Below are 52521 nucleotides of genomic sequence, written 5' to 3' on the forward strand. Positions count from 1 at the left end.
AAGCCAGTTACGGTATGTCCACGCACCGAGACTACGTCGCATATTTTTAGACACGCGACGCTGTGTCTTCCTTCCATGAGAAAGGAGCGTAAGATCCTCGGTGACCAGCACCGAGGGATTTGTGGCGACTAATTCCTTTGCCACCTCCGCCATCCGTTGTTTGATGGCACGGCGGGCAGTCTTCTGCCAGTTCGAACCGTGTTTGCATCTCTTGATACGTTCAACCATTGGCTTGATGTCGGTGCCGAACTGACTGCCATCCGACAGCGAGGCGAGGGCGTTGATTCCCGTGTCAAGTCCGTAGGCTTCTCCCTCATCGGAAGGATCACCTGTATCTACCTCGAAGGCGAAAATGATGTCGATCCGGCACTTCAGGCCAGCACCCGTGTAATCTTCAGATGCTTCAGGCTAAATGCTTTTCCAGTACTCCGAGCAAAATCTCGCTGCCTCCTCTACCGCCTCTCTGCCCGTACAACCAGTATCTGAAACTTCTGTGAATCTTGCATCATACTCCATTCCGTCAAGAGTGTGCACCGTCCCGAGAACCACATCCGTAAGGGCATCGAGGTCGTAGCCACCTTCGAGAACGGCAGAGACTGGTCTTTTGAGTGATGCGAGTCTTCCAATGCAACGCACATATCCGGAAGTCGAAAGCGTCAACGATGCCAGAGGATCCCTGTAATGCGCGTCCGCACCCAGGCTCACGAGCACGCAATCAGGGCGATACTCCGTCAGAACGGGCATGATTATTCTTTCAAAAATCATATCAAATGTGGCATCTCCAGAACCCGCTGGAAGCGGGATATTAACATTGTGCCACTCACCTTCTCCTCCACCCGTCTCGGTCAGCTTGCCTGTTCCCGGATAAATGCCCTTTTGATGAGTGGAAATGTACAGGGTGGACCGATCATCATAGAAAATCTCGCTCGTGCCATTGCCATGGTGCACATCTAAATCCACGATCGCAGTCCTTCTGTCCGCCTGAGAGCGCCTGGCGATGGCAACATTGTTGAAATAACAGAAACCGCCCCCTCTTCCGGAAGAAGCGTGGTGACCCGGCGGTCTGACAAGAGCAAGGGACGGTTTTCCCCTTTTTACAGAACTGTTCAATGCTGAAACGGCAGCGCCGGCAGACAGAGAAGCGATCGTAAATGTGCTGTTATAGACAGGTGTTTCCTCGTCCACTTCATGCAACTTCCTCTGCAATATACCTTCAACATAAGATCTGTCGTGTACCGAACACAATTGAGCCATTGTGGCAGGAGCTGCCCTGAGAAACCCGTCTGGATATCCGTACTGTGAAAGTCCTGTCAGCACCGCCTGCAATCTCCGGGGCGACTCGGGATGACCTGGAGAGTGCCTGTGCGAGAGAAATTCATCGGCGTAGAATATCGTCGTGTCGAATGTCATTGACGGCCAAAGCCAATACATGGGCACAGTAAAAACATATCCCTTTCCCTCAAAACATTCATTCACGGTCGCACATTATTGAGCGAATGCGTTCCAGATCCTGGACGGTATCGACATCCAGAAGCTGATACTCATCCTCCGGCTCCACCTTCCTGACATTTCCGGCGTGCCTTTCGACTATTGACTTCGCACCTTTATCACCGCTGAGACCTTTCAGTTCCTCATAATATCTGGAGGGAAAGAGCACCGGATTCCGGGGTACGCCGCGTATGCTTGATGCGACGATGCTGTTCTGATGAAGCATGCCTTCCTGCAGTATGCTGTCGATGAGTGCTGATGTGACAAGCGGCTGATCTGCGGCAATCAGCAATACCGCGTCGCTACCCACGGAACTGCTCACACCGCGTACTATACTGGAACAGATACCTTCACCGGCAGCCTCGTTGAGGACGACTTCCACGCGTTCGGATAATACGGGCAGCTCGTCCAGTATATAGCGGTTTACAACAAGTATTGTTTTCCGGCATCCTGAGCGGGACACTGCATCAAGCGCATACTTAATCAGAGGTTTGCCGCACAGCTGTGAAAGGAGTTTTCTATCACCAAACCTTGCTGCACTTCCTGCTGCCAGCACAATTCCGTCAACGTGACGGACCCGCTGGTCAGCCATCCCGCTTACCTTCTACGATTGCATCCCTGAACGTCTGTATGAGTTCAGTGATGTATTTCTCGGAAGCGCCCTGAACCATCCTGCTGCCCATGGTGGCCGCAAGCCCCCCTATGGTCAGTTCAACGTTCCAGTTTACAATCGACGAACCGCCATTTCCTGTTATATCACAGATGCCTTTGAAATCCACGGTGCTTCCGGAACCCGAGCCGTTTCCAGCAATTTCAGCATGTGAAAAAGGTATCTTGTTCATGACGGCCATTTTGAGATTAAATCTGCCCCTTATGAACGACAGGCCAACTCTCACTGTCATGCGTATGTTGCCATCATCAATGTGCATGTTCTCGACATCCTTTATCAGCGATGCCATCTTCGACGCGTCGGTTATGAAGTCGAACACCTGTTTGTCAGTTGCAGGCACCTCAAAACTCCCTTCGAATTTCATGATTACAACCGATTACTCCAGTAACCAATATGGTGATATAATTTGCGTGATCGGATTTCATACACTATGCGGAAAACGACTCTCGGGAACAAACAGTTTATAATTGCCTGGAACGATAGACGCCGCGATGAAGACACTAGACTTTGCAAGACGGCTCAAAGAACTTGCAGAAGGAGGCAAGCCTTTCGCAGTGGCGACAGTGGTGAGGATCGAGGGGTCGTCACTGGGCAAGCCCGGATTCAAGACAATCGTTGATGGACAGAACGTTCTCTACGGCAGCCTCGGAGGCGTCTGCCCCGAATCTGCCATAATTTCAACTGCTGAACAGGTCATAGGGTCGGGCAAGCCGAAAACGGTGAAAATTTTCCTTGAAGAGGCGGGTAGAGCCATTGCAGGGATGATCAAAAGCAACAATCCGGACGAGATTTATGTTGAAACGTTTTGTGGAGGCATGATGGAAGTGTATGTTGAACCATATTTGCCATCAGACAGGCTTGTTCTGATAGGACAGGGGGGAAAAGATGACATTGAAGACGCACTTGTAAGACTTGGGAAATTTCTGGACCTTGAAGTAGTTGTCATCGACAGAACGCCTGTGCTTACAGAGCAGCCTGACATGATTGTGCGGGATGCGGCCGAGGACCTTTCAAACTTCGAATTCAAGGAAGGCGATTCGGTCGTTCTGCTAACGAAGGGGGCTTATGACATACCAGCCATTCGCGGGCTGTCTTCACGAAAAATCAGATATGTTGGAATGCTTGCGAGCAGGAAAAGGATCAAGGAGGATTTCGATAGATTGAAGGCAGAAGGTGTATCTGATCTGTTCCTGAACAGCATCCGCACTCCGATAGGATTGAACATAGGTGCAATTTCTCCCGAGGAAATCGCACTGAGCATAGCAGCAGAAATAATAAGCGTAAGGAGATTGGAAGGGAACAGGGATAAGAAACGGCAGGAATGAAGAACCGGAATTGGCCTCGTGCAAAAGCTCCGCCTGCACGGTCAGTAAGGCGTCCAGAATTTTCAGATGGAGTCACGAAAAAATCTCCTTAAATATTTGAGACACATAGTGTCCGAACATGACACCCGGCTTATTCGAGTACATGGCACCGACAACGCTTTCAGAAGCGCTTGAGTCTATGGAAAGACTTGGAGATGACGCGAAAGTCCTAGCAGGCGGACAGAGTCTTATACCGCTTATGAAGCTCAGATTTGCTTCGTTTCCGAACATCATAGACATATCGAGAATAAATGGTCTGAAATTTATCCGCTACGAAGGCGGCATGCTGAGATTAGGTCCAATGACCACGACAGCCGAGCTGGAGGGTTCGGCTGAAGTCGCAAAATACTTTCCGGCCATAGCAGACGCGGCAAAACACATAGCAGACCCGTTGATCCGGAACATGGGAACAGTCGGAGGGAATGTCTGTCATGCAGATCCGGGCAACGATCTGCCTGCAGTCATGATTTCACTGGGGGCAGAATTCCACATAAAATCAAAAAAAGGCACAAGAAAAGTGAATGCGGCGGACTTCTTTGTGGATACATTTGTCACGTCTATCGGCAGGGGTGAATTGCTTGCCGAGATTTCCATTCCAGCGGGCGATCATCTGACTGGAAGCGCATATATCAAACACAAGAGACGGGCCGGAGACTTTTCCGTGGCCGGCGTCGCAGTGTGTCTGTCCTTCAGCGAAGACCACAAATGCATGTCCGCAGGCATCGGTTTGACATCTGTGGGACCAAAGGCAATAAAAGCCAGGAAAGCAGAGGATGAACTGACAGGCAGAGTGATTGACGGTAATGCTCTGAAGGAAGCTGCGGAAGCGGCTGTAGAGGAATCCGACCCGGCTGACGATTTCTACGGGACAAGGGAATTCAAAAGGCATGTTCTGCTGGGCATAACCGCCGAGGCGATTACTCTGGCAGCTTCAAGAGCGGGAGTGAAGGTGATGCAATGAGCAATGTCAGGCTTACAGTCGACGTGAATGGAGAGAACCGGACTGAAGAGATTGAGCCCAGGACGCTCCTTGTGCACTTTCTGAGGGATCATCTCGGCTTGACAGGGACACACATAGGTTGTGACACATCCAATTGCGGTGCATGCACGGTGCTGCTTGACGGAAAGGCGGTCAAATCCTGCACTGTACTCGCGCTTCAGACACAGGGGAAGAAGGTTGTCACGATTGAGGGTATAAGTGAAGACGGAACGCACCCCATCCAGGAGGCTTTCGTCGAACGTTTTGGCCTGCAATGCGGTTATTGCACCCCTGGCATGATAATGACATCATTGTGGTTATTGAACGAAAAGCAGTATCCGACGGAAGATGAAATAAAGAATGCTCTCGGCGGAAACCTGTGCAGGTGCACAGGCTACAGGAGCATTATTGATTCTGTGATGCTGGCAGCCGAAAAGATGCATGAAAGCAGGAAAGGCAGGTGATGTTTCAGTGACAAGTATGGAAAGTTTCGCGGCGGGCAAGGGCAGGTTTGTCGACGACATAAATCTCCCCGACATGGTCAGAATGGTGATAGTCAGGAGCCCTTATGCAAGGGCGAAAATTGCAAAGATTGAGGGAGGTTTAAACGGAAAGGAACTCAGCGGCACCATGAGTTCGGTAGGAGAAGGTGCAACGGAAGGTTCGCAGGAACTGCTGCAGCCCATTCTTTCATCTGGCTACGTCAATTATGTCGGTCAGCCTGTGGCCGCTGTTTTTGGAAAGAATCTGTATGAGGCTGAGGATGCCGTAGATACTGTGGAAGTGGAATATGAACCGCTGAAACCGGTGATGACCATAGAGGACGCACTGTCTGCAGCACCGATCCACGCGGTTGCAAAAAGCAATGTTGCAGTGGACAAATGGCTCGGCAAAGAATTCGACATAGACGCGCCAATCGTTCTTGAGGACAGTTTCTTTAACCGGAGGGTCGCCACAAACCCGCTCGAGACGCGTGGTGTTATAGCAGATTACAGGGACGGAAGACTGACGCTGCACATTTCGACACAGTCGGTTAGCAGCATCAAGGAGGGAATATGCGAAGCACTGCATCTTCAGGAAGACAAAGTGAGGGTCATTCAGGCAGACACGGGAGGCGCGTTCGGACTGAAAGGCGGCCTATACCCCGAATATGTAATTGCTGCATACGCCTCAATGAAATTAAAGAAGCCTGTCAAATGGATTGAGACTAGACGGGAACATCTTTCAGCCAGCGGGCCAGGAAGAGGTGCACGCGGAAAGATGAAGATCTATGCCGACAGAAGCGGAAAGGTACTGGGTCTGAAAGGAGAGGTGGTCGTGGACGCTGGAGCGTATGCGGGTGGCATGGGAGAATTTGCACCAGGATTCATAGCTTACCAGCTCACCGGCCCTTATGCAATAGAGAAGGCGCACGTCAGATCCATGGCAGTATTCACCAACAAGCCGCCGCACGGACCATACAGGGGCGCCGGAAGGCCTGAAGCCGCATTCTTCATGGAAAGAATGATGGACATGCTTGCGGACGAGCTCAAGATGGACGCAGCGGAGCTCAGGATCATGAATGCAACAACAGAGAGCTTCAAATCTCCGCTGGGCATGAGCATCGGAGCGTCGAGACCGTTCATCGAGCACGCGGTGAAAGAGCTGAATTACGGGGCAGATTCGAAAAGCGCCAGAGCAGGTCTGAGCTGTTTTGTGCTCGTTCCGGCAACGCAACCCGGGGAGAGCGCGAGGATCGTTGTTAAAGGAGGAAAGATCCTTGTCTGGATCGGGGGAAACACGCATGGCCAGCATCACGAAGTGTTTGTCAGAAAACTGCTCAAAGAAGAGCTGGGTGTCCCCGGAGAGGTCGTGGAACTGCAGAGAGGAGACACCGACATGCTGAAGTCTGGCGTGGGTGCCTGGGGAAGCAGATCGGCAATGATGGCCGGCCTTGCTGTGATTTTGGTCGCGAGAAAAATAAGAGATCAGACGGAAAAGGAATTTGGCAAGTATACGCCGGAACTCCTGCTGTCCAATGAATATGACGAATTCCATTATGAGAATTACAGGAGCTCAATCAACTCATTCGGTGCCAACCTCGCAATAGTGGACATAGACGGGTATGGAGAGGTGAGTGTCCGGGAGATGAGGAGCTACTATGATGTGGGCAACGCACTTAACATGGACATGGTCGTTGGCCAGACCATAGGCGGCATGGTGCAGGGTATAGGACAGACGCTTTCCGAAGAAATTGCCTACAACGAAGATGGACAACTGCTCACAGCAAGCATTTCGGATGCCGGACTGCAAACGGCAAGGACGATACCGAAATTCGTGGTCAAAGTTGCCGAGGAGCGTTCATCCCTGCCTCATGGTGCCAAGGGTCTCGGCGAAAGTCCCACGATTGGAACACCGAGCGCACTCGCAAGGGCAATAGAAAGAGTGAGCGGAAAGAGAATCAGGGAGACGCCCGTAAGACCGGAATTACTCTACGACAAAAAACAGCGCTGAAATGCTTACCGCGACTGAATTGCAGGGGACAGACTTGCGAAAGAATTAGGTTAAGCTTAGCCATAATGCCTCTTCGGTGAGCGCCCAATGAATGCCTTGAGCTGTGAGTTGGAAGGGATATCATGAGAGGGGGAAAGGAGGGCATGATCATGTCCAGAACACCGTTGAGGATCAGTTTCCTCGGCGGCGGCACGGACATAAAGGAATACTACGCGATAGACGGCGGAGCGGTGGTTTCTGCAGCCATAGACAGATACATACACATCATGGTGAACAAGAAATTCGACGACAAGATAAGGGCGTCGTATTCCAGGACGGAAATAGTGTCATCTGTAGAGGAACTCAGGCATCCGCTCATCAGGGAAGCACTGAGACTCCTTGATATCAGGAACGGAGTGGAGATAGTCAGCATATCCGACATACCGTCCGAGGGAACGGGGCTCGGCTCTTCCAGCAGTTTCACCGTCGGACTGCTGAATGCACTTCACGCATGGATTGGCGAACATGTTTCTGCGAAGCAACTTGCTGAAGAAGCATGCAGGATAGAGAGGGATATTGTCAATGACCCCGGCGGAAAGCAGGATCAGTACATAGCTGCGTTCGGCGGCATCAGGCTTTTGGAATTCCTTCCAAATGACGATGTTCACGTCAAGTATGTGCTCATGCCCAACGGTGGAAAGAAGATTCTCGATGACAACCTCATGCTGTTCTACACGGGCATTACCAGGAGTTCATCTTCAATACTTTCGGGTCAGATAGGCGGCATGGCAGGAAAGCTGGATTACTATAGCAGCATGCGGCAGATGGCTTATCAGTGCGCCTCTCTTCTGGAGAAGTCCGACATAAGCGCCGTTGGTGAGCTGCTGGACAAAGGATGGCATATCAAAAAGTCGCTCGGCAACGGCATATCAAACGAGCAGATAGATGAGATATATCAGAGAGCCCGGAGCGCTGGAGCTTACGGCGGCAAGATTACAGGCGCAGGGGGTGGCGGCTTTCTGCTGCTCCTGGCACCTCCAGAGAGGCAGGCAGGCATTGAGAAAGGGCTTGCGCCGCTGAAGCAGGAAAAAGTGTCAATAGACATGCTTGGGAGCAGAATCGTGTACGTTGGGGAATGATTGAACGCATGCATGCCTTCCTTAAACCGGGCCTTCCTCAACCCACCCTTCCTGCTGATTATATATATGGCAGTAGTATCGGTTGAGCGCACACATGCGCATTGTGCTGATCCAGGCGGTGCCTGCAGACGGCCTGCACGATGGCTAATGGGCTGCATCCGCGCGGTCCGGCTGATTGAGATTGAAGGGGAATCCTGATGCCGAAGAGAACGATTAACGAGCTGGAAAGGGCCGAGGAAAAGTTTGATGCCCTGATTTCGAAGAGAAACAAGCTCAACGATGAAGCGGGTGAACTCAGAAATGTCAGGGACATGCTGAACGACCAGAAGAGAAAACTGCTGGACGAAACGCTTGAAATCAAAAAGGTCAAGGATGAAAAGGCAGCCGCAATGTCTGCCCACAAACGTGCAAGGAATGAGCTCAATGCAAAGGCGAAGGAGCTCATCCAGCTAAAGAGGGAGCTGCACAGAAATGCACCTGACACTGAAGTGTACAGGGAAATTGACAGGTTGAACAGGGAGTTCGAATTTCTGGAGATGAAGCAGCAGACTGACACGCTTTCAGTGCAGGAAGAGAACGAAGTCATATTGAAAATGAGAGCCAACCTGGCTGAGAGAAACAGGTTGATGACTGTCACTAGAAAGGGAGAGGAGATCGTAGGCAAGCTCGAAGACATGAATCAAAAGATAGATGATTTATTCGGTGCCGCCGCCAGGGAGCATGAAGCGGTGACCTCGCTGTACGCAGAAGTCCGTGCCCTCGGCGAACAGATGAACGCAAAGTTGAATGAAGCTTCAATACTCATCAATGAGGCAGACAGGAAACACAAAGAGTTTATTGGAAAGAGGGAAGAGGCGGATGCATGCCATCATGAAGCCATGGAGATGCGTTCGTTCATACTGGAGCGCAGGAAGGAAAGGAGAGAAAAAGCGGTCGAGAGCAGGAAGGCCATTCAGGACCAGAATTTCTCCGTGAGGAAGACCCTGTTCGACAAGAAGGCAAGCGAAGAAGAGGCAGAGAAGCAATTACAGGAACTCATGAAACGCGGCAAGATCAGTCTGAGGTAAAGTTGCATGAAGGCTGTGGTACTGGCAGGCGGAGAAGGAACGAGGCTGAGGCCGCTGACGGAGAACATTCCCAAACCGCTAATACCTGTGGCGGGAAGACCCTGCGTTGAATACGCGCTGCGCTCTCTCGTCAGGGGAGGGTTCAGAGACATCGTCATAACCACCGGCTACCTTTCCGACAGGCTGGTGCGAAGTATCGGCGACGGAAGAACCATCGGCGCCTCCGTGCTGTATTCTTTTGAAAGCGTGCCCGCAGGAACCGCCGGAGCCGTCAGAATGGTCCACTCCTCGATGGTATCACCCTTTATAGTCATGAGTGGAGACCAGCTCATAGACATCGATACGAGAAAACTGTATGAGGAGCACGTCAGGAGCGGCGCAGACGTGACCATGGCCCTGACTGAGGTCGGCGACACATCCGAATTCGGGGTTGTCGCGACAGACGAAGACGGGTTTGTCACCAGATTCCAGGAGAAACCGAAGAACGACGAGGCTTTTTCACACCTCATAAATGCAGGTGCTTATGTGATAAACTCGGACGTGATGGCACTGATTCCCGAGGGAAAACCGTATGATTTTTCCAGGCAGCTTTTTCCGGATATGCTTCGCAGGAAAATGAAGATCGGAACGTACCGGATGGATGGAATTTGGCTTGACATCGGACGACCCTCCGATCTGCTTCAGGCAAATGCAGCGATTGTTGCGAAAGAAGGAAAGGAAGCTGCAATAGCAGGATGCATGGTTTCCGGCAGGATGATTATGGCGGAGAAGCCAGTATGCGGCAACGACGTGGAGTTCAGCGGAAACTGTTACATCGGGAAAGGCGTAGTCATCGAGGACAGGAACACCATAATGAATTCCGCTCTTCACGACGGTGTCACTCTCGGCAGCGAGACGAGAGTTGTAGACAGCCTCCTGCTTGATGGCGCCAGAACCGGGAAGAACTGCGACATCAGGGAATCCATACTGTCACCAAATTGCAGACTGGGCGACAACGTGAAACTCGAAAAGTCTGTCATCGGCGAACATGTGTTCATAAAAGGCAACTCGAGCCTGATAGGCGCGAATATTTCACCCCACGGACACCACACATAGTGTGCCCGCGTCCACGCATCAGCGAGACAACGGCCGTTTTTCAGATAATGCCTGCCTGCTTGAGTTTTTCAGGCAGATATGTATCTGTAACATAATCCAGACCATATTTTGCCAGTGCCTGCTGTTCCGCCTTCTTCTTGTTATCGAGCATGGTTTCAATCTCGGCCTTCCAGAACGGATCGTTAAACCTCGGATCAGTAAGCTCCGCCTCCAGCGCCTTTATGTCGACATCAGAAAGCTTGTCCGTCGGCAGATCGTAATTGAGTATGTCCGAAGCCGTTATTCCTATGAACTCTGCCGTAGGCGTGGCGAGATACTCTGAAATGTGTGCCGTCTTTATGGCGCCATAAGCTATCGAGGCATGTATCCTGAATGACCATGGATCACCATCTGTGAATGTGACAACAGGCAGTTTGAGTTCTTCGTTCAGCCGCTTTATGAAACGTCTCGTGCTCCTTGCAGGCTGTCCCTTCAGATGAACGAGTATTGCCCTGAAATTTTCGTCGAAACCGTTCTCAACGAGTCTGTCGAACATACCGCCCGTTTCAATGGCAATCACGAAGTCCGCATCGCCTGAAAGCAGCTTGACCTTCTCCTTTTCAACATTGTACGGGACGCTGTAACCGGAGTCCCCGACGTCATCCCTGCAGTTGATCTTCTTCTTCTTTCCCTTCCTGTCCATCTCCTCAATGGTCAGGTTCCCCATCACTCTTGCTCCGTCTTCTTCCGGCCTGAGCTTGAAATCCTCCCTCAGGCATCGCGTTATTATTTCCAGATCTTCTGCGAGCTTGTCCGACTCGTCCTGCGATCCGAATTTCGCCTTTCCCCATCCCTCGGAAATATAGTACATTTCCCTCAGCGTGGACGATTTTGAATCGGATATCATCTGTTCGATAAACTCCAGCATATATACGGTTCTCAGCAGCATGTATGCCCCCACTGCCTTTTTCGCACTCCTTATTCCCTGGGCCCTGCCGTACTTCCACACATTACTCTTGTTGTCGAACCGTATATTTGCCTTCGTCCTGAGAGGCAGGACCATATTGGGTATGTCTCCCTTCTCGAATTGCGAATAGATGGTTTCGGCGATTTCTATTAGTTTTTCCTTCGCAATACCAATCTGCCCGTCTTCACTCTTCACTGAGTTCACCGCCCTCTTCATCGTAATCAGCCGCGTCCGGATCGGTCTCCTGCTCTTCTGTCTCAAATTCAAAAGTCTTGATGCCCCAGTCTCCTGGCAACTGTTCCGCGCCGATCACAATAGCCGGATTTATGTCGCTTATATATATCTCATTTTCAGTATAATCGTCCTTATCCAGTCCGCCGAGCTCGAAGCGGAATTCCATCACTTCGAGCGGCTGAATCTTGAGTATTTCCCAGGTCAGCTTCCCGTCCAGCGTAAGCTCGGTGGGGGAAGGGGTAATGTTGCCGGCAACTATGTGCTCTGCGGGCACCAGCGCATGGAGCTTCAGAGCCTGCTTTCTGGAAGTATAGTTCCTGATCCTCACAAATCCCTTAGCAGACTTCTTCTTTGGCTCATAGTCGACGCCGTCTTCGATGTAAACAACATTCATTATTTTCGTAATCGTGCGCGATATATCCGGCACGGGTCGCTCAAGCACAGCGGATGTCTTTTCGGCAATCTTCGGCACGATCTCGGTTACTATGTCGAATTTTATAGCCGCTTTGTTCCTTGTCTCCTTCTTGTTCAGATGTGACTTAAGATTCCTCGCACTTATCTTCAGAGCAAGATCAATTTCCTGCATGATTTCGGGAATAGCCGCTATCGCTTCCTTGGATTCCGATGTGAAGGGGAGTTTAGTCGACAGGACATGGACGAGTATTATTGCAGGCCCGAACGGTATGCCGGAACCGCCTCTTTGTTCCAGCCCGTATCTGCGCCAGTCGACACTCTCGATGGACTGCGTTATGGCGCATGCGCCCTGCTGATAGAGTAACGGTACCCTGTTGGCATAACGCATTATCGTTACCTGCTGATCCGGCTGCAATTCCCCTCCGTACACTATTCCTACTTCGACCTGGAAGGGGTTACCGCCGTAAACTGCGGGCTGTCTTGTCACGGGCTGGGCGTAAAACTCAGGACGAAGGCTTCCTAGCACATTTTTCAAGCCCCGTTTTATGAGCGTTTCACCTATGGGACTGAGACAATCCGTTTGCGGCGCCATTATTTTCGTCTGTGAAATCGCATTCAGCAGAGACTTTGCCTGTTCCAGCGTTATGTCGCGCGGCCTCTTGTCCTGCGATATCATTGCGCGCTCGCAAATCTCCCTGGCCACTCTGTCGCTGATTCTGGAGAATCCGTCCCTGAGGAATATTGAAAGTTTTTTATGCTCCGTGTAAGAGAGCATGTTGATCAAGGTGCCTATCTCGAGTCCATACGGATGTGGTTTAATCTCAATCGCCTTTGGAGGCATCGTCTGTGTGGCTCTTTCGAAAACGAAAGTCCTGCCATCGGGATCTGTGTACCTGATGGTTGCGTGTGGATTGACTACAGCTGTGCTTTTCAGATATTCGAGAACGGACTGTTTTCCCGTGACGTATCTGCCAACCATTGAGAACTCAAGTTTCGTGCCGTGCTCGACGCGAGATCCGCCCTCTTCCCACATGATGTGGTCCTCTTTGAGAACGACCGGTTTGTTCTTCTTTGTGTCAATCGTAAGAAGAATGTCGTTTGTGACATCCGATTCTGCAACCTTGGACCATATGTGTGTCGCCTGTCCCGTAGTAATCTGGGAGTACATGACTACTGCAGATATGCCTATGCCCTGCTGACCTCTCGATTGTCTAATAGCATGGAATCTTGATCCGTAAAGGAGCCTGCCGAAGACGTTTGGTATCTGCGTTCGCACGACACCTGGACCGTTGTCTCTCACAACAACCCTGTACTCGTTCTGGCTGATCTTGGAGATGGAGACATCGAGTTCTGGAAGAATCATAGCTTCTTCGCAAGCGTCAAGGGAATTGTCGACTGCCTCCTTGACTGCGACAATCAGTGCCTTCACAGTAGAATCGAAACCGAGAATCTGTCTGTTTCTTTCAAAAAACTCCGAGACAGATATCTCCTTCTGCTTTCTGGCCATCTCCTCTGCTATTGTTGCCATCCCATCCGACCTGTTCGAAATGCGGCGCCGATTCAAACCGGCCGCATCCTGTCTGGAAGTAGATTAACACACAGTATTTATATCACACTGAGAGGGGACCACAAATGCATACAATTCAGTCGAACTTTTCGCCACAGCTGCTGCACTTCTCTGAGTTGGCGTCGACTTCAGCCCCGCAGGAACTGCATTCCCACTTTTCCTTTTTTACTGTTTTTCCCGCAGTGGGCGGAGTTTTTGTTTCTTTCCTTGGAATCTGGCCCGGCGGTCTGGTCCTTCCTGCGAGTATCGCATCACGCCTCGCGTTGTTCTTCCGCAGCAGAACGAATACAAGTACAACTCCGAAGTAGAATGCACCGACGAAAACGAAGATGACAAGTGTACTCAGACCTATGTTGTAGGCCATGAGTCCCATGAATGTTTGTGTTTGAGAGGAAGTGGATACCACAGACGCGGAAGTGCTGATCCAGCTCCCGGAAATGTTCGCGCCGAAGTGATAAATATATACCTGATTAGGGGACAGTGTAGTATTCAAACCATATTCGGTGAGAGTTTCACCGCTGCCGGCACTGATGTTGGTCAGAGGAACCATTGAAGAGTTCAATCGGATGGTGGATGTTGACGTTGAAAAAAGGACAACAACAATCTGCGGTGTGCCGGTTGCATTTGACGGATGGTAGAAACCGGTCCGAAACGAAAAATGCGTGGCTGCGCCGCCAATGGAAGGTTTCACATTCCCGCTCTTGAAATAAAAGCCGGGTGTGTTCACCGGACTGGCCTGAGTTACTGAAGCGTTGCTGTACAGCGCCGAAGAAAAACTCGCGTCAAATATCACTGAGATGACAACAAGGAAAAGCAATCCTGCGATCACTATGTGCTTGAGCCTCTTGTTTCCCATATAGTAAGGAAGAGCGAATGCAGCTACCGGTATGATCAAATATGTCAATATAGACTCCGGCAGCAGAAACAGCAGAACAACAGAAAGGATGCCCACAAGCACATAGGCTATGATTATACCCTCTCGTTTTCCCTTCACTTTGCCTATCTGTGCCCTGAATAAAGACCTGAGCGCTACGACCAGCCCTCCTGCGCCAGGCTCCTTTTGATCCTGCATCTGTATGTTTCCTGAAGGTTGAAATTCATTATCGATATAACTCTTTGCTGATGGAGCCGCATTGACTTAAAGGGCCGAATTGCGCATACTGCCTCACTTTCCAGCCAGGATTCCTGCGATTTAGACAATTCTGGAGCAAAGCTACACTAATCATTTTGAACTCGATACATCTACACCCGCACTGTAATGGAATACACGGACAGCTGAAAAGATGCCTAACGTAGAGGAGCAGATCAGGGAGACTGAAGAGGAAATCAAGAAGACCACGTACAACAAGAAGACTCAACACCACATAGGTCTCCTCAAGGCAAAACTCGCAAGACTCAGGATGGAGTCAGAGAAGAGAAAATCTGCCGGAGGTGTGAGCGAAGGTTATGCCGTCAGGAAAAGCGGTAATGCGACCGTAGCGCTTGTGGGTTTTCCGAGTGTCGGCAAATCCACAGTACTGAACAGGATAACGAATGCGGAGAGCGAGGTGGCGGCATACGCGTTCACAACACTCACAGTCATCCCCGGACTGATGGAATTCAAGGGCGCCAAGATACAGATCCTCGATCTTCCCGGTCTCATCAAGGACGCATCAAAAGGAAAGGGCCGAGGCAGGGAAGTGATTTCTGTGGTGAGGACTGCCGATCTTGTCCTGCTCATGGTCGACGTGTTCGAAAACAACATTTCAATACTGCTCAATGAACTCCACGGCAGCGGCATCAGGATCAATACATCGAAACCCAACATCTCGATAAGCAAGAGGAGCAGAGGAGGCGTCAGCGTCAGCTTCACTGTCTCGAATCCGCACCTTTCGGAGAGGGACGTAAAGTCGATGCTCGCAGAGTTTCAGATATACAACGCGGATGTCGTGATCAGGGAGAATGCAGATGAGGACAGGCTCATAGATGCGATTACCGACAACAGAGTCTACCTGCCGGCTTTCGCATGCATTAACAAGCTGGATCTCGCGTCAGCTGAGGCGGTGGAGAGGCTGATGAAGAAACTCAAGGAGTTTGATCCGATAGCCATATCGGCCGAGAAAGGAATTGGACTGGACAAGCTCAAGGACAAGATTTACGAAAAACTGAGGTTCGTAAGAGTGTATATGAAGCCGCCTGGCAAAGAAGCGGACATGAAAGTCCCGCTGCTGGTGAAGGGCGGATGCACCGTAGGCGACGTATGCGATATGCTGCACAGAGACCTGAAGAAGAGATTCAGGTACGCGCTGATATGGGGTCCAAGCTCGAGGTTTCCGGGACAGACCGTTGGTGTCGACCACGTCATGGAAGACAATGACATAATTACAATCGTTGCAAGACGGTAGGCGTCAGCGCCACCTCACACCGTGGTCAGGAACAGTATGGCGAATAACAGCGAAACGGCCGTTATGGGAAGACCATATCTGGAAAATTCTGCAAGCGTAATTCTGATGTTCTGTCTGGCCGCAGCTCTGATGACTATCACGTTTGCAGCAGCGCCTATTATAGTAGCATTTCCGGCAAATGTCGAACTCAGCGCGAGGGCGACCCAGAGTCTGGTGGAAGGAAGATGCTGGACGACAGGAGCAAGCAGCAGAACAGCAGGCACGTTACTCGTCACGTTTGACAGAACGGCCGATAGAACCGATATTCCGCCAACCGTGTCCACGGCTCCTCCTGAAAGGCGCTGGAAGTTGACGACCAGGGTATTGAGCAGGCCGGAAGACTCGACGCCGGCTATGAGTACAAACAGCCCGACAAAAAACATTATTATGCCCCAGTCAACCTTCTGCAGAACATCCTGGTTTGAACTGTCGGAAACGAAAGGCACGGCCACTAGAGATGCAATACCGCCGATAAGCGCAATGACCGATATCGGGAAGTGCGTAAAGTAGGATGTGTAAAAACCTATAAACACGGCCGACACAAGTAAGGCCATGAATATTAGCGGTCCGCGCCTTACCTGCCGGTCGGGTGACGGAGTGGCTGAAACAGGGTTGAAAGCCTTGCTGAAATGCCTCCTTCCTACGAAGAAGGCAATCAGAATCGCTGCAGCCAGCGAGAGCAGGGTAGGGATGAGAGCCAGAGCTGTGTAACTGTGAAAAGGCACGCCGGATATGCTGGCTATGTATGCGTTCTGAGGATTGCCGACTTCTGTCGCAGCGCTACCGATGTTCGAACTCACGGCTTCCATGATGAGATAGGGAATGGCCGAGACTCCTATCCTCCTTGCAGTCATTATGATGACCGGCGTGAATATGAGCACAACGGCGTCGTTGAGTATGAGCGCGGAAAGAAACGCAGTTATAGCGCTTACGAGAAGAAGCAGATGCGCCGGATTTGAAACCTTCACTATTTTAGTCGAAATCCAGACGAAAAAGCCGACCGCCTCCATTGAGGATGCAATAAGCATCATGCCAAGTATCAGCAAAATTGTGTTCCAGTTTATGTATGCAAGAGCACGTTCCGGACTCACGACTCCTGAGAGGAGCATCAACGCACCTCCGGCGAGCGCAGCGGCAGGGAGGTCTATGCGATTTCTACCGCTCCTGTTAACAGAGATGAGCGAGTAAGTGAAAATGAGTATTATGAGTGCCATGAATTCCTGTGCTACCGGCTGCATTGACACAAGGCATTCATGACGGTCTAATTAATCTGAATGGTCCGGGGACAGGCATCCGTCCTGCAATGAAAAAAGGTGTTGCAATGGCGCTGGACAGGCACAGAATGGTATTGTGCAGCGGCGATCGAGAACAAGAAAGCTAGCTGTGGCTCACAATCTGAAATTCGCCTTTCCGACAGTCCTGAAAAAATCCGGGCCTTTCTCGCTGACTATAGTCCGCGCAAGTTCACGTGCAGCCTGGCTGGCACCAAAAGGCATCTCGACTCCGATTGCTCTGCCTATGCTCTCCATCTCTTTCACAAATCTGGCAGATGCGACAACAGATGCGGCTGCGACAGCGATTTCTCTTTCGCCGCCAGTAATTGCGTGGAGCTCCATTCCCGGCAAAGCCTTCTTCATTCTGTCAACAGCCCTGTCAGTCGAAAATTTATCGACAACCGCTGCCGTACAGGCATTTCTGGAGGAAACATTGGAGATAGCCTTCTGATGTGCCCATGCCAGTATATCGTTCATATTCTGCATCCTGTCATACAGACTGTTGAACGTTGCGGGGGACAAGCAGATAACGTCAATGCAGTTCTTTCCGACAATCTCAAACGTTCTTTCGCTAAGTCTGTCGAGTTCCAGTCTTGAGAGGCGCTTTGAATCTGTGATTCCAGAAATAAAAAGCTCCCTTGCGGTATCGTTGTCAACACAAACGGCCGCTACGACGAGCGGGCCAAAGTAATCTCCCTTTCCTGCCTCATCGCTTCCGGTCCAGCGGTCGGGAAGCGACAGGCCCAGTTGACTTCGCGCATACTCTCCATAGTTGAAGGGCAGGGAAACAAAATAATCCCTGGCAAGGTCTGAATATACGTCTCCGGAAAGTTCGCAAATTACCGTTCCGGTAGCGTAAACAGAAATGCCAGACTTCCCTCTCTTAAGGTTCATCACTGTCTTGTTTCCGGACACGGAAAAACCAATGCCGGCGAAAAAATCTATTGTCTTCTGCACTTCGTGTTCGGGTATCCTGAAACGATATCGCACAGATGTGAATTGGAATGCACATCATCAATGTTGCCGTTCGATTTCAGGCAGGTTGCGACGAAGTGCCGGTGCCAGTCCATATGAGGCACATTTACATCGAAGACAAACTCCGATCCTTCTTCTTCCCTTCGCCGAACGCGATTGTGCACATGCTAGCACCGGACACCGCTCCAATTACCAGAGCCACTGATACAGGTGTAAGACTGAAGCCAATCAGGGAGACGCTCAGAAGCAGAGTAAACACGGGAATCATACACATGAGTATGGATGTCAGTGTAAAGCCGGTTAGTTTGGAAGCGGCAAAGAATAGCAAGTAGCCGGCGAACATGGACGTGGCACCTATCACGAAGAGTATGAGCATATCGCTGAAGTTCGGGATAATCAATGCAACAGGGTCCTGAATGAGCAGGGCCGGGAGAATCACAATAGCCGATGATGCGAAAAATGTCGGCGTAAGTATCCTGGCCATACCATCCACCATTATCCTCTCATTTGTATATACAAAGAAAACTGCAATGAGCACTGGCACTATTGATACCAGCAGCAGGCCGTATAACGAGTGCACGCCAAACTGGCCGCCGAACAGCGATAGCGTTGCGGAAGAGATAACGAGAATGGCTATGCCGGGGAAGAACAGTGAAAAATTTGGAATGAATCTGTTTCTTCCAATCGAGTAGATTATTGCAGGAGAAAGTATTGCATCGCCGATAAGAACGAAAGTCGCGGTTATGACGCCACCGTTGATCTCTGTTGAAAATATTATCATAAACTGAGATGACAGATACCCGAGCGCCGGTAATACAATATCCAGTTTTCTGGATGGGAGGGAGAAATGTCCCCCTTTGACAGCACCGTACACCAGGAAAAGCATACCGCCCACGAGAGACGGATATAGAAAAACCGAAAAATATGACAATGTTCCGAGCATATGAAGGAATATGTAATACGTGGACCAGACAAAGGCAGAAAGAACTGCAACTGAAGAGCCTGCCGCGACTTCGCGTTTCACGGCGTTGACTTCCGCTTCTGATTAAAAATCTTTTGTCGTAGCCGTCTGTGTCCTGAATCCATTATCCTGGCAGATAGCTTTCGACACCCGGCATACTGCCGATGAGTTCAGCAGCTCTCCGGATGCGCTCGATGCCCGTCGTCACCGAAAAACGCACGTAATGTTCGCCTGCCCGACCGAATGCTATTCCCGGTACTGCCACAACACCGACATTCAGCATATGCCTCACGAATTCGGCCCCGGAACCGTTCACTTTTAGCCACAGATAGAAAGTCCCTTTAGGCATTACCGCATCGAATCCTACAGATTTCAATCCCTCGACAAGCGCATGCATTCTGCTCCTGAATGTGTTGACGCAGGAGGTAACTTCTTCGGGTCTGTTTGCTCCGGAGTACATTGCCAGCGCCGCCGATCCTGCCCTCTGTATGAATCTGGGAACGCCGGAGTCTGTCTGGGACTTTATCTTCTTCAGCGAAGAGATGACCGAACTGTCTCCAACCGCGAAGCCTGCCCTGAAGCCTGTCATGTTGAATGTCTTGCTCAGTGAGTGCATTTCAACTATGCCGTCCATGGAGCGGGATGACTGAAGTACCGACGGCGGCGCATCTCCGTCGAAATAATGCTCTGAATATGCATTGTCGTAACACAAAACTGATTCCGACATCCTGGCGGATTCTGTGATTCTACGCAAATCTGCGAGCGTTGCGAATGAGGATGTGGGATTGTTCGGATGATTGACATAAATGAGGGGACAACCGTGTCTGAAGGGGAGAGACGGTAGAAAGTGCTCATCAAGGGGATAGAACTCAGGCAATGCATCTGAAAGGAGAGCGCCCCCCTGCGAGTAGACCGGATATCCGGGATCCGGACACAGGACGCGGTCACCGGGATCGACGATACCCCTGGCGAGATTTGCCAGTCCCTCCTTTGAACCGATTAGCACGCAGACTTCAGTTTCCGGGTCGACAGACACACCGAATCTGTTCCTGTACCAGTCTGATATAGCCTCCCTGAAATATGACTCGCCGGCACTAGAAGAATATCTGTGCGCGTCTTCCTCATTCAGCGAAGAAATGATCGTCTCCGTGACTATCTCCGGCGGAGGCAAGTCTGGATCGCCTATGCCGAGAGAAATGACCTCATCGCCCCTTCGTTTCCTCTCTGACTCTATCCTCTCCAGATCTGAGAAGATATAGGGGGGTATGGACAGCAATCTCCTTGATTTCTTCATCGTACCACCTCAAAGAAGATGCGGCGGTATCTTCTGTCTCTGCACAAGATCTGTAAAGTCTTCCCTTTCCCTGATTGCCTCGACTTTCCCGCCGCTGACTAGCGCTTCGGCGGCCATTGGACGTGTGTTGTACCTACTGGACATCGAAAAGCCGTATGCACCCGCGTCGAGGAAAGCGAGCAGGTCTCCTGCAGACGCTTCTGGCATGCTGCGGTCTTTTGCCATCATGTCGCTGTTCTCGCATATCTGCCCGGTGACGTTGGCAACTATGTTCTTTTCGGTGCCGAGCCTGTTGGCCAGCAGCACTTCATGGTATGCACCATACAGTGCCGGGCGAAGAAGCGTATTCATACCAGCGTCGCAGCCGATGAAAGTCTTATACGATCTCTTAACATGTGTCACCGTCGCCAGAAGAACTGTAGAATCACAGACAAGATATCTCCCTGGCTCAACGACCAGTGTGGGGTCTCCAATTTTCCTGTTGCTGTTCAGGGCTTCCTCGAAAACGCTGACGACAGATGCCGCTATCTCTTCTATCGGCAGGGCCACCTCGTCCGGCTGATAGGGAACACCGAAACCGCCGCCGATATCGATGAACTCGAAGGATATGCCCAGCTCTTTTGAAATGCGCGAAGCAATTCCCATCAGTTTCTCAGAAACAACAGGAAAGTATTCCGCATCCAGCACATTCGAGCCGGTCATCATGTGCATGCCGAAACGTCTGATGCCGGACTTTATGGCATGCCTGTAGGCCGATACAGCCTCCTGTTCCCTCATGCCGAACTTGGCATCGGGGCCTGCAGTGACTATGCCTTCGTATTTTCCCTTTCCCACGCCCGGGTTTATTCTGAATGAAATGATCGAAGGATCGCCGTACGCAAGGAGTCTGCCGAGAAGCGGCGCGTCGTCGAGATTTATGACACAGCCTGAGCTGAATGCATATTCCAGTTCGCTGTCGGAGTTGAAATTTCCACTATAAAGAATCTCTTCCGGGCTGAAGCCGGAAAGCCTCGCGAGGAATATTTCCGCAGGGCTGGAGCAGTCCGCGCCTGCTCCCTCGCTCCTGAGTATGCGTATTATTGATAGATTGTTGTTGGCCTTGAGCGCATAATGCAGACGGAATTTCTTCCGGTTCGAAGCGAACGCACTGTGAATTCTTCTGTAATTCTCCCTTATGCGGCGTTCCGAAGTGACAAAGACCGGGGTTCCGAACTTCTCAGCAATCTCGGAGGAGCTGATCCCGTCTATGTGCAGAACACCGTCACGGTCGGTAAGATGGTCGCAGCCAGCCACAATAGGATGTGATTCCCGCAATAAATTCACCTGCACTACGCTTTGCTTTGGGCGAGTATGTCATGCATTGAATATAAACCGGGCTGTCTTTCCTCTTCGTTCAGCCACTTCACCGCATGGGCTATGCCGGCGGCATATGCGCGGCCGTCAGTAACCGTATGCCTGAACTCCAGTTCTTCAAAGGTGTCGTGAAGGAAAATTCTGTGTTCCGATCCAGGTGCGGATCCTGCGCGGATTGAAACTACCTCAATATCACGCTGCTTTCTTGGCCCTGCTTCCGTTTTGATGCGCATGTCCCCGTAGAGGGCAGAAATTTCGCTCGCAAGCTGTTTTGCTGTCCCGCTTGGAAAGTCCTTCTTTTCTGCCCTGTGTCTTTCCAGGATGGTTACGTCAAATCCTTCCGGGGCAGGAAACAGCACTGGGAGGATGCTCCTCAGCATCGCGATTCCGCGGGAAAAATTACTGTCCATCACGATTGGAACGTTTTCAGCCGCCGAGGCGATTGCGTTCTGCTGACGTGCGTCGTGCCCTGTTGTGGCAACAACCAGAGGAGACTGGGTCTCAACAGATAGAGCCGTTGCAGCTTCTGTTCCAGACGGGGATGAAGCGTCAATGACGGTCCTGCCCCTTGCGAGCTCGGTCGGGAAGGCATGAACCTGATAAACCGAAACAGGTTCCCCTCCTGTCACTATTTCAAACCCGGCGGTAACAGAATCAGATATGCCGGCCGCAACTGTAAATTCGCCACCGCTGTGCCGTGCAATGGCACTGCCAAGCCTGCCGTTGATCCCGAAGATTATGACTTCAGTATGCTTCATACGATATCTCCTTGATTAGGTCAGGGTTAAGAATTCTTTCTCCTATGTCAATGTCAAAAAAGTCTTCTATACTGTCAAAGAGCTCCGGATGCTTCGCATACTGCTCACGTGCGAGTTCCAGCAGCGATAATGCGGCGTTTGGACCAAGTCTTCCAAGGGGTTGTCTGCAAAAACCTGACGGCATTCCAAACAGATGCATGAGGCTCTTGACGGGTACCGGATTTCGATACTTCAGCGACACATTTCCTTGTGGCGCACTTTCCGTCGATCTGACTGTTACTGCTTCAAACCACGGTGACAGCATATCTCTGAGTCTTGATGCCTCAGCGGCGTCGCCGTCAAGCAGTGATTTCACCATCCCGGTGACCGCTTGGGGAAATATGTTTGAAATGACAGAAATCACACCGTTCGCAGCAATATGGTCATCAGTCATAGCGCCATAGGTCAGCGCGTCGTCACCCGACATTATCGAAAGGGAACTGCCGCAGTATTTCCTGACCTCCTTCATATTATCCAGGCTGCCTGTGGCTTCCTTCACGGAACTGATGTTGGGAAAGTTACTGTGAAGAATCGCAACATCCTGAGGCAGCAGCTGCGTCCCTGTTCTTCCCGGTATGATATAGGGAATGATCGATACGTCGGGGAGGGATCTGCATATTGGTTCAACATATTCTCTCCGTATTTCGAGCGAACTCGGCGCGTTGTAGTAAGGGTCGACAAGCAGTAGTGACTCGAAACCCATCTTCGCCGCCACCGCAGACATCTCCATTGCTTCCCGTGTGCTGTTCTTGCCGGTGCTTGCCACAGGAACCGCTTTGCCTGCCGAGCAGGCCGCGAGACACTGCTCAAGCACTTCATGATATTCTATCGAAGACAGCGTGGACGCCTCGCCCGTTGTGCCGGCAGCCACGATGCCGTCAACGCCGCTCTCCAACTGGAAGGAGAGCATGTCAGAGAGGCCGTCTCTGTCCAGTGAGCCGTCCCGGCAAAATGGACTCACGACGGCCGTGAATGCGCCTCGGATTTTGGTCATGGCTGGCGCGTAAACCGGTACCTTATTTAAATATTACGATAGCATCACTTTACTATCTAAATTCGTAATCATAAATAATATGTCAACCTGTCAATATTTGACAGGCAATATCGCTTAGTCAGGCATAGCTCAACGTGCGGCCGGAAGACAATGCATGTGAGATGCGCGCCAAAATGACAGATTGTGTCGTCATGGCAATTTTTCAGGGGGTCGTTAGAAAAACCGCCCTGTTCAGTGGGCGATGCAATGTGAATGGGAGCGAAATATTGCCATGGCCATACGGGTCCTTGAGCGCCGTGAAATAAAGGCAGAAGGAATGGCAGGCCCGATTGAAACCGAAAATCACCGGCACGAAATCACCGGACAGGACAGTTGCCAAAGACAGCATCATACTCAAGAAGCTTTATATCGAGGAAGGGTTCTGTGAAATAAATACAGGTGCCCGTGAATGATGAAGATGCATGGCATCCGAATGAGGTATTAAAATGACAAAACCGATATATGTAAGATTCGAGGTTCCGTCCGAACTTTCGGAGAAAGTTTACCAGATTGTCGAGCTTTCACGCGAAGGCGGGAAGCTCAGGAAAGGCACGAACGAAGTGACTAAGGTCATCGAGCGCGGCGAAACGGGTCTTATCGTTATGGCCGAAGATGTTGACCCGCCTGAGATACTTGCCCACCTACCCCTTCTGTGTGAGGAGAAGAACATTCCTTATGCATATGTTCCCAAGAAAACTGAACTTGGAACTGCTGCCGGACTCGACAAGCCGACTGCCTCCGTTGCCATTGTTGATGCCGGAAAGGCAAAACAGATGATGGACTCTGTCCTGGAAGAATTGCGGAAGCTGAAGAAGTAGGTGGTAGCAATTGCCAGACGACAGTATTCCAGCAGAAGTTGTTGAGATCATAGGGCGTACGGGAATGACCGGCGAAGCGACGCAGGTCAAGGTCCGGGTGCTGGACGGTAAAGACAAGGGCCGGATTATAACGAGAAACGTTATGGGTCCGCTTCGGGTCGGCGATATTCTTATGCTGCGTGAAACAGCAAGGGAAGCAAGAAAGCTGTCCATCAGGTGAGAGGTGTTTCCAGATGGTTGACAGAAGAAATTGCACTTTTTGCGGTAACGGCATAGAGCCCGGGACTGGAAAGATGTACATCAGAATAGACGGTTCGGTCTTTTATTTCGACAGGCACAAGTGTTTTGTCAATTTTGTGGAATTGAAACGCGTGCCAAGAGAAACGCGGTGGTCTTCGCTGAGCTCGAGCGCCTCAAAGTGGAAAGACAGGGAAAAGAAGAGCAGGCCCGCAGTCGCGAAAAAATATGTGCCGAAGGATCTTGCGTCCAGACTTAAGAGAGAAGAACAGAGACGTCACGCTGAAGAAGCCGGGGAGAAACATACGGAGCAAGCGCCGGAAACACCCGAGGCTCCAGCAGAACAGACGGCATCTGCTGCTGCGGATTCGGAAGAGAAAAAGGAACAGTGATGTTCGATGGAAAAGACCTTTGTCATGGTAAAACCTGACGGAGTCCAGAGAGCACTTATCGGTGAAATAGTGTCCAGACTGGAGCGGAAAGGGCTCAGAGTGGTTGCCCTGAAGATTTACAGGATCCCGAGAGATATTGCGGAACGGTTTTATGCAGAGCACAAGGGAAAGCAGTTTTACGAAGGACTGATTAACTACATCACCTCGGGCCCGGCAGTATGCATGGTATGGGAGGGTCACGAGGCAGTGTCGGTTGTCAGAGCAATGATGGGAAAGACAAATCCTGCAGAGGCGCAGGCTGGAACGATCAGGGGTGACTTTGCACTTCACCCGGGCAGGAATGTCATACATGGTTCAGATTCCCAGGCGTCAGCCAAAAGAGAAATAAACCTATTGTTCAATGATTATGAGCTCATAGATTACAGGAGAATAGATGCCGAGTGGTTAATAGAATGAGGGTTTACAATGCCTGTCAGACAGCCTATCGTGACTGTAATGGGTCACGTGGATCACGGAAAAACAACCATACTTGACAGCATCAGAGGAAGCTACGTCGCGGCGGGGGAGTCCGGGGGCATAACTCAGGGCATCGGCGCCACTGAGGTGCCGATGGACAGGGTAATGAAGCTCTGCGAAAAGATACTGAAGGACAGCACGTTCACCATTCCTGGTCTGCTCTTCATAGATACACCGGGACATCATGCATTTGTGTCGATGAGGGCGAGAGGAAGCGCCCTGTCTGACCTTGCAGTTGTTGTTATCGACATCAGGGAAGGCATAATGCCTCAGACAGTAGAATCTCTGCGGCTGCTGCGCAGGTACAGGACACCTTTTGTCATTGCGGCAAACAAGGTTGATCTGATAGACGGATGGAGAAGCAGGAGCTTTGAACCGTTCGTACTGCTCATGAACGAGCAGCGTGAGGATGTCCTTCAGAAACTCGATGAGGCACTATACAAGATTATAGGGGATCTGACCGGACTGGGTTTTTCTGCAGACAGATATGACAGGATAAAGGATTTTACAAAGAATGTCGCGATCGTGCCTCTGAGCGCCAAAACGAAAGACGGTATTCCTGACCTTTTGCTCGTGCTCACAGGACTCGCACAGCGATACCTGGAACAGAGACTCGATACCGAGGACGGCCCTGCCGAGGGAACAATAATCGAAGTAAAGGAGGAAAAAGGATTCGGCGTAACAGCCGACACGATAATTTATGCCGGCACGCTGAGCGTCGGCGACACTGTCGCAGTGGGCACCAGGGACGGTATACTTGCAACCAGAGTAAGAGGCATATTCAAGGCAAGACCGCTGCGTGAGACCAAGGATCCAAAAGAACGATTCAAGCCGTTCGACAGTGTCTCGGCTGCAGCAGGTGTAAAGCTGCTTCTGCACAGCACCGACGGCGTTGCTGCAGGCTCTCCAATTTATGCCTACCGTAAGGATCCTTCAGAGGTGGAGGACAGGATATCAAAGGAGAGCGAAGTAAGCGTCAGTTTTGACGAGAGTGGCATCCTTGTGAAGACAGATGCCATAGGTTCGCTTGAAGCACTCCTGCTTGAGGCTAAAGACAGGGGAATTGAGATTGAAAACGGATATGTTGGCCCGGTCACGAGGCGCGACATAATTGATCGTGAATCAAAACAGAATGTACTGGAAAAGGCGATACTTGCGTTCAATGTACCGCTACTGCCGGAAGCCTCCGAGGCGCTGGTAAAGACGGATGTCAAGGTCATAAGCGGCGACGTGATTTACACCCTGCTGGACAATTTTGCGAAGTGGAAGGAGCAGAAGAGCGAAGAAGACCTTGAGAAAAAGAGAAAAGATGTGGTTTTCCCCGGAAAGATGCTTCTCATGCCCAATCACGTTTTCAGACTAAGCAAACCTGCCATAGTAGGTGTGAGGGTTCTGGCCGGCAAGGTCATGCAGGGTACAAAACTGATCAGGAGCGACGGGAGGGAAGCCGGAAGACTCAAGAGCATTCGTGCCGGTGAACAGGCGAAAACCGTGGCAATCGCCGGGGACGAGGTCGCTATGGCAATAGAGGGACCAACAGTTGGAAGGCAGATTTCCGAGGGAGATGTGCTCTACTCGGACATACCTGAGTCTGATGTTACGAAACTGTTGCCTGAGGACATAAACTTCGATGAAAGCCAGGTTCTGGACGAATTCCTGAAGATTAAGAGGAAAACAGATCCTTTCTGGGGAAAGTGACACGACAGAACGGCAGTGCCGACTGTACCCTAGAAAGGTTAATAGAGCTTTTCAAAGGTAACTGTGCTGATGCATCTACCTTCAGAGCTTGAGGCGATTGCGGTTATTCCAGCGCTGCGCTCAATGCTGGCGCGGGAACTCGTGAACAACGGCCGCATGAGCCAGACGCAGGTTGCATCTCTTCTGGGCGTTACACAGGCCGCGGTGAGCAATTATATCACTGGAAGCAGGGGAAAGGAAGCAAGATATCTGGAGGACCCGGCAATAAGGAGAGCGATTTCGGAACTCGCGTTGAACATTGACGAGAAGCGAGACAGGATGTTAGTGGTCAGGGGTCTATTCGATCTTACGGAATTTATACGCAAGAACAGGCTCATGTGTAACATTCACGGGGCGCTGGATCAGGGTCTTGACGTGGACTCATGCCACATCTGCGATGACTGATTTCCTGTCCTGCGGCCTAACTGCATGCCCTGCTGCATCCGGGCAGGGCGTTATCTTCATCAGTCCAACAGCTCCATGGCAATTGCTGGTCGTCGCGACAACAGCAGTTAGCCCTCCGTCTCCTGAAGCCAGAGCGCGTTTCAGCAGTGATTCGCAGGACTCGAATACACTGTCCGATGAAATGCTGCTCACACCCCATGCATAATGGGTGGTTTTAAAAACGATTGTCATGTCCGCAGACCTTCCGACCCTGGCAGGCACCAGCGTGCTGAGATCCCACGTTCTCTCCCCCTTTATTGCGGGACAGACGGATGGCTCGATGCATGAAAAGGGGCAGAGCCAGGCTGCAGCACTGATGTACTTCGTTGTGCCATTGCTCTTTTCAAAAGGTAAATCGAATGTTGTTACGACGGGTATAAATTCAACGGCATGACCTCCACGAACGCGAAGGTAGTTTGAACACACGTCAAACAACAGATGTGGTGCAATATGAGCAGGTATGAGCTGATCGCCTCTGCCGGCAGAATAGCTGAGAACGTAATCAGACAGGAAAGAGGACCAGTCAGATTTTGCGAACACAACCCGACCGTTATCTCCGAATTCTGTTCTGGCCGGCGGCGATTCATTCCTGTCGACGATGACGATCCTTGCGTTGCCGCCGATCCTGCCGGCCCCGATTGCCTTCAGCAAACGTCTCGTCTGAAACGTTCCATAACATCCTCCGCCAATGACTATGATGTCCACGGCACCTTTACCTGCTGAATGTCTATATATCGTTGCGCTGTTTAGCTTCCTGACGATAACGAGCCTCAACAGTGAGAACCGGGGGATCGATGAGAAAAGGAAGCAGTGTCTTGACTGCAGGCACATTCAGGCTGTTGCTTGTATTTGCGGCACTGGTGCTTTCATCAGTAATGATTGCATCCGTATCCGGTAATGCCGGCTTCCTGTCGAATCTCGGCCGGCCGGTGCAACTGGGACCTGCCGTAGGGTATACGCTCTTATTCCTGATCATTGTCTTTTTCATAGCCGTCCTCATCATGGAAGTGATCCTCTTCTTCATACACGTGAGGACTTCGAAGAAGGGCATCCTGGTCGGAGGCGGCAGCAGAAGTTCCTTTGTGACCAACAGCATAATCGCTCTCGCTTTCATTTTTTCACTTGTGGGACTCTATTTTCTGCTTAACTCAGCACATCTCTCTTCGAGTATTCTCAACAGGTCAGCGCGCCCTGTGACAGGCAATTCGACGGCGCCCGTAATAGGCTTCGACGGCGGCTCGCAGTTTTCTTCAGCAATAGGACTTGTGCTTTCAGTAACCATTGCATTGATACTGGCTCTGGCTGCAATCTACGTCATCGTTGCTATCAGGCCAACCGGGATGCATGAGAACGAAGATGAAGCGCACGAAATGATCTCACAGAGCATAGGACAGGAGATAGAAAAGATAAGAGACAGCGCGGATCCGCGCGCCGCAATACTCGATTCGTACAGAAAGATGTGCTCTTTCCTCTCCAGCAGGGGTGCCGAGGACAAAGGATGGTGGACGGCAAGGGAATTTGAGAAAAGAATAACGGAACGGTTCGGGTTGCAAGGGAAAACTGTAGCAGAAATCACATCTCTTTTCGAGGAAGCCAAATACAGCATGCATCCGCTTGGCGGACTAGAGAGAGACAGAGCCGTAAGTCTGCTCGAGGAAATCAGAAAAGAGATAAAGGAGGCAGCGCCCGGGAGCTTGACAGTACAATGAACAGCATGACCTTGCCGGAAGCAGGAACGGGCAGAACGACGGCCCGTCACATTGCACTAATATCGCTTGCAACTATTGCCGCGTACGCTGTTGTGAGATTAACCGGTGTTCCGCCACTTTACCTGTTGCCAGTCGCCATTGTTGCCGCTGGTGGAATGGAATACATGCTTATCACGTGGGCATTGGGACTCCTTGAAGCTACACCAGTTACGTCGAAAATGCCTGCATCCACAGAAAGAGAAAGCGGATTCGCGAGAAAGTCGAGAATTGCCGGCATGGCGCTTGACGGCAGGGTCTACAGTCAGCAGATCATCCTTGCAGAGCTGAGGGCCCTGCTAGTTGAGAGGGCTGCGGCCAGAAACCAGGTTGGTTACAGGCAACTGACAGCAATTATTGACGAGAAAGGAGCATTTGGATTCTTCGGAAACAAGCCGCTTGCTGAATTGTATAAGAGCTCCTTTTCCGGGAAGGTCGAGAACGCCAAGATGCCTGCTTCGAAAAAGGAATTCGCCGAAAAGATTGAAAACGCGATTGAATGCCTCGAAGATTTTTGAAGGTGATCAAGCTGAATGCCCAGGAAGTTAACGGAAAAGCAAAGCTTATCTTGTCTGAGATGAACAAGGTGGTCGTAGGCAAGAATGATGTCGTCATGAAGATGCTGGCGGCCATTTTTGCAAACGGCCACATACTCATTGAGGATTTTCCCGGACTGGCCAAGACACTGATTGCGAGAAGTTTCGCAGCAGTTATAGGCTGCGACTTCCGCAGAATCCAATTCACACCGGACCTCCTTCCTTCCGATGTCACCGGCTCAAGCATACTGAACAGGAAGAGCAACGAGTTCGAATTAAGAAAGGGACCCGTATTCACAAACATTCTCCTCGCCGACGAAATAAACAGGGCGCCGCCGAAAACGCAATCCGCCCTGCTCGAGGCGATGCAGGAAAGACAGGCGACAATAGAGGGCAAGACGTACGGCATTGAGAAGCCCTTCATCGTAATGGCAACTCAGAATCCCATTGAATATGAAGGCACGTATCCGTTGCCTGAAGCACAGCTTGACAGGTTCATGATGAAGATATCCGTCGGATACCCTACGAAGGATGAGGAAGCTTCGGTATTGAGCAGAAGGAGAGAGCGGAAAATTGAAGGTTTCGAAATCTCCCCCGCAATAGATCGGGAAACACTGCTGTCGATACAGAGAGAGACAGAGGAAGTGCACGTATCGCGGGAGATTGAACAGTACATCGTGGATGTCGTCAGAGCGACAAGGATGCACCGTTCGGTCGAGATTGGTGCGTCGCCTAGAGGATCGCTTTCACTCATGAGACTTAGCATGGCCGGCGCGTGTGTCAGGGGGAGAGATTTCGTGACGCCCGACGACGTTAAAGAATATGCGGTGAACGCTCTGGCACACAGGCTTATACTCAAACCAGATCCTTGGCTCAGAGGTGTGAAGTCGGAACAAATCGTTTCAGAGCTACTGGAACAGGTGAACGTACCGAAGGTGGATTGACTGACCGGTCCGGGATTTGCGCCTGCAGTACTGCTCTCCTCGTTTTTACTCATCCTGTCGGTGATCACACGAAATCCTGTTCCGGCTGCAATGTTCCTGTCTGTCATTATCCTGATTGTCATGGAGAGCGACCTAAGAGATGCCGGCGGAGATTTCAGCAGCATACAGGAATGCGATACAGGCACGACCATTGTCGGTGAGAAGCTTCACCTCAGCTACACATTTGAAAACGCCGGAAGACTTCTGCTCGTTTCGCTGGTGCAGGATTTTCCTGAAGGTTTCCACAATCCAGCGGCTCGCCGCACGTTTCTTTTGCATAGAACGAGAAGCGTCAGCATTTCCATTACGATGGACGAAGGAGGAATGTTTTCGATCCCGCGGCCCCGCGTCTTCATATCAGACCTGTTCAGAATAAGCGCCAGGAGTATTGACTTCGGTGAAGTCAGAGAAATTACTGTCCTGAGCGGTGTTGCCAGGATGAGAACTGAACTGTTCAGACCAAAGAACTACAGAATGCTTCCGGGAAACATTGCTTCGAGATATGCCGGAAGCGGCTACGAGTTTCACTCAATACGCCAATATGACGAAGGACAGCCGCTGCATCATGTCAACTGGAAGACATCCGCTCGCCTCGATGAATTATGGGTGAATGATTTTGTCAGCGAACGCAGCGGCACGATGCTGATCATACTTGACGTAAAAATGATAGATTCGGACGAGGATTTGACGAAGCGCTATGCAGGACGTGCGGCATTCGCTGCATCTTCTATGGCGTATTCAGCAATAATGGAAAGAAATTCGGTTGGAATGATTGTTCTGGGCGAAAGACCGTTCAGGGTTAAGCCGGACTACGGCATAAGGCAGTTCCAGAGGATTTCCCACCTCCTGGCATCGATCGGCGTCTCCAGACATCCGTCTCCGGCTCAAATCGACAAGGCAGCTGAAGTGTACGGCAAGGCTTTTGCACAGCATGTTGTTATTTCACCGCTCGCCGATGACGAGACGCTTGACTCGGTAGCCACGTTGGCCATGAATTTCAGAGATGTGTGGACGATTGTACCCATCATATTCGAAAGAACGTCTACGCGCACCGGAGAGGATGTGGCGCGTGAGCTTCTCAGGCTCTCGCAGCAGAACAATGCAATACGGCTGTCGAAGGTGTGCAGAACAATCACTTGGGACAGGAGTGAAGCGTTGCAGAGCGTGATAGAAATTGCAGGAAAGGCGATGACAAGGGGGCCCAGATGATGGTCTGGCAGCCTGCAGTTTCCAAATACGAAATGACAGCCTTGCTAACAGTATCGATATTGGCAATGATGTTGGTGGACAGTCACGCTTACATGCTTTTTACTGTGGCATTGCTGATCATCATATTACTTGCTGTAGCAGGCGCCATGCAGGGTGTTTGCATAGCGTATGCGGCTACTGTAGTGGTGTTCATCTCGTTTGCGCGGGGCACGCTGATTTCGGAAGCGTTCGACGTTTTGCTCATAATAATTGCGCTCACATCATACAGTTTTCTGCGCCCGTCCACCGCGGAGCATAAACACATGACTGTTGCGGTGTCTTCGGAAAAGAATGTAGCTCTGAGCGGTGTGCTCAGACTTGCACTGCTCTTCATTATAATGCTGACCGCAGTTATGCTCGCAAATCTACTTTCCTGGCTGCTGGGAATAAGGGTGACAAATATTCTCATTCTGCTCCCTATGCTGGGTTTCGGCTTCCTGATCATAGTAATGGCGGGCCGCTTGGCAATACGGGCCGGATAGCCAGGCGCTAAACGTGAGAGGGCCGCTCTGTGTCTGAACTATCAGGCATAGCATGATCGTGCGACAATTTAATTAATGCAAAGGCATAGACTGAATTGAAAATACCTGCAAGAAGACAGGCAGAATAATCAGGTGTGACTGAATTGCGAGAACTTACCCTAGACCGGGAATCACTTGACAGAGCCGTTGGAGGCATAAAGACAAAGCACTCCATAATCGGAAGGGAAGTGGAACTGAGGAAGGCCCTGATATGCGCAAATGCGCAAAGGCACATACTTATTGAGGGACCCGTGGGAGTGGGAAAGACCGTCCTTGCGACAGCAATAGCAGACTATCTGCAGAGACCGATTTTGCGCGTAGATGGGGATGAGCGGTACACAGAGCAGAAACTGACTGGATGGTTCGATCCGCCGATTGTCATGCAGAAGGGGTACAGCGAGGAGTCATTCATCAGCGGTCCCCTGACGCAATCCATGAACGCCGGGGGGATACTTTTCATCAACGAACTCAACAGGCTGAATGAAGGAGTGCAGAATGTTCTCCTGCCGGCGATGGACGAAGGGAAGATTGAGATACCGAGAATCGGCACAGTCTATGCGAAGGAAGGTTTTCTCATAATTGCAACTCAGAATCCCAGGGAGTTCATTGCCACGAGCTCCCTGTCGGAGGCGCTATCCGACAGGTTCGAACTTCTCCCTCTGACGTATCAGGACGAGGAAGAGGAGCGCAGCATTGTGGAAACGCGCACAGGTCTCCACGACGAACACGCGACGCGCATTATAACAGCAATAATCAGGGAAACGAGGGTGCACCCGTTTGTAAGGCGGGGAGCATCAATCAGAGCTGCGACCAGCATGGCAACCATCATGTCATTCACAGAAAGGGACATAGAGGACTTCAGGAATGCTGCATATCTGTCTCTTCCCACAAGAATGGAGCTGCGCGAAGATTCTAAGAAGAATGTCTACGAGGTAATCGACGAGATCATAGACAAGGTTGTCAGCAGGACACCTGTTTCCGAACGCGAGAAGGAGGAAAACAGTAACCCTGAAGACACTACGGAAGGGAAGGCCGGGGAAAAAAAAACGATCGGGATCTGAATCAGGAACCTGAAAGCGCCCTGGAGATAATGGAGAGGCTGCGGGGAATCGTGGATATTCCGTCCGGAACAAGCGACGAAGTGGTATGGTCGATTGCCAAGAACTACCAGAAGATAAGGCTCAAGGCAAAGGACCCGTCGCTGGTCAGGGCGGCCAGAAGAATTGCAATCAGGGCAATAATAGACAGGACACTTGAGGAGCTTGGCCCGACGAGAATGCCGATGGTTAGGAGACTGATAGACTACTCCCCCGGCATCGAAGGTGAAATAGACATATCCAGCACACTTGACAACATGTCTTCTCCGTCCTCAAATGATGCCACCCAGATTGTGATGGAGAGAAAAGAGCTTAAGCACATCGCTTGTGTCCTCATCATAGATGCCAGTCTTTCTATGACTGGCGAAAAACTTGCAATGGCAACCAGCTCGATTGCGGTCCTGGCTCAGAGGCTCAAAGGCATAGAATATGCAGTGATCCTGTTTGAGAACAGGGCGAATGTGATAAAGAAAATGGACAGGGATGTGGACCTTGAAAAGCTCATAGGGGACCTGCTTGACCTGAATGCCATGGGGTACACGAATATCGAGTCTGGCCTGAACGCAGGCATAACGGAGCTTGAGAAGGCGAAGACGCCAAACAGAATAGGCATAATAATCACGGATGGAAACTATACCATGGGACACGATCCGAGAACGTCAGCATCGCTCTTTCCCAAGCTGCATGTAATGATGACGACCGGACTGGATGCCAGAGAGGACATATGCGCAGGGATGGCGCAGCAGGGCAAGGGAAAGATGTTTGAGATAAGCAATTACGAGCAGATGCCCGGAGTGCTGTACAACATCATCAAGACATTTCATTTCAGGCTTTCGACAGGCGGAGGGAACGCAAATAGATGAAGCGGCCTGGATGCCGCAGAGACATAGCGCCTTAACCGCGAAATAGATTAATCATTAATACAGCCACGTAGCTACTCTTGTCATTAAGAAGTGGTTATAATGAGTTCCTACCGTGTTACTTTGATTCCCGGAGACGGCATCGGGCCTGAAGTTACGGATGCAACGGTGAAGGTTCTTGAGGCCACCGGGGTCAATTTCGACTGGGATGTAGTGGAAGCAGGAGAGAGAGCGCTGAAGAAGGAGGGCACACCGCTTCCTCAGGCCGTACTTGACAGCATGAAGAAGAACAGGATCGCGCTCAAGGGCCCGCTGACCACGCCGATTGGCGGCGGCTACAGAAGCGTGAACGTGGCACTGAGACAGATGCTCAACCTGTATGCAAGCGTGAGGCCGTCACGATCGATTGCAGGGGTAGGAACGCTATATTCCGACATAGATCTCGTTGTCGTAAGAGAGGCTACTGAAGAGCTTTATTCAGGCATCGAGCACTGGATCGACAGGGATCATTCCGCAGCCGAGACGATATCTGTCGTCACCAGAAAGGCGTCTGAAAGGATTGTAAATTACGCCTTCGACTACGCAGTGAGGGAGAAAAGGAAGAAAGTTACTGCTGTTCACAAGGCCAACATAATGAAGACCACTGGCGCGCTGTTCCAGGAAGTTTCGCAGCAAGTCGCCAAGAATTACCCGACGATTGAATTTGAAGAGAGACTCATAGACAACATGGCAATGCAACTGGTGAAGAAACCGCAGGCATACGACGTAATAGTTACCACGAATCTATTCGGCGACATACTCTCGGATCTGTGCGCAGGACTCGCCGGCGGTCTTGGCATAACGCCGGGTGCAATCATCGGTGACGAGATAGCGCTGTTCGAGCCGGTCCACGGTTCTGCACCGAAATATGCAGGGCAGGACAAAGTCAACCCTGTTGCGACGATACTGTCAGGCGAAATGATGCTGAAGCATCTAGGCGAAAGGGAGGCCGCGGAGAATGTATGGAACGCGGTCTTCGACACTATAAAGGAGAGGAAAGTCATAACATACGATCTCATAGATGGCGGATATGCGAATAATGCCCCGAGTCCATCCAGGTGTTCGCAGATGGCAGATGAAATAGCGAGAAAGGTCAGGGAGTCTGCCTGATCACAGTTCCAGACTCTCTCCCTTCTTGGGCATAAACACTTTTCTTCCATCGAACTCGTCGGCCAGCATCTTCCTCTTGTCCCCGTCTCCGTGCACGAGTATCACCGTTTCGGGATCGCATCTGTTCACAAACGAGACGATCTCACTGTGGCCTGCATGTGCCGAAAGGTCGAATCTTGACACTTCGCAGTTTATCTTCTCCAGAACGCCGTTGATCTCCAGCTGCCCTGTGCTGAGGAGCCTGTAACCATTGGACTCCTCGACCTGGAAGCCGCTTATGAGTATACCGCTCTTCGGATCGTTTTTTATCCTTTCGATGTAACTTAGCGCCGGCCCGCCGTCCAGCATCCCGCTCGTTGTGACAATCACGTCGGCCCTGTCGCTGTGATATCTGTCCTCGTTTGTCTGGACTTCGAACGCGCTGACGCATGCCTTTCTGAGTTCTGTTGCAGAAGAGACGTAATCCTTCGAACGGTTGTAGATTGAATTGACTTTCCTGCCCATTCCATCGACCCAGATGTTCAACCCGGTTTTTCCGAGTATCATGAGCAGTTCCTGCGTTCTTCCCACGGCAAAGGCAGGCAGTATGGCCTGTCCTCCTCTGCCAACAATATCGTTGACCTTGTCGATGAGCTCAGCCTCGGTTTTCTTTCGGTCAGGATGTTCCCTTCCCGCATATGTCGACTCTACGACCATGATGTCCGTCTTGACTTCCTCGGCACCCTGCACCAGTCTCGTTTCGGCCGTATGTATATCGCCTGTGAAAAGCACATTTCTGTCTGCCCTTATCTCGTGCATTGCAGCCCCCGGTATATGTCCTGCCATGCGCGGAATGAATTCTGTTCCTCCAATCTCAAAGGCATGTCCGAACCGTTCGACCTGAAAAAGCTTCATTGCGTCGTCGACGTCTCCCGGGTCATACGGCTCAGGAAAGCCTTCCATCTTAGCGACTTTTATACTGTCCAGCATAAGCAGCCTGCCGACATCCTTAGTCGGCATCGTACCATGGACGGGAACCGGATAGCGCGATGTGAGCCATGGAATCATACCCGAGTGATCAACATGGGCATGTGTGAGCACTATCTCATCCACCGGAGGAGCCTGAAGGGGATATACAGGCGGATCCCTCGGGATTAAACCGTAGTCGAACATTACCTTTCCAAAACCGTCTTCCAGCATTACTGCAAGGCCGCCGACTTCATCGGCACCTCCAAAAAATCTGAATTTCAAAGAACTTTCACCCGCAAGCACGAAACCTGTAATTGCAATACCAATATGGTCTTCAATTGCACCGTAACGTTATTTTCAATGCCATGTTACATCAATCAATATATGAATGTTTGTGAGAAAAGAGGGTTTTCAGGGGCGAATCGTCAACCGTGCATCATCTTCTCATGCGCGGATCGAGTATATCCCTGAGACCATCTCCAAGCAGATTCAGACCCAGTGAGTACATGAGTATCGCGAGGCCGGGGACAATGAATGTCCACGGATACTGAAGCGCCTGCGTAATGCCCACACTCTTGTATTGAAAATAGGTTGCCAGATTACCCCATTCTGGAAGATAAATGAAGTTTATGCCGATATTGATGTAATCGAGCGCAGCGAGCAGCAAAACCACGGATCCTACATCGAGAGACATCTGGACGAAAACCGGGTATACGGAATTGGGAATTATGTGCCGGAAGACCACCCTGAGAGTGCCTGCACCGGAGGCTTTTGCAGCCTCTATATATTTCAGCTCTCTGACAGAAAGCACCTGCCCCCTGACGAGTCTTGCGTATGTGGGCCACCAGATGATGATGAGTGACAATACCAGCAGTGTCATGACGCCGCCTGCCACATGCGCAAAGTCTTCGCGGAACACGACGATCATCGCAATTGCCAGCACTATGAATGGTATGGAGAAAAAGATGTCCGTCACGCGCATCAGTATGTCGTCAACCACGCCGCCTTTGTATCCGGCGAATGCGCCTAAGAGTATTCCAACGGTGGCACCGGCCGAGACGACGGCGAGCGATATGGCAAGATCAACCCTGGCTGCCTTAATTATTGCCGGCAGCAGGTTCACGCCGAAGTATGTTGTGCCGAGAGGGTACCTCCATGTCTGGAACCATGGTATATAGTCGTTGAGCAGTTTCCGGTTGGATTCCAGCACGTAAGGGTTGCCCGAGGTCAGCACAGGTGAAAAAATTGCGAGGAAGACGAACAGCGAGGTTATGATGAGTCCTGCGAGAGCCAGAGGACTCTGCTTGAAATAATAAAATTGTCTTCTGAACTGCGCGATCCTTGGAAGTATGCTGCTCGGTTTAAAACGCTGTGCTTTACCAAAAGACGTGGTCATCGATTCAGCTCCTCACCCCAGCCTGACTCTGGGGTCAAGATACGCGTACACTATATCCACAATCAGATTCGCCACAACGATTATTATAGCGAACACGAAGACAGATGCCATGATGGATGCAAAATCATTGACAATCGCAGCTTCGGCGAGCCAGTAACCTATGCCCGGCCATGAAAATATCTCTTCGGTAATCACTACGCCGCCCATGAGGGAGGCAAGCAGGAGCCCGAGTATTGTAACGGTGGCAGAATATGCATTTCTCTTTACATGTTTGTTGATAACGCGCTTCTGAGGCAACCCCTTTGCCTTTGCAGTCCTGACATAATCCTGACCCATGGCATCCAGCATACTGGACCTGAGAAAGCGCACTATAGCACCCATGCTCGTCAAGGCTACGGTAATCGCTGGCAGTATGATATGCTCAATGCTATTGAAGAATGCCGGGAAGTCTCCATAAATGAGGGTGTCTATAATCAGGAAGCCCGTGGGTCTGGTGCCGAGGATCAACCCGCCCTGATGCACGACCCATGGTTCGAAACCGCCATTTGGCGAAAAGTAATAGGAAATGCCAATCGAGTTGGAAATGCTGGTAATTGGCACATACGGAGAAATGGCAAAAAGTATCAGGAGGCCGAGCCAGAATGTAGGGGTGGAGTAACTTATCATCGCCCAGAGCCTTGATGCATGATCAGGGAGTTTATCACGTTTGACTGCCGATATAACTCCGAGCGGAATCGAGAAAAGCACAACAAGAATTATTGAAGCAACGGCCAGTTCAATTGTGTTAGGAAGACGCTCCTGCATTACCTGGAAAACCGGCCTGTAAGTGCCGACGAGAGTATCAAACCCGCTTGTGAATCCCCAGTTGCCGGAGAGAAGTCCCTGCATGTAATAAAAGTATTGAAGGTAGATTGGCGCATTAAGATGATATTCTGCAATGATGTGCGCTTTTGCTGCCGGTGTCCTTATGCGGCCCATGAGCGAGCTAATCCAGAGACCTATATTCACGCGCGTGAGTATGAATGTGAATGCCGTTACTCCTAAAATGACAGGAATCAGAAGCAAAAGTCTCCTTATTATGTAGGTTGTCATTTTCATTGAGCACAACACCATTTGCCGGTGGACTGCCAATCTGACGTGTCCTTATCCAGCGTACATTTCTTGGAGTATTTAACCGTTGATTCACCGGTATACAAATGGTCTCCTTCTGCTTGTCTGCCGCATATCGGTCCAACCGGTGTCAAAACCGTCAAACTCAGTTCGTATTCCGGCTGCATAACCATGGTATTCCAACCCTAATTTGCCTTCGATAGAACGGACTCGTCGAAATGTTCCCCTGCGATAACGCTTGCCTTTTCGGCAGCATCAATAATTCTACTGTCCATTTTGTGTATGAGATGACAGGCAACCTGATGTCCTGTGTTGTTCCAGTCCCGGAGCTTCGGTTCCTCATCCCTGCATATCTGCTCAGCATAGGGGCATCTGGTTCTGAACCTGCATCCGCTGGGAGGCGACGCCGCGCTCGGCACATCGCCGGAAAGGATTATTCTCTCCCTCCTAAGAAGAGGATCTGGTATAGGTATCGCGGAAATGAGAGCCTGAGTATACGGATGCAGAGGATGAACAAACAGCTCCTCAGTTTCAGACACTTCGACGATCTTTCCCAAATACATGACCAGAACGCGGTTGCACATTGCCCTGATAACGCTCAGATGATGTGAGATGAAAAGATAGGACATATTGTTCTTCTGCTGAAGATTCCTCAGAAGATTGAGTATCTGTGCCTGAACTGAAACATCGAGAGCAGAAGTGGGTTCATCGAGCACTATGAATCTTGGATCCAGTGCAAGTGCTCTTGCCACGCATATTCTCTGTCTCTGACCGCCGCTGAATTCATGCGGAAAGCGGTACAGATGCTCTTCATTCAATCCAACGTCCTTAATCAGAGACAAAACACGTTCGTCGATTTCCTTTTTTGTCATCCTGCCATTACCTGAAACAGTGTTCGAATCCTTTTCCGGCAAAGAGTTATCTGAATTGCCGGTCTCGGTTATGCGCCTGTGAATACGCAACGGTTCGGAGAGAATCTCCTTTACAAGCATCCTTGGATCCAGCGATGCAAACGGATCCTGAAAAACAATCTGCATTGTCTTTCTGATTTCTCTGAGACGCCTCCTCTTCGCTTTGAAAATCGAATACTGCTCTGCAATTTTGCGTATTCGTTCTAGTGTTTCTTCACTGTTCTTTGCATCCGCGCCTTCAGTTTCAAGAGAACTGTAGAGCGCATCTAATTCGGCCGAAACAGAGTCTGGCGGATCTATGAAAGCCTGGCCTGAGGTGGGTTCGAGAAGCCGCAGCAATGTTCTGCCTGTCGTTGTCTTGCCGCACCCGCTCTCACCAACCAAACCAACGGTCTCCCCCTGATATATCTGGAAGGAGACGTCGTCAACCGCATGAACGTAACCAACGCTTCTCGACATCACGCCTGCTTTAATCGGAAAGTACTGTTTAAGATGCCTTATATCCATGTAAAGGTTATTTTTAATTGTCAACACCTCCGAAGAGGAAGCAGCTGACCGTGTGGCCCTTTGAAACTTCTACCGTAACAGGCACGGTCGTCTTGCATACGTCCATGACATACGGACATCTGGGATGGAACCTGCATCCGGCTGGCGGCCGTAGCAGGTTTGGCACTGAGCCGGGAATGGTAGTAAGCTTCTTCCCTGGCATATCCAGCCTTGGTATGGCTGAGAGCAGACCCTTTGTATACGGGTGCAGCGGGTTCTTGAAAATCTCAGTTACAGTTCCGGTTTCCGCCACGACTCCGGCATACATGACCGCCACGCGGTCACACACTTCAGATATCACACCAAGGTCGTGAGTTATAAGCATGACAGAGGCGTTTGTTGTCTTCTTGAGCTTCTTCATCAGATCCAGTATTTGTGCCTGAATCGTCACATCCAGAGCGGTGGTGGGTTCATCGGCAATCAGAAGTGACGGATTGCACGAAAGAGCCATGGAAATCATGACACGCTGCTGCATGCCGCCGCTCAGTTCATGTGGGTAGCTGCTTAGAACTTTGTGGGCATCCTGAATGCTGACCTGCTTGAGCAGTTCTTCAACCCAGCCGGAAGTTTCGGTGTTTATCGATCTGCTGCACTCCCTCCTTGCGATCAAATTCAGCTTACTGAGCGCGATCTTCCACCTGCATCGTCTCACCTCAATAGAAATTTTTTTGATAGCGCGCAGGTCGCTGCCTGCCAATATGGCATTCCTCTCACTCTTCAAAAGCGTGTCAAGTTGTTTTTCGAGCTGAAGGATACCCCTGGCAGCCTTTGAAAGCGAGCCTATTTTTGCCACACGTAATGCTTCCTTCAGCCTTTTGCTTCGCTTCTGGCCCCTTGATGTTATCACATCATAAACCTGAATCTGCTGACGCTGATCCTTCACGTGATTGGATATTGTTAGCATGGCGGTCTTTCTGAAATCATCTCTGTTCGTTCCCGAGACATCAAAATCATCGATGAGTGACCTGATGCCGGATGCATAACCAGAGAGACTGGCCACTTCCTTGCGTAGAATGGAATCTATGATTTCAGACTTCCTGTGCATCAGTAGCGCTTCACCCACCTGCCTTTCGACAGTCAGTACAGGGTTCAGAGCCGTTGTAGGTTCCTGGAAAATCATGGATATTTCCCTTCCTCTTATGCCCTGAAATATCCTTTCTGTAAGTTTTATAACTCTCTTGTTCCTCTTTATCCGAACTCTTTTCCCTTTCTTGTTCACATATTTGACTTCATAAGGAAGATAGCGTGTCAGATCTGCGCCCTTGTAAATTATTCGTCCGGAGACGATTCTGCCCGGAGGATCCTGAATCAGTTTCAAAACAGAAAAAGCCGTAACGCTCTTTCCGCATCCTGTTTCGCCGACGATGCCAAGTGTTTCACCCTTTCTGACGTAAAGAGTGACCCCGTCAAGTGCCTTAACAATACCATCATAAACAAAAAAATATGTCTTCAGATCCTCAACTCTGAGCAAAATGTCCGGATCCTGTTCAATGGTGGTGCTCATAACGGATGCAAAGAGTGCTTAATCGGACACCGTATTTAATTATTTTCAGCTCTAACAGCAGCCATGCGTTAAAGTCTTCACCAGATCAGAACACCAAATCAGAATGGACTTAGGGCAACAGCAAAACGAAGAACACTCTTGGCACGTCAGTCAAAATTGAAATAATAAAATGTTTGAGTAAAGGGTTTAGAGTGTGCCTTGTCTACCGGCTCATCACTTGGTTACCGGGAACAGTATCAGGAAGGTCAGCGATGCAGATAGTGATGTGGACCATGCAAGCGATGATGGGGTGATCCACGATCTGTAGAACGTTATGCCTATCGGCTGGAATACTCCGACGAGCATATCCAGTTTAACGGACAGCGAGTCTGACAGATAGTAATCGTGCGCCCTCTGGCTTGTGTTGAGCTCGCCTGCACCTGCTGCACTTGCGTTCCACATGGCGTTTATCATCTGCCACTGGTGTGGATTGGTGGTCGAATTGAATCCCGGCCCTGGCATCCAGCCGTCAGGGAATGAATATATTCCAAATGGCTGTACAAATGGTGCGGCGAAGTCCGTCGGGTCTGGATAATCAGCTATCCAGCCCAGGAAATACAGAGGCAAGGGATTCTGCGCAGCCGGGACTGCAGTCACGGAAAGCAGTGTCGCGAAGTTGATGTCCTGAAGGAACGGTTTGACTGCACCATTGGTCGCATTCTCGATGGCTGGTATCCAGTACGACTGGATCATTGAGTCCTGTATCGGACTGCCTGCGATAGAGAATATTGGGAAGGTTATGGAGCCTGAAGCAGCACTCGAGTAAGGCGAATGACTCCAGTAGTACTTTGCAAGTGACATGTTGTAATAGGGAGCCATCGAATCGTTGGAAATGTTGCTGGGATAATCTGCAAGTCCGACCGGAATGTAACCTGTCAGATTCGTTGCGACCGATATTCCACTATTCGTGTTCATAGACATATACTGTGCCTGGTCGAATGCGTAAGTGAACGCCCTTCTCACACTCAGGTTACCGAAGAATGTGGACACCTGCCAGCCACCCGGAACATTCGCGGAAGTCGAATTTGCGCCTGTGGCGTTTTCATATATCAGGCTGGAGCTGGGGAATTTAACGGTCTGGGATGAAAGAGCGTTGAGCGCAGTAACGTTTATCTGAGTTACGAAGAACCATGTGAACAGTGCAAGCTCAGGTGATGTTATGGCATTGGCCTGTCCGGCGTGGACCATTTTCATCACCAGCGGGAATGCGCTTGGCGGAAATGCACCCTCGGCGAAATCTGCCGCACCGGTCTGGAATGCCTCCTGGGCAACGGATTCGGAGGTGTAATAGTAGATTGTTATGCTTGGCTGCATTGCCGATACAGGAGGATAATCCTGTGTCTGGGTGAAGTTCTGGTTAGGAACAAACCTGATCATCTGACCGGGAACTACCGCTTGAACAATATACGGACCGGTTCCCATCGTGCCGAACTGGAGCTTTGTGTTCCACGATACAGCGTTGCCGTACTGCTGGTAACTGTAAAATGCCGAGGAAGACGCCGCATTCGGCGAGAACGAACCTATACCAGCTCCGCTCGAATTCGCCCATGAAGCATCCATGACAAAGGCTATGGGCTGCGTCAGGAGCTGCATGAAATAAACAGCAGAGCCGAATGAAGAATACTGACCAACTGAAAGGCCTGCGGCAGATGCCGCTGTCGCATTCTCAGGTGTCCCGGTTATCATGTATGCCGAGTTTGTTCCATTCTGCGGAGTTACACCAAACAGCGACTGATTTGTTGTAGGAAGTATGTGGAAGGTTATGGAAGTCGAGTTATAGGTCATTGCGTGGTCAACCCAGAACGGACTTACATTGTACGGACCGTAAATTGAGTCGCCGGGTATCAAAGCATGCGCCATTAACCATCCTGGTCTGCCGGGATCGTTGGCAAACAGCAGGCCACGGAGAACTGAGAAGTAGACATCATAGCCAGTGACAGGCTGACCATTTGCGAACTTAGCCGATGGATTCAGATTGAATGTGTAGTTAACATATGTGACACCATTAGAAGTGTTTGTGGCAATGAGCCCGTTTGCAACTGTTGGCACGGCGGTTGCCAAAACAGGCATGAAGGACGATGAAGTGCCTCCCGGGGCATACTGCACAAGGGGTTCATAGAGATTGTATATGGCTTCGTAGCTGACTGTGTCGTAGGCTATCGCAGGATCAAGCGATGCAAACCCGCCGGGTATCCATGTTGCATCAACAATGCCGCTGTGAGTTGATGGCGAACTGGAATGCCTCGGGGCGAATGCGCCTACTGCCGCTGTTTCCACAAAGGTCCAGCTTGAGGTCTGGGACGATTTGTTAGTAACAGCTGTCAGTGTCATCGCATATATTCCAGAAGACATCGAAGTCGCATTGAGATAGTTTACACCATTAGCTACATCTGTCGCATTAAAACTCGGTGAAACTGTCTTTCCAACTTTGAACGACATAGACTGTAGCGCCCAGCCGGACGTCAGCGGATAGCTGGAGAAACTTGAAGGCAGAAGGCTGGAGATATTGACATACCCGCCAACAGGGACCACGTTGGGGAAACCTGCTGAAAGATTCTGGCTATTCGCCGAACTCCCCATAACCTGTATAGCCACAGGGAACTGATTCGCTATTGCCGTCGAGGTTACACTCGGCGTAATAGATACAGGTACGAGACTCAAGCTGTTGTCATAAGCAACGTTGGAAGTCGTTATGACCCGATCAAAAACAAGGTAATTACCCGGATTGGGATAAACATACTTAACAGTTAAGCCTGCAGATCCGGAGATTGTCTTTGTGACACCGTTACCAAAATTCCATGTCACCGAACTGACGGAAGATGGAGAAACACTCGAACCAGAATAAAATGTGATGCTGCTGCCCTGACTGCCTACGCTGTAACTTGCATAGGATGGCAACGTTCCAGACTTCACCTTCGCAGGTGGTTTCGAGATTGACAGATAAATGCCCAAACCAGCGACAATCAGGATGATTACGACCACTACCGCAACAATCATAGTTCTAGATTTTCCTCCGGTAGGCGGCGGAGGAGTTATTCCCTGTGAACCGACAGGAACTGAACTTCCGCTTGAAGGGGTGTTCGCCGATCCATTCAGTGCTGAAAATATCTTTACATTCATTTTCGTTCTACTCCCTTGATTTATCCAATCAAGTTTAACATCGATAAGAATTATGCGATTTAAAGCTTACTGAAGCCTTCCTTGCCATTTTTTATGTCGATCGTACCAGGGATAGGAGACATTTATGATGCATGACCATTTCCAGCGAGAATAACACTCAATGAGCCGTTGGCAAAAGGTGGAGTTGACCTTTGCCACAGGTCAATCAGACAGAAACACGATTAGGATAGGTTTTTACTCAAATGTTATAAATCAACGAATCCTAACATGTTCGGGAATAAAATGGACATCATCACTGCGATGCTTCTGTTACTCGGAGTAGGCCTCGTACTGGGCCAGCTCTTCGAGCACTTCAGGGTCGTCGCAATTGCAGGTGAAATTATCGGCGGCATCCTGCTTGGTCCGGCAGTATTCAACATTGTCACACCGGATGCAATACTTTACAGCATATCGGAAATTTCGCTTTTCTTCATCATGCTGCTTCTCGGAATCGAAATGACAGTTGACTTGCTGAGGAAACCGTACCGCCGTGCTCTTCCGCTTACGATGACGAGCTTCGTTATTCCTGCAATAATGATGTTTCTGCTGCTATACTTCGCCGTGAGATACAGCCTCGCCGCGTCGGTGATCGTTTCCATATCGATAGGTGTGCCGTCGATATCAATCATATCCGTGCTTGTGAGAAACTACGGGTTGCTCCAGAAGGATGCGGGTTTAACCATGCTATCCAGTGTTGTACTGTCAGACCTTATCGCATTCCTTCTGCTTTCTGCGTTCCTCGGTACCAGACAATTAATTCCGGAAGTGTTCATTTTCCTGATATTCATTATCGTGATATATTACCTTGACAAGTTCATAACCAGCCATTCAGAGGCCATCATCAAGGCATTCGGGCGGCTGCATGCAACTGAACATGGTGAAAAGATCATATTCGGGGCGATCATATTCGGCGGACTCCTGGTTTCAACCATTTTTCAGTCAATAGGCATCACGTTCGTTCTCGGCGCATTCTTTTCCGGAATGCTTATCAGTGAAGTTGTGGTGGGCAAGGATCTACTGGGCATACTGACGAGGACGCTCAACAGAATGAACGAGAGTTTCTTCATTCCAGTTTACTTTACCATTGCCGGTTTGAGCATGCTCATACCCGGCGCGAGTTATGTCGCGACTCTTCTTGCTTTGCTGCTTCTGACTGGTGTTGTCGCCGCATATATGAATTTCAGGATGAGCAGAAAACTCTCCATTGACATCAGCCCCAGGAGCACGGTGGGATTCCTTGGCGCGAGAGGAGCAGTCGGAGTCGTTATTGCAGGCACTGCCCTGAGTTACTCATTGATAAATCATGAGATGTATTCGGTAATACTGTTCGGCACTGTCGCAATGGCATCTTTTTTCCCCGTGCTGATAAGCGAGGGAAAGAACAAACCTGAAACTTCAACCTGACAGGTGTGAAAAACAACAGCAGGCTGCAGTATTTGCGACGCCGGGATACAGTTGATTCAGACTACATACGTCGCGAAACCATTTGATCTCAGTGCCGTGGAATTCTGCTCATTAGCAAGGCGCTGCGACGTTACTTCGTAATTCAATATTTCCTTCATATCGAGGCTCAGGAAATCGGCGAGTTTCTCGAGCCTGTCGTACGGAAATGGCTGTCTGCCTACCAGTATCTGTCTCAGGGGCCATGCCGGATGTATCCTTGAGCGGTAGCCGATAACCCGCGCAAGCCTGTTGATACCGTCTGCCTTCTCTATGCCCTCACGTATGAGTGCGATGCGAAACCGTGCGAGCAGCCATATCTTTCTCCTTTGCATCCTTAGCTCACGATATAACCATCTCAAAGAACATATTTAAGACGTTGCTTCACGACAAGGATCGTTGGTAAAAGAGAAACTGCCTGTTGCTTTTCCAACGGATGTACAGAAACGGTGCAAGCAATAAGTTATTAGCAGTGCTGATCGCATGAGGAAAATCAAAATGAGAGTTAACCATTATTTCAGGAGGGATATTTTCATTGTTGGCATGTCGCTGTTTCTTGTGGGTGTGCTTGTCTTCCTCATTCCGCTCACATCAACTTCAGTACTGACAGATAACGGTTTCACTTACAGCGGCAGGGCTGACTGGTACCAGTCCGGCCAGCTCTACCTGCCTCGGGGATATTCCATTTCAATGAAGCTGATTTCTGCAGATCGTATAACCCTTGGTTTTGCAGCAGACAGTAACTGGTATCAATTTCTGAGCACAAACATAAGCGAGCCTTTGCTGCTGAAAATGTTTGCCGGAAGTTCCGGAACACTGGGTTTCACGGCGAAGTCTGACATCCTGTTTTTCATAGTGATAAGCGCCGGCAACGCAACATCTCTTCCCCTGATTGAGCTTATTATCAGCGCAACAAACCCGCATGGTTTCGCGGACTATTCATACATTGCAGTCGCTCCGGGAATTGTCCTGATTGCTCTTTCGCCTGTCTACGAGGTAGCGAAGCACAGGGTGGACAGAATGAGAATCAGACGATATAAATGATGACAGCCGCAAGTATGTAAAGAGCAGCAACACCCATGTATATTGCAGTCAAAACGAATTGCTGTTTGTAAACGTAATTGAGATCGCTTTCACCGAAGGGCAGGTTATTGTCCACGATTTCCCTCAGGTACATCTTCGCGCCGAAATCCCAGAAAGCGCCTACGAACATGACACACACACCGAAGATGAAAAGAAGGACAGGCATAACCTGGATATAATTGAAGAGACCGAAGAAGTAAAGCGGCAGAGGCACTGAAATTATCAAAATCAATGCTAAAACAGGGAACAGGGCATAAGTGAGCCGCGCTTTCGTTATAGAGCGGCGCAGGGCCAGTGTTTCAGCATCATGTTGCATCATATTGTGATTATCAAAACACGCAGGTCAATCATTAAACTTGTCTTTGCGCATCTTCAGGAGCTGCTCCGGATTGAAATGACAGAGGTACCAGTGGGAGCCGGCCTCCTGCCTGGGCGGCGGAATTGCATTACACATATCCTCTCTGTAAGGGCAGCGGCGATAGAACCTGCATCCCTTCGGAACGTTAACGGGACTGCCAATCTCCCCTTCAATTTCGAGTTTGCCCGGATTCCAGTTGGGAGCCGGTATCGGCACTGCCTGGAGGAGCGCTATTGTGTAAGGATGCAGAGGATTCCGGATCACTTCCTCCGTCTCACCCACTTCAACCGCGACGCCGAGATACATAACGAGAATCCTGTCTGCGAGATAACGTGCCGACGCAATGTCGTGCGTTATGTAGATTATGGTGATGCCGAATTCACTTCTCAGGCGCAGCAGCAGATTCATGAAGCCTGCGCGAAGAGAAACATCCAGCATGGATATTGGCTCGTCGGCAATGAGCATTTCCGGCCTCAATACCAGCGCCCTTGCAGCAGCCACCCTTTGTCGCTCACCCCCGCTGAGTTCATGCGGAAACCTTTCAAGATAATTCTCAGGCGGTGTCAGATTCACCGTATAAAGTGCCTCGTTTACCAGACTCACAATCTTGTTTGGATTCCTGCTTAGCTTGTGCGCAATAACAGGCTCCTGAACAATGTCAAATATGGTCATCTTGGGGTCAAGAGAGTCATACGGATCCTGGAATATCATCTGTGTCTGCCTCCTGAAGATATCGTACATTCTGTCGCTCTCTCTCAGCGAACTCAGATCGATAGGTGGCAGATTTTCAATTTCCGGCGAACCGTTGTTGGGGGTGCCGGTGTATTCAGACGTTGTGTCTTTATCAGAGAACGTGTTCGTAACCGGACCGGGAAGATACATCAGCTTTCCGCTAGTGGGCTTCAGTAAACCCAGCGCCGTTTTACCAAGGGTTGTTTTACCGCTTCCGCTTTCGCCGACGATGGCAAATATCTCATTTCGCCATATATCTACAGAGATGTGGTCAACAGCCCTTACCAGCCTTCCTTCAGTGGACCTGCTGAACACTGATCCAAAAAGTGTTCCTCTGATATCAAAATACTTTGAAAGTTCTTCAGCTTTGACAACATCAGATGTATGTTCCGGCTTAAAAGAGTGAAATGATCCAGCCAGACCGGCAGTGGAAATATTTGATTTAAGTTTTCCTGAAACGAACTCGTTTGCAAAATGACACAGGCTGAGATGATCTTCTGAAATTTTTACGAGCGGAGGTTCCTGCCGGCTGCAAATATCCTGGGCGTAAAGGCACCTGGGTGCAAATCTGCATCCTGCAGGCGGGGACATCGGATCTGGTGGTGAGCCGGGTATACCGATTATTGGCTCCCTTGCTTTAGCAAGCGATGGATAGCTGTCCAGCAGGGATCGCGTGTATGGATTGCCCGGCTTCAGGTAAATTTCGTCCAGACTGCCAATTTCCATAATCCTTCCCGCGTACATCACCGCGATTCTGTCTGCGAGCTGGGCTATCACGCCGATGTCGTGGGAAATCACCATCATTGACTCGATCTCCGACTTCCTCAATTCCTTGAGTTCGGAAATAATTCTGGCCTGTGTAATGACGTCGAGGCCCGTGGTTGGCTCATCGGCAATGACAAGCTTCGGCTTCAGCGCCAAAGCCATGGCGATTACCGCCCTCTGTTTCATTCCGCCGCTCAGTTCGTGTGGAAAGGAATCCAGAACGCCGGGATTCAGCCCTGCATGTATCACAGATTCCGTGACGCGCTTCGATATCTCCTCTTCAGAGTATGAGGTGTGGAATCTGAAAACCTCGGAAATCTGCTTGCGAATGGTATATGCAGGATTAAATGCGTTCATCGAGCCCTGAAATACTATCGAAATACCCTTCCACCTTATTCTGGATAATTTCTCGGTAAGCACTTTGCGCTGCCTTCTCTTCAGCTTGACGCTCGCCTTGCCGGAAAATTCTGGCGCAGTGACGGTTTCACCCATGAATTTGACCTCACCCGATATTAGCGCATTGTCCGGGAGCATCGAGATTATCGCGTTCGCAAGCGTCGACTTTCCGCTTCCACTCTCACCGAGTATTCCAACCGTTTCGCCTTTTCTGATGTTCAGATGCACGCGGTCGAGAGCCATTACTGTACCTTCATCGGTTTCAAAATTCACCGAAAGGTTGTCTATACCGATGACAGCGTCGGTATCTGCGTTACTGTTAAACGTATGTTGAATCTGCATGGTCATCTCCTCCTCAGCCTCGGATTGACAACCTCATCCAGACCCCTGGAAACGAATACGAATGCGAATATGAAGGCGGTAAGCGCGATTGACGGCGGTAGAATCCACCAGGGTGCCCTTGCTGCGAGGAAGAAATTGGAAAGCGTCGCATTCAGCATTGCTCCCCACGTGGATATAGCAAGTGGAGCTACGCCAAGAAACTGTAGTGTTGAAACACCTGCGACTGCACCGCCGATTCCGACGGCCGTAAAATATGCAAGCAAGGGAGTCATATTGGAGAGGAAGTGCCTGCGGAGTATCTGCATACTTCCGGCTCCTGAAACTTTTGCGGCCTCAATGAAAGCATGTGTCCTGATGGAACGCACCACTCCAATAAGCGTAAAGGTGGTAAACGGCCAGCCCACTAGAGTTAACACTAATATGATATTGAAAAGCGACGGCCCAAGCACGGCTGACATCACAATCAGCAAGGCGATGAACGGGATAAGGAAAATGACAAGCGATACAGTTTCCACAACAGAACCGATGAAACCGCCGACGTAGCCGACAATCATTGCGAAAACTACAGATATTAAAATTATGCCTAGCGCAACGAATATGCCAATTTCCCAGTCATAAACGAAGCTCGCAACCCATTGACTCCACACGTCCTGGCCGTAGATGTTTGTTCCCATAAGGTAAACGTTGCCTGAAGGAGCATGCAGTGTCGGCGGAATCGGGTTGATATCAACGCCATTGGTAGAATAAAGCACGAGATAATGATTGTTTGTGATAAAAGCAATTGTGTCTGCCCCTGAAAAGGAGTCCCTGACGAGTATGGGTGACGATGTTTGCAAAGATGAGGAGTACCTCGCATGCCACTGAAATGGCTGTTTTCCGCCCAGTGCTGAAACAGACGTGAGAAATCCACGGTCTGTAGACAATATAAATGCCGAGGAGTCCGGAGCATATATTATGTTTCCAAACATCGTGCCTTCTCCAGTCGGTGTTGACACGATTGAATTACCGTTCACCAGCTTGTTAACATTGCTAACCAGATACAGACGTGATGGCGTGGACACAACCGAGTATGCTGGAAAACCGGAGCTTCCGTAAGAAGACGAATATCCTATAATCTGCTCAGGAGTCTGATAGACTTTTACCGCCGTTCCATTATTGAGCATTATGCCATAATAACCGGTGCCGTCAGAAACAAACGCCATACTGCCGGGAACAGTGCTTAACTGGTAGTCGTATGGAATATGTATGGGCAGATTAACATTTATGGGGGATGAGAGATTCGACTGCCAGTTCAGTTTGCCCGAAAATGCTTTGATTGAATACATCGTATTTCCCTGAGCGATGAGAACCTGTGTCTGAGAGGTGTGTCCGGGCTGATAATTTGCCCCGACAAATGCGGGCTGGGAAGGTGTCTGGTTGCCTGCAAGCCTGAAGTGCCAGAGCTGAGTCAGGGGACTTGTATAATACGATGCGAGGTAAACGCCTGTACTGTTGCGGTAAACAGCGAACAGCATTCCGGGGATAAAGCCTGAAGACAGCGATGTTGAACTGCGGAAAGGGACCCACGCCGGTAGTGAAGAGGCAGTTGACTGCGAGTCTGAGACGACTGGCATCAACAAAGATTCATTGATCATTACAGTCTCATTGTCCGTCAGAAAAGGCTCGCCGCTACCCGGACCATGATTGCCTGACCATTGAATTTTGCTCAGAGAAATTGTGCCATTGTTCGTCGAGAGAAGCAGAAAATTATTGTAAGACAGCGAGGAGTAACCACTGCCGACAAATGTAGAATAACTGGAAAGAGGAAATACAGAGGGGGGAAATGCGATTGTGCCGGAGGAAAGCTGGAGCTTAAGCAACGGATAAATTGTTCCATTGGTCGTTGTCGGACTGCCTCCAAGACCCACCCCATAAACCTGGCCTGAAGGAGTGCCTGCATAAACGAGATAACTTCCCGCTGCTCC

At 50.3% G+C, this 52521-nt stretch carries 48 protein-coding genes; 24 read left to right on the forward strand and 24 right to left on the reverse strand.

Going from position 1 to position 52521, the window contains the following annotated elements:
- Window positions 1-408: 408 nt before the first annotated feature.
- Genes KIS30_07135 through KIS30_07145 form a run of 3 tightly spaced genes read right to left on the reverse strand, consistent with a single transcriptional unit; the run spans window position 409 to window position 2522 of the window.
- Window positions 409-1476 (reverse strand): histone deacetylase, encoded by a 1068-nt coding sequence (locus KIS30_07135; protein MBX8646512.1) that lies wholly within the window; start codon window positions 1474-1476, stop codon window positions 409-411.
- Window positions 1469-2080 carry a nucleotidyltransferase family protein gene (locus KIS30_07140; GenBank protein ID MBX8646513.1) on the reverse strand — a complete coding sequence of 204 codons (612 nt, stop codon included), beginning with the start codon at window positions 2078-2080 and terminating at the stop codon, window positions 1469-1471. The genes KIS30_07135 and KIS30_07140 overlap by 8 nt, the downstream gene beginning before the upstream one ends.
- Window positions 2073-2522, reverse strand: a complete 450-nt coding sequence (locus KIS30_07145) for a carbon monoxide dehydrogenase subunit G (protein ID MBX8646514.1) — start codon at window positions 2520-2522, stop codon at window positions 2073-2075. The genes KIS30_07140 and KIS30_07145 overlap by 8 nt, the downstream gene beginning before the upstream one ends.
- A 127-nt stretch (window positions 2523-2649) precedes the next feature.
- Here KIS30_07145 and KIS30_07150 point away from each other — a divergent pair, with 127 nt between their 5' ends.
- The 7 genes from KIS30_07150 (at window position 2650) to KIS30_07180 (ending at window position 10274) form a co-directional block, all read left to right on the forward strand.
- Window positions 2650-3483 carry an XdhC family protein gene (locus tag KIS30_07150; protein ID MBX8646515.1) on the forward strand — a complete coding sequence of 278 codons (834 nt, stop codon included), beginning with the start codon at window positions 2650-2652 and terminating at the stop codon, window positions 3481-3483.
- Between the two features lie 118 nt (window positions 3484-3601).
- Window positions 3602-4483, forward strand: a complete 882-nt coding sequence (locus KIS30_07155) for a xanthine dehydrogenase family protein subunit M (protein ID MBX8646516.1) — start codon at window positions 3602-3604, stop codon at window positions 4481-4483.
- Window positions 4480-4965, forward strand: coding sequence for a (2Fe-2S)-binding protein (locus KIS30_07160; GenBank protein ID MBX8646517.1), 486 nt, complete (start codon window positions 4480-4482; stop codon window positions 4963-4965). The genes KIS30_07155 and KIS30_07160 overlap by 4 nt, the downstream gene beginning before the upstream one ends.
- Window positions 4966-4981: 16 nt before the next feature.
- Window positions 4982-6994 carry a xanthine dehydrogenase family protein molybdopterin-binding subunit gene (locus KIS30_07165; GenBank protein ID MBX8646518.1) on the forward strand — a complete coding sequence of 671 codons (2013 nt, stop codon included), beginning with the start codon at window positions 4982-4984 and terminating at the stop codon, window positions 6992-6994.
- Window positions 6995-7137: 143 nt separating this feature from the next.
- Window positions 7138-8112: a kinase gene (locus KIS30_07170; GenBank protein MBX8646519.1), complete on the forward strand. Its 975-nt coding sequence runs from the start codon at window positions 7138-7140 to the stop codon at window positions 8110-8112.
- Between the two features lie 197 nt (window positions 8113-8309).
- Window positions 8310-9179, forward strand: a complete 870-nt coding sequence (locus KIS30_07175; protein ID MBX8646520.1) for a hypothetical protein — start codon at window positions 8310-8312, stop codon at window positions 9177-9179.
- Between the two features lie 6 nt (window positions 9180-9185).
- On the forward strand, window positions 9186-10274 hold the full coding sequence (locus KIS30_07180) for an NDP-sugar synthase (GenBank protein MBX8646521.1): 1089 nt from the start codon (window positions 9186-9188) through the stop codon (window positions 10272-10274).
- Between the two features lie 40 nt (window positions 10275-10314).
- Here KIS30_07180 and KIS30_07185 read toward each other — a convergent pair whose 3' ends face one another.
- The 3 genes from KIS30_07185 to KIS30_07195 all read right to left on the reverse strand — a co-directional run bounded on the left by KIS30_07185 (window position 10315) and on the right by KIS30_07195 (window position 14507).
- Window positions 10315-11436, reverse strand: a complete 1122-nt coding sequence (locus KIS30_07185; GenBank protein MBX8646522.1) for a DNA topoisomerase IV subunit A — start codon at window positions 11434-11436, stop codon at window positions 10315-10317.
- Entirely contained in the window at window positions 11405-13396 is a 1992-nt protein-coding gene (locus KIS30_07190; GenBank protein MBX8646523.1) for a DNA topoisomerase VI subunit B, read from the reverse strand. Before KIS30_07190 ends, KIS30_07185 begins: the two co-directional genes overlap by 32 nt.
- A 115-nt stretch (window positions 13397-13511) precedes the next feature.
- Complete coding sequence (locus KIS30_07195; protein ID MBX8646524.1) at window positions 13512-14507, reverse strand: hypothetical protein; 996 nt, start codon at window positions 14505-14507, stop codon at window positions 13512-13514.
- A 211-nt stretch (window positions 14508-14718) separates the two neighbouring features.
- On the opposite strand from KIS30_07195, the gene KIS30_07200 reads away from it, so the two are divergent.
- Window positions 14719-15819 carry a GTP-binding protein gene (locus KIS30_07200; GenBank protein MBX8646525.1) on the forward strand — a complete coding sequence of 367 codons (1101 nt, stop codon included), beginning with the start codon at window positions 14719-14721 and terminating at the stop codon, window positions 15817-15819.
- A 14-nt stretch (window positions 15820-15833) separates the two neighbouring features.
- Here KIS30_07200 and KIS30_07205 read toward each other — a convergent pair whose 3' ends face one another.
- From KIS30_07205 to KIS30_07235, 7 genes are all read right to left on the reverse strand, one after another.
- The gene (locus tag KIS30_07205) at window positions 15834-17096 is read right to left on the reverse strand and encodes an anion permease (GenBank protein MBX8646526.1); all 1263 of its coding nucleotides are present in this window, start codon (window positions 17094-17096) and stop codon (window positions 15834-15836) included.
- 150 nt (window positions 17097-17246) lie between these two features.
- Entirely contained in the window at window positions 17247-18122 is an 876-nt protein-coding gene (locus KIS30_07210; GenBank protein ID MBX8646527.1) for a hypothetical protein, read from the reverse strand.
- A gap of 91 nt (window positions 18123-18213) precedes the next feature.
- Window positions 18214-19131, reverse strand: a complete 918-nt coding sequence (locus KIS30_07215; protein MBX8646528.1) for a DMT family transporter — start codon at window positions 19129-19131, stop codon at window positions 18214-18216.
- 61 nt (window positions 19132-19192) lie between these two features.
- Complete coding sequence (locus tag KIS30_07220; protein MBX8646529.1) at window positions 19193-20362, reverse strand: aminotransferase class I/II-fold pyridoxal phosphate-dependent enzyme; 1170 nt, start codon at window positions 20360-20362, stop codon at window positions 19193-19195.
- A gap of 9 nt (window positions 20363-20371) precedes the next feature.
- Complete coding sequence (gene lysA, locus KIS30_07225) at window positions 20372-21676, reverse strand: diaminopimelate decarboxylase (protein MBX8646530.1); 1305 nt, start codon at window positions 21674-21676, stop codon at window positions 20372-20374.
- Window positions 21677-21690: 14 nt separating this feature from the next.
- Window positions 21691-22473, reverse strand: a complete 783-nt coding sequence (locus tag KIS30_07230) for a hypothetical protein (GenBank protein MBX8646531.1) — start codon at window positions 22471-22473, stop codon at window positions 21691-21693.
- On the reverse strand, window positions 22460-23506 hold the full coding sequence (locus KIS30_07235) for a 4-hydroxy-tetrahydrodipicolinate synthase (protein MBX8646532.1): 1047 nt from the start codon (window positions 23504-23506) through the stop codon (window positions 22460-22462). Before KIS30_07235 ends, KIS30_07230 begins: the two co-directional genes overlap by 14 nt.
- A gap of 485 nt (window positions 23507-23991) precedes the next feature.
- Here KIS30_07235 and rpl7ae point away from each other — a divergent pair, with 485 nt between their 5' ends.
- From rpl7ae to KIS30_07265, 6 genes are all read left to right on the forward strand, one after another.
- Window positions 23992-24363, forward strand: a complete 372-nt coding sequence (rpl7ae, locus tag KIS30_07240) for a 50S ribosomal protein L7Ae (protein ID MBX8646533.1) — start codon at window positions 23992-23994, stop codon at window positions 24361-24363.
- A gap of 10 nt (window positions 24364-24373) precedes the next feature.
- Window positions 24374-24583 carry a 30S ribosomal protein S28e gene (locus tag KIS30_07245; GenBank protein MBX8646534.1) on the forward strand — a complete coding sequence of 70 codons (210 nt, stop codon included), beginning with the start codon at window positions 24374-24376 and terminating at the stop codon, window positions 24581-24583.
- Window positions 24584-24596: 13 nt separating this feature from the next.
- Window positions 24597-24992: a hypothetical protein gene (locus tag KIS30_07250; protein MBX8646535.1), complete on the forward strand. Its 396-nt coding sequence runs from the start codon at window positions 24597-24599 to the stop codon at window positions 24990-24992.
- A gap of 6 nt (window positions 24993-24998) precedes the next feature.
- Window positions 24999-25448 (forward strand): nucleoside-diphosphate kinase, encoded by a 450-nt coding sequence (gene ndk / locus KIS30_07255; protein MBX8646536.1) that lies wholly within the window; start codon window positions 24999-25001, stop codon window positions 25446-25448.
- 9 nt (window positions 25449-25457) lie between these two features.
- Complete coding sequence (gene infB, locus KIS30_07260; GenBank protein ID MBX8646537.1) at window positions 25458-27206, forward strand: translation initiation factor IF-2; 1749 nt, start codon at window positions 25458-25460, stop codon at window positions 27204-27206.
- 69 nt (window positions 27207-27275) lie between these two features.
- Complete coding sequence (locus tag KIS30_07265; GenBank protein ID MBX8646538.1) at window positions 27276-27650, forward strand: hypothetical protein; 375 nt, start codon at window positions 27276-27278, stop codon at window positions 27648-27650.
- Here KIS30_07265 and KIS30_07270 read toward each other — a convergent pair.
- Window positions 27627-28463, reverse strand: a complete 837-nt coding sequence (locus tag KIS30_07270) for a hypothetical protein (protein ID MBX8646539.1) — start codon at window positions 28461-28463, stop codon at window positions 27627-27629. The two genes, KIS30_07265 and KIS30_07270, sit on opposite strands and share 24 nt — an antisense overlap.
- A gap of 20 nt (window positions 28464-28483) precedes the next feature.
- On the opposite strand from KIS30_07270, the gene KIS30_07275 reads away from it, so the two are divergent.
- The 8 genes from KIS30_07275 (at window position 28484) to KIS30_07310 (ending at window position 35828) form a co-directional block, all read left to right on the forward strand.
- Entirely contained in the window at window positions 28484-29398 is a 915-nt protein-coding gene (locus KIS30_07275; GenBank protein ID MBX8646540.1) for a DUF4129 domain-containing protein, read from the forward strand.
- On the forward strand, window positions 29395-29952 hold the full coding sequence (locus tag KIS30_07280) for a hypothetical protein (protein ID MBX8646541.1): 558 nt from the start codon (window positions 29395-29397) through the stop codon (window positions 29950-29952). Before KIS30_07275 ends, KIS30_07280 begins: the two co-directional genes overlap by 4 nt.
- The gene (locus KIS30_07285; GenBank protein MBX8646542.1) at window positions 29934-30914 is read left to right on the forward strand and encodes a MoxR family ATPase; all 981 of its coding nucleotides are present in this window, start codon (window positions 29934-29936) and stop codon (window positions 30912-30914) included. The genes KIS30_07280 and KIS30_07285 overlap by 19 nt, the downstream gene beginning before the upstream one ends.
- A 90-nt stretch (window positions 30915-31004) precedes the next feature.
- Window positions 31005-32162, forward strand: a complete 1158-nt coding sequence (locus KIS30_07290) for a DUF58 domain-containing protein (GenBank protein MBX8646543.1) — start codon at window positions 31005-31007, stop codon at window positions 32160-32162.
- Entirely contained in the window at window positions 32159-32683 is a 525-nt protein-coding gene (locus KIS30_07295; GenBank protein ID MBX8646544.1) for a hypothetical protein, read from the forward strand. Before KIS30_07290 ends, KIS30_07295 begins: the two co-directional genes overlap by 4 nt.
- A gap of 143 nt (window positions 32684-32826) precedes the next feature.
- Complete coding sequence (locus KIS30_07300; protein ID MBX8646545.1) at window positions 32827-33783, forward strand: MoxR family ATPase; 957 nt, start codon at window positions 32827-32829, stop codon at window positions 33781-33783.
- Window positions 33784-33812: 29 nt separating this feature from the next.
- A complete protein-coding gene (locus tag KIS30_07305; GenBank protein ID MBX8646546.1) occupies window positions 33813-34682 on the forward strand; it encodes a VWA domain-containing protein in 870 nt (289 codons plus the stop codon).
- 99 nt (window positions 34683-34781) lie between these two features.
- Entirely contained in the window at window positions 34782-35828 is a 1047-nt protein-coding gene (locus KIS30_07310) for an isocitrate/isopropylmalate dehydrogenase family protein (GenBank protein ID MBX8646547.1), read from the forward strand.
- Here the strand turns inward: KIS30_07310 and KIS30_07315 are convergent, their stop codons facing one another.
- From KIS30_07315 to KIS30_07340, 6 genes are all read right to left on the reverse strand, one after another.
- The gene (locus tag KIS30_07315) at window positions 35829-37058 is read right to left on the reverse strand and encodes an MBL fold metallo-hydrolase (protein ID MBX8646548.1); all 1230 of its coding nucleotides are present in this window, start codon (window positions 37056-37058) and stop codon (window positions 35829-35831) included.
- Window positions 37059-37212: 154 nt separating this feature from the next.
- Window positions 37213-38172: an ABC transporter permease gene (locus KIS30_07320; protein MBX8646549.1), complete on the reverse strand. Its 960-nt coding sequence runs from the start codon at window positions 38170-38172 to the stop codon at window positions 37213-37215.
- 12 nt (window positions 38173-38184) lie between these two features.
- Window positions 38185-39270, reverse strand: coding sequence for an ABC transporter permease (locus KIS30_07325; GenBank protein ID MBX8646550.1), 1086 nt, complete (start codon window positions 39268-39270; stop codon window positions 38185-38187).
- 197 nt (window positions 39271-39467) lie between these two features.
- Window positions 39468-40700, reverse strand: a complete 1233-nt coding sequence (locus tag KIS30_07330) for an ABC transporter ATP-binding protein (protein MBX8646551.1) — start codon at window positions 40698-40700, stop codon at window positions 39468-39470.
- Window positions 40701-40713: 13 nt separating this feature from the next.
- Window positions 40714-42243 (reverse strand): ABC transporter ATP-binding protein, encoded by a 1530-nt coding sequence (locus KIS30_07335; GenBank protein MBX8646552.1) that lies wholly within the window; start codon window positions 42241-42243, stop codon window positions 40714-40716.
- Window positions 42244-42456: 213 nt separating this feature from the next.
- On the reverse strand, window positions 42457-45402 hold the full coding sequence (locus KIS30_07340; protein MBX8646553.1) for a hypothetical protein: 2946 nt from the start codon (window positions 45400-45402) through the stop codon (window positions 42457-42459).
- A gap of 267 nt (window positions 45403-45669) precedes the next feature.
- On the opposite strand from KIS30_07340, the gene KIS30_07345 reads away from it, so the two are divergent.
- Window positions 45670-46845, forward strand: a complete 1176-nt coding sequence (locus KIS30_07345; protein ID MBX8646554.1) for a cation:proton antiporter — start codon at window positions 45670-45672, stop codon at window positions 46843-46845.
- A 56-nt stretch (window positions 46846-46901) separates the two neighbouring features.
- Here the strand turns inward: KIS30_07345 and KIS30_07350 are convergent, their stop codons facing one another.
- Window positions 46902-47216, reverse strand: coding sequence for a hypothetical protein (locus KIS30_07350; GenBank protein ID MBX8646555.1), 315 nt, complete (start codon window positions 47214-47216; stop codon window positions 46902-46904).
- A gap of 148 nt (window positions 47217-47364) precedes the next feature.
- Between KIS30_07350 and KIS30_07355 the strand changes: the two genes are divergently transcribed.
- Window positions 47365-47925, forward strand: coding sequence for a hypothetical protein (locus tag KIS30_07355; GenBank protein MBX8646556.1), 561 nt, complete (start codon window positions 47365-47367; stop codon window positions 47923-47925).
- Here KIS30_07355 and KIS30_07360 read toward each other — a convergent pair.
- The 3 genes from KIS30_07360 to KIS30_07370 form a co-directional block, all read right to left on the reverse strand.
- Entirely contained in the window at window positions 47909-48190 is a 282-nt protein-coding gene (locus KIS30_07360; protein ID MBX8646557.1) for a hypothetical protein, read from the reverse strand. The genes KIS30_07355 and KIS30_07360 overlap by 17 nt on opposite strands.
- 117 nt (window positions 48191-48307) lie before the next feature.
- Window positions 48308-50557, reverse strand: a complete 2250-nt coding sequence (locus tag KIS30_07365; GenBank protein ID MBX8646558.1) for an ABC transporter ATP-binding protein — start codon at window positions 50555-50557, stop codon at window positions 48308-48310.
- Between the two features lie 2 nt (window positions 50558-50559).
- A partial coding sequence (locus tag KIS30_07370) for an ABC transporter permease (protein ID MBX8646559.1) occupies window positions 50560-52521 on the reverse strand: 1962 nt, incomplete at its 5' end.

Origin of the sequence: Candidatus Sysuiplasma acidicola, from assembly GCA_019721035.1 — an archaeon.
In the GTDB taxonomy this organism is placed as follows: Archaea; Thermoplasmatota; Thermoplasmata; order Sysuiplasmatales; family Sysuiplasmataceae; genus Sysuiplasma; species Sysuiplasma acidicola.

Coding starts and splice junctions, on each gene's coding strand:
- KIS30_07140 (MBX8646513.1), bottom strand. CDS start 2,080: ATGGCTGACCAGCGGGTCCGTCACGTTGACGGAATTGTGCTGGCAGCA.
- KIS30_07145 (MBX8646514.1), bottom strand. CDS start 2,522: ATGAAATTCGAAGGGAGTTTTGAGGTGCCTGCAACTGACAAACAGGTG.
- KIS30_07150 (MBX8646515.1), top strand. CDS start 2,650: ATGAAGACACTAGACTTTGCAAGACGGCTCAAAGAACTTGCAGAAGGA.
- KIS30_07155 (MBX8646516.1), top strand. CDS start 3,602: ATGACACCCGGCTTATTCGAGTACATGGCACCGACAACGCTTTCAGAA.
- KIS30_07160 (MBX8646517.1), top strand. CDS start 4,480: ATGAGCAATGTCAGGCTTACAGTCGACGTGAATGGAGAGAACCGGACT.
- KIS30_07165 (MBX8646518.1), top strand. CDS start 4,982: ATGGAAAGTTTCGCGGCGGGCAAGGGCAGGTTTGTCGACGACATAAAT.
- KIS30_07170 (MBX8646519.1), top strand. CDS start 7,138: ATGATCATGTCCAGAACACCGTTGAGGATCAGTTTCCTCGGCGGCGGC.
- KIS30_07175 (MBX8646520.1), top strand. CDS start 8,310: ATGCCGAAGAGAACGATTAACGAGCTGGAAAGGGCCGAGGAAAAGTTT.
- KIS30_07180 (MBX8646521.1), top strand. CDS start 9,186: ATGAAGGCTGTGGTACTGGCAGGCGGAGAAGGAACGAGGCTGAGGCCG.
- KIS30_07185 (MBX8646522.1), bottom strand. CDS start 11,436: ATGAAGAGGGCGGTGAACTCAGTGAAGAGTGAAGACGGGCAGATTGGT.
- KIS30_07190 (MBX8646523.1), bottom strand. CDS start 13,396: ATGGCAACAATAGCAGAGGAGATGGCCAGAAAGCAGAAGGAGATATCT.
- KIS30_07195 (MBX8646524.1), bottom strand. CDS start 14,507: ATGCAGGATCAAAAGGAGCCTGGCGCAGGAGGGCTGGTCGTAGCGCTC.
- KIS30_07200 (MBX8646525.1), top strand. CDS start 14,719: ATGCCTAACGTAGAGGAGCAGATCAGGGAGACTGAAGAGGAAATCAAG.
- KIS30_07205 (MBX8646526.1), bottom strand. CDS start 17,096: ATGCAGCCGGTAGCACAGGAATTCATGGCACTCATAATACTCATTTTC.
- KIS30_07220 (MBX8646529.1), bottom strand. CDS start 20,362: ATGAAGAAATCAAGGAGATTGCTGTCCATACCCCCCTATATCTTCTCA.
- KIS30_07230 (MBX8646531.1), bottom strand. CDS start 22,473: ATGAAGCATACTGAAGTCATAATCTTCGGGATCAACGGCAGGCTTGGC.
- KIS30_07235 (MBX8646532.1), bottom strand. CDS start 23,506: ATGACCAAAATCCGAGGCGCATTCACGGCCGTCGTGAGTCCATTTTGC.
- rpl7ae (MBX8646533.1), top strand. CDS start 23,992: ATGACAAAACCGATATATGTAAGATTCGAGGTTCCGTCCGAACTTTCG.
- KIS30_07250 (MBX8646535.1), top strand. CDS start 24,597: ATGGTTGACAGAAGAAATTGCACTTTTTGCGGTAACGGCATAGAGCCC.
- ndk (MBX8646536.1), top strand. CDS start 24,999: ATGGAAAAGACCTTTGTCATGGTAAAACCTGACGGAGTCCAGAGAGCA.
- infB (MBX8646537.1), top strand. CDS start 25,458: ATGCCTGTCAGACAGCCTATCGTGACTGTAATGGGTCACGTGGATCAC.
- KIS30_07265 (MBX8646538.1), top strand. CDS start 27,276: ATGCATCTACCTTCAGAGCTTGAGGCGATTGCGGTTATTCCAGCGCTG.
- KIS30_07275 (MBX8646540.1), top strand. CDS start 28,484: ATGAGAAAAGGAAGCAGTGTCTTGACTGCAGGCACATTCAGGCTGTTG.
- KIS30_07280 (MBX8646541.1), top strand. CDS start 29,395: ATGAACAGCATGACCTTGCCGGAAGCAGGAACGGGCAGAACGACGGCC.
- KIS30_07285 (MBX8646542.1), top strand. CDS start 29,934: ATGCCTCGAAGATTTTTGAAGGTGATCAAGCTGAATGCCCAGGAAGTT.
- KIS30_07290 (MBX8646543.1), top strand. CDS start 31,005: ATGTTCCTGTCTGTCATTATCCTGATTGTCATGGAGAGCGACCTAAGA.
- KIS30_07295 (MBX8646544.1), top strand. CDS start 32,159: ATGATGGTCTGGCAGCCTGCAGTTTCCAAATACGAAATGACAGCCTTG.
- KIS30_07305 (MBX8646546.1), top strand. CDS start 33,813: ATGGAGAGGCTGCGGGGAATCGTGGATATTCCGTCCGGAACAAGCGAC.
- KIS30_07310 (MBX8646547.1), top strand. CDS start 34,782: ATGAGTTCCTACCGTGTTACTTTGATTCCCGGAGACGGCATCGGGCCT.
- KIS30_07320 (MBX8646549.1), bottom strand. CDS start 38,172: ATGACCACGTCTTTTGGTAAAGCACAGCGTTTTAAACCGAGCAGCATA.
- KIS30_07325 (MBX8646550.1), bottom strand. CDS start 39,270: ATGAAAATGACAACCTACATAATAAGGAGACTTTTGCTTCTGATTCCT.
- KIS30_07330 (MBX8646551.1), bottom strand. CDS start 40,700: ATGGATATAAGGCATCTTAAACAGTACTTTCCGATTAAAGCAGGCGTG.
- KIS30_07335 (MBX8646552.1), bottom strand. CDS start 42,243: ATGAGCACCACCATTGAACAGGATCCGGACATTTTGCTCAGAGTTGAG.
- KIS30_07340 (MBX8646553.1), bottom strand. CDS start 45,402: ATGAATGTAAAGATATTTTCAGCACTGAATGGATCGGCGAACACCCCT.
- KIS30_07345 (MBX8646554.1), top strand. CDS start 45,670: ATGTTCGGGAATAAAATGGACATCATCACTGCGATGCTTCTGTTACTC.
- KIS30_07350 (MBX8646555.1), bottom strand. CDS start 47,216: ATGCAAAGGAGAAAGATATGGCTGCTCGCACGGTTTCGCATCGCACTC.
- KIS30_07355 (MBX8646556.1), top strand. CDS start 47,365: ATGAGGAAAATCAAAATGAGAGTTAACCATTATTTCAGGAGGGATATT.
- KIS30_07365 (MBX8646558.1), bottom strand. CDS start 50,557: ATGCAGATTCAACATACGTTTAACAGTAACGCAGATACCGACGCTGTC.